Here is a 57,671-nt window from a genome sequence, read left to right as displayed (position 1 = left end):
TTTGTTTTCGACGGTTAATGGCTGGTTAACCAGTTTTGTCTCACCCAAGACCTTTGTAAATGAACGGGCGGTTAAATCCCATCCCCCGCCTGCGCCCGATGGAGCAACGACCGTTATGGCTTTTTTCGGATAACCTGTACTTTCTTTCTTTTCTCCTGATGTACCCGAACTGCTGCATGCACCTAAACTTAAAGCTAACGAACCCGCCAATATGACAGCTGAAATCTTTTTACGAGAAAACATAATAATCCCCCTTTTTGAAAGCGTTTTCTTAATTCTACAAAAATATCTTCCTTTTATTTGATTGCCCAACTAAAATGCATAACTTCCATAACTTCCATATTGTTCATAAAGTTTTATAGCAGGAAAAGGGGGAAAGACTGCTCCTTCAGAGCAGTCCAAGTTTGTAGACAAAAGGGGTTCTATCTAAATAAAACAATGTGATTGGAGTGGAAATTACGGTTCGGTTTTACAAACACTATAAACTGTAAACAAACTCGATTTTCATCGAGTTTGTTTACAGTTAGAGACTGCACTTTTGAGCAGCCCTGCTAGAATAGTATTTTTGATAGATATACGACCATCGTTACCGTTATGCTGCTGAATAAAGTCGACATCAAGACTGCCTGTGCCGCATACTTCGGATGGTTGTCATATTCCAAAGCGAATAATGCGCTGTTTCTTGATGTGGGAAATGAGCTTGCGATAAACAACCCTTGGGCGACAGTCCCTTCCAAACCCAGCATGAGGATGATCAGGAAGGCGATGGATGGCGAGAGTATTAAACGGCCAATCAAGCTAAGTATAAGCGGAAGCGGAAATTGCGTCATTTTCAAATAGGCACTCTGTGCACCCAATGTAATCAAGGCAATGGCTATGAAGGCACTAGCGATATTTTCAATCGGGGTCCATAAGAACAGCGGAATGTCGAAAGAAAAGGAATGTAATAGAAAACCGAGTAATAAAGCATAAATGACGGGGTTCTTCAAGAACTCGCGAATGGCGCCCTTCGCACTTTTTGTATGGACGGAAACGGAATTCATCAATCCATAGGTATAGGTCAACAGGTTTTGAAAGATGATCACGATGACTTGTATCGACAGCCCAAGAGGGTTTCCGTGAAAAACCATCTGGCTGACGGGTAATCCGAAATTGGCTGAGTTATTCAGGACTACACTATTTTTAAACGTGGCCGAAAGGCTTTGATCAAACCTGGCAAGTTTAGCAATCACTGTACTCACGATGATGAGACTTACTGCTTGAAGAGCAAGGAAGCTGAATATCTGGAAGATCATCCCCCCGCCCATTTTACTTTGATAGATATTAATAAAGCTAATGGCCGGCATGAGCAGGAAGTGATTCAATTTAGACAGCGTATTCATATCCAACTTGAATTTACGATGCAGAATGGCCCCCGCCCCTATGAGGAAAAAGACCGGCACAATGACATTCAATACGATCAGAAACAGGACACTCACTTGACTTCCTCTCCATTCCTTAGGCAATACCTGATGATTTACATTTACATCTCCATTTATCATAATGCCGGGATAACCATAATTAAAATACCAATAAATTATCGTTATCCATTCAAAAAAGGAATGACAAAAAAGCACAGAGGTTTCTGCGCTTCCGGTTAAATGTCCCTCATGAAATCGACGCCTTTGACAAATTCGACAAACTCCTTGACCAGCTTTAATTCCAGCGACTTTTCATGATATAACATCCACGTATTCCTGATAAGGGGATTGCCTTGCTTATCCTTAAGGTCCATTTGACGGAGATTTTGGTCCTTCTCCAATAAAACACTGGGAAGGATGCCATATCCCAGGCCATTCCTGACCATTTCTTTGCATGTATCACCTTTGTCCACTTCCATCCCCACCAAAGGAGGTCCGGAAAAATTGTCTCTCCACCAATTATCGATCATTGTTTTCAAAAGAGCATCTGTCCCATAATCGATCCTCGGCAAAAAAGGCAGGTTCCGGACTTCGATTTCTTCCTTGGAAGCAATGCAAATCGTTTCCTCAAAAAGATGATGCCTTGATCCTGACCATTGATAGTCCCCCCGAACGATTCCGACATGCACTTCCTCCTTGTAAATGAGGTTCAGCACTTCTTTACTCCATCCAGTTGTCACATGGAAATCCACTTTGGGATATCGCTCACGAAATAATTTCAGCAGGCCTGGCAATTTATGCAGCGTAATATAGTTGGAAACACCCAGCCGTAATGTTCCACTGATTTCCTGACCCATATTGAATGCCGTCTCTTTTATCTGCCGGAGCCTGATCAGCATCTCATCTGCACAGATGGCCAAATATTCCCCTTGAGGCGTGAATTGCACTCCCCTTGTTCCCCGCTCCACAATCTTTAGATTGAATTCCTTCTCTATTTGTTGAATCCGTTTCGTTAAAGAAGGCTGCGAGATATATAAACTTTGCGCCGTTTTAGTAATATTCTTGTGTTCATGCAACACCTTTAAAATATGCCAATCCCTTTCGTTCATAACCCTTCCCCCGATACGCAATTCCTTGAATGTTTTATCCAAACTGTACCACAAAAGGCCTGATCGATATATCCTTTTACAAGTACATAAAAAGCCCAAGCCATGTTGGCAAGGACTTTCCGATAAATACCTTTTAAGCGAATGATGATCATTCATTCAATTGAATTCTTTCAGGGCATGTGTAGATATTCAGTGAATCATTACGAATGAATCCGACCGTGGTGATTCCCAATCCTTCAGCCAACTCCAAGGCCAATTCGGTTGGAGCCGATTTCGAGAGTATCAGCTCACAGCCGATTTTCGCCACCTTCAAGAGAATTTCCGATGATATCCGGCCGCTGAACACGATAGCTTTTCCTTCTATCGAAATACCATTTTTCAGGCAATAGCCGTATATTTTGTCCAATGCGTTATGCCGTCCGATGTCCATCCTGCTTAATACGAGGCCATCGACATCACATAAAGCGGCATTGTGGACTCCACCTGTGTTCTGGAAGGTGACGGCAGAATTTTGTAAATCCTTCATCAAGCGGAGGCAGTCATCAGGAGTCAGTTTCACCGAAATATGATCCATTTTCTTGGCAGTCAATGCATCATTCACAAAGACGAAACCTTGTCTGCTCATTCCGCAGCATGATGTAATATACCGCTTATTTTGAAAATCCTGGAAGTAAGGATTCACTTTATCTGTCTTCACATGAACAAAGCCTTCTTTTTCCTGGACCCAGATTTCTTTTATCTCATCATATTTTTTGATGATGCCTTCCGAAGCCAAATAACCAATCACCATATCCTCGATGTATTCGGGTGTACAAACCATCGTGACGAATTCCTGGCCATTTACTTTGACAGTAACGGGATACTCCGTTACAATCGCATCTTCCGTACGCTCGATGTTACCTTTGGTTATCCGGATGATGTCCCTCTTGATTTCAATCGCTTTCATGTTCCCACTCCTTTTAATATCCAGGAGCCAATTGACCAATATGTAGGACCATGGTCAATGCCCGTTGAGTTTGTCCGCAATATTCTTATCAAAAACGAATACGGAAATCGCTATGTTCTCTTTGATTTTTATGTCTGAAAACAAATGAAGCAGTTTAGCTCCAACCAGTTCTTCCATTCCATCAGGAGGACTCTCCGAATACACATCCTGAACCATCTTGGTTCGTGCAGAATGGACCATGTCCCTTCCTTCCTCCGATCTTGATATGAACATTTCCGTAGGAGTCAAATTTCCATATAACGTAGAAACGGCCATATTTTCCACGAAAACCGTGTGTATGCGTTCTGGTCCTTTACCGAATAGTTCCTTGCGCAGCTTACGAATCATATCATTGAATTCATGGATAACTTTTGACACCGTTGCGTCACTCCAATTCAAGAAAATTAAGTTCTCAATTTTCTTATCATAAATCAACGCGAAGAAAAACGAAAGGAATTTGGGAATGATACCCTCTTTCCAGGATTGTTTCTTTTAATAATTAAAGGTATAATAACAATGATGAAAGTTGGGAGCATAATAGTGTACTGTTTTGTCCTATCTTTTTTAAAATTATCCATTATGGTATGGATTGGTATATTGGCAAGCTTTGCTATTAAACTATTCCACCATGACCTACATTTCCGTTCAGAGACGGAGGTGTAATCATGGTGGTTTTTTTGCGTCTTTTTGGCTATAAAAGGGGGAAATATAATGAGCGATTCAAACATCACCATCAAAATCAACGGGAAGGAATATACCACTAATGAGGGAGCGACAATACTGGAGGTCATCAACCAAAATGAGATGGCTCATCCACAGATCTGTTATGTTCCTGAAGTGGACCCGATCCAAACATGCGACACATGCATCGTCGAAGTTAATGGGAAACTCGTCCGGTCATGTTCGACAAAAGCAGTGAGCGGCATGGATATAGCCTTGGACTCAAGCAAGGCAAAAGAAGCCCAAACCGAGGCCATGGACCGTATCCTGGAAAACCATTCTTTATACTGTACTGTATGTGATAATAATAACGGAAATTGCAAACTGCATAACACGGCAGAATTAATGGAAATTGAACACCAAAAATATCCTTACACACCGAAAGTGAAATTGGGTGCCGTCGATATGTCCCATCCATTTTACCGCTATGATGCCAATCAATGCATCGCATGCGGGCAATGTGTTGAAGTCTGCCAAAACCTTCAGGTCAACGAGACGCTGTCCATCGATTGGGAAGCAGAACGCCCTCGGGTAATCTGGGATGAAGGAACGGAAATCAATAACTCATCTTGTGTAGGCTGCGGACAGTGTGTAACCATTTGTCCATGTAATGCATTAATGGAAAAATCGATGCTGGGCGAGGCTGGTTTCATGTCAGGTTTGAAAAACGATATGCTTGAACCAATGATAGACCTTGTCAAAGAAGTGGAGCCTGGATACAGCGGGATTTTTGCCATTTCGGAGATTGAAGCGGCAATGCGTGATACACGAACGAAGAAGACAAAAACGGTCTGTACGTTCTGTGGGGTAGGATGCACATTCGAAGTCTGGACAAAAGACCGTAAAATCCTTAAAGTCCAACCTACTCATGAAGCACCCGTCAATGCGATATCCACATGTGTCAAAGGGAAATTCGGTTGGGACTTCGTAAACTCGGAAAAACGTTTGACAAAGCCCCTGATTCGGAAAAATGGAAGATTCGTTGAATCAAGCTGGGATGAAGCACTTGATTTGGTTGCATCCAGACTCGGTTCGATCAAACAGCAATACGGCGGAAATTCAGTAGGCTTCATTTCCTCTTCCAAGATCACGAATGAAGAAAACTATGTAATTCAAAAACTGGCACGGCAAATGTTCGAAACGAATAACGTGGACAATTGCTCTCGTTACTGTCAATCTCCGGCAACAGACGGACTGTTCCGTACAGTCGGCATGGGCGGAGATGCCGGTACGATCAAAGATATCGCCGCAGCAGGTCTTGTCATCATCGTTGGTGCCAACCCGGCAGAAGGCCATCCCGTACTCGCGACACGCGTTAAACGGGCTCACAAGCTTCACGGACAAAAACTGATCGTAGCTGACATCCGCAAAAACGAAATGGCAGAGCGTTCCGATATCCATATCAGTCCAAAACAAGGAACGGATCAAGTATGGTTGATGGCGGTTACAAAATATATGATCGATCAAGGCTGGCATGATCAAGAATTCATCAATGAAAATGTTAACTTCTTCGACGATTATAAAGAAGTACTTGAAAAATATACCCTGGAATATGCAGAAGCACACACAGGTATTTCAAAAGAAACATTGATCCAAATAGCTGAAACCATTCGCGATGCAGACGGAACATGCATTCTTTGGGGAATGGGCGTTACACAAAACACCGGTGCTTCCGATACTTCGGCTGCAATATCCAACCTGCTATTAGCTACAGGCAACTACCGTCGCCCAGGAGCGGGAGCTTATCCTCTTCGCGGCCATAACAATGTTCAGGGCGCTTGCGATATGGGCACCCTTCCAACATGGCTTCCGGGATATCAGCATGTTACCGATGACGTGGCACGTGCCAAATTCGAAAAAGCTTATGGAGTGAAGATCGATGGCAAACCAGGCTTGAACAATATTGAAATGCTTAAAGCGATAGAAAAAGGCGACATGAAGGCCATGTATCTAGTAGGTGAAGATATGGCACTTGTTGATGCGGATGCAAACCATGTAGATAAAGTGTTATCCGGCTTGGATTTCTTTGTTGTCCAGGATATTTTCCTTTCAAGGACTGCCCAATATGCCGACGTGGTATTGCCCGGAGCTCCATCTCTTGAAAAAGACGGAACGTTCACCAATACGGAGCGCCGTGTACAGCGCTTATATAAAGCCCTTCCCACTATGGGAGATTCTAAGGCGGACTGGGAAATCACTCAGGAGATCGCAAACCGCTTAGGTGCGAATTGGAACTACACTCACCCTAGTGAAATCTATGATGAAATGGCAAGCCTGTCACCGATATTCAGCCAAGCGAATTACGAGGTGCTGGAAGGATGGAACAGCTTCCTATGGGGAAGCCATGATGGATCAAGCACGCCGCTTCTTTATGTGGATGGCTTCAACTTCCCTGATAAGAAAGCGCGCTTTGCACTGGCTGACTGGGTGGAGCCGCATAAATTCCCGAAAGAATATGACCTTCATATCAATAATGGACGCATGCTGGAGCATTTCCATGAAGGCAATATGACGAACAAATCCAATGGAATCCAATCGAAAGTACCTGATATTTTCGTTGAGGTTTCACCAGAACTTGCCAAAGAACGTAAAGTCAGTGATGGAGGACTCGTTCGCTTAGTGTCTCCATTCGGGGCCGTTAAGTTAAAAGCCCTGATCACAGACCGCGTTAAAAATAATGAGCTATTTTTACCAATGAACTCCGTTGATAAAGACTCTGCCATTAACTTTCTGACCGGTCCTATCTATGATCAACGCACAAGCACGCCTGCTTACAAACAGACGATGGTCCGCATGGAAGTATTAAGCGCAAGCGGGGATATCCCATTACCGGGTACCAATCCACGGAACAAAAAACGCCATCCTCAAAATGGTGTCGAGGTTGAACGTAAGTGGGCACGTCCAGGGTATGTTCACTTAACGGATAAATAAACAAGGAGGGTGAAGATCATGGCAGCTCCTATTACGGAAATCCATAATCCCATTACTGAGGAAGAAATAAAGCTTCAAAAACTGGAAGAACTGAAAACGCTGATCACCGATAATGAAGATGCCTTGAACAATATGTTTAAAATCGTCAATGAACTGAATGACTCAGGAGTATTCGAAGCCGCGACCTCCATGCTTCAAGGAAAAGAACAAATTGCCAAAATCGCTCTTCAACAAATCACAAGACAACCTGTCACAAACCTGATCAATACCCTTATGGGGGCAACAGGAGCCTTGATGAATGCCGATGCCGCACAATCCACGAAACTGCTTAACAGTGCACTTGCAGGAATCGATGAAGGAAACAAGTTCCTTCAGGCCGATAAAAAGATCGGCGTTTTGGATTTAATGAAAACATTGAATGATCCAGACATAAACCGGGCGATCGGCTTTGGCGTCCACTTCCTTAAGGGGATGGGCAAGGAATTAAAAGAATAGACTCGGACCAAAGACTCAAGAGAAGCTTCTTTTGAGTCTTTGTTCTATCATTGGGCTTAGTTGCTGAAAACTGCTGAAAGTGTAGCGTATTGGATAAGATTAGCATTGGAGTGGATGATTTAATTAATCAAGAAGAAAAAATTAAGGAATTAGAATACGAATTGTTTTTATTGAAGCATGCATTTTTTAAATTTCATGATAGTATGGCCCCGAATTTAAAGTCTAGGTATTATGAGTTATTATCACATGGCTTTACAGAGCAAGAGGTTAGTGAGTTAGATAGATTTTTCAGGTGGGTTTACGGCACAAAAAATTATCCCACAAAAGAAGAAATGAGAAAAAAAATGGCGGATATAAAAAATATGGAAATGGAAGAATTACATATTGCCTCAGTAAAAAAAATCTTATTAGCTTATCAAGCTGATGGAGTTTTTCCAGTAATAGATATTATTTTGGAGGATTTCCAAAATGTTGATGTAAATACAGAGAAATGATTTTTTATATTAAGGAATAGTGAAGAAACTATTCCTTTTTTTAAGGTAGTCTGGGTAATAATTAAGGCAAGATCACCCAGAAATCACTCATCAAAATACAGGCTGTACACCCTCCCCTTATTCGCACCACTGCTTGTCAGATTCAATGATTGCAAGATCCTCGTTGCACTGGATGAAGAGGAAATGTTTAAAAAGTTCCTCAACTGCCGATTCGTTATGGTCGAGCCTAATAGATAAAAATAATCTCGTAAAGCCGAGATATGTGCTTTTTTACTGGAGAGTTGACATTGATTGCAAAGCCATGTGCCATGCCTTCTAAATAATTTATTGCCCTTACAATTCTCACAAATCACTCCTTTAATTAGGTCCTTTTCGGTAAGATTGTATCGTTCCAGAATGGAAAAGTCCGCATCGATGTGGTGTTTATTCATTACGCGAATTGCTTTCTTCAAATCTTTCTCACTAAAACTGGATTCTGTTATGGAATGCTCCATTTGATTAATTTTAGCGGGAAGTGCATCGCGATGGATAACTTTATAGTGGGGTTCATGGTTTTCAAGAGCTGTACGGATGATTGTTTGGGGATTACTGATGACAATCAATGAAAGGATGGGCAGTGAGGGAAAACCGTTTTTCAAGAACCAATTGGTCAATTGTGATTCCTGACGGCTGACTTGTATGATGGGATCTGGAAAGGCCGTTTCTTTTCCTTCTATCGTTCGAATGAGCTGATTGAAATGCGGATCAAAATAGATCGACCCTGCAATGTTCTTCACTTCAATGATAAGCGCATATTTCTTGGAGATTAATAAGGTATCCAGTTGAAAAAATCGGGATTGATCCTGAAGCCTTAAATCGTGGAAGATGAAATAGCTTTTCGGTTCAAGAAAGCTTAATGGAAAATCAATGGAACATTCCCCTTTATAGCCCGCTTCCCTTTTTTTGAGATCGTTCATGATTAAGGGAACTTTAGGGTGATTCGGAGGAAGCCTGCACGCTAATGCACGTAATTTGCGGACGGCAAGAGGAACTTTTCGCTTTTTTACAATCAATTTCATCGCTCCAATCCTATTTTCTTCAAAAGGATTCTACAGCAAATGATGGAAATTGTACAGTTTATCTGCGAAATCGGGAATATATCATCGAAATTGGAGATATATCATCGAAAAATCCTGATATATCTGCGAATTATACGATTTATCGATTTTTCGACAAAAACGACGAAAAAAAACCAAATAAAAAACCACCAATATATGTATTGGTGGAGACGGTGGGAGTCGAACCCACGTCCAGACATAACGGCACTTAAGCTTCTACGAGTGTAGTCGATATATTCGCATTTCGCGAACTCATTAGCCTATCGACAGGCGGCAGAGCAGCTAGTCTGTTTGGTCTCTTCCTTCATCCTCAGACGGTGGATTCCGGCGTATCCCACTTAGAGTGAGTCCCTTACCCTACCACGTGGGCCATGGAGGGAGGAACAGCTATCGACTGTTATTAAGCAGCGAAAGCTAGGTTGTTGTTTTGTTTGCCAGTTATAGGCGTTGACGTTTTAACGAGGCCGATCCCCTCGACTCGCAACTTAAGCTCGAACTATCCCTGTCGAATCCGTAACGTCCCCATGATATAAATGGAGCGTACGAGAGAAGAATAGTCAGCAAGTTGGCTGATATTCAATTGTCATCGGTACAGGATTAATTATAACAGATTGGCTCAAAAAATCAATTGTAAGGTCTTGGCAGTTCTACATCTTCTGTCGATCACGGAATGCACGTTCAATATCACGCTTCGCTTCCTTCTTCTTCAGGTCTTCACGCTTGTCATATTGCTTCTTCCCTTTACCCAGACCGATTAAAACCTTGGCAAAGCCATTTTTCAAATACATTTTCAACGGTACGATCGTGTAGCCTGTTTCCTTTGTTACACCGATCAGTTTACTGATTTCCTTCTTATGCAAAAGAAGCTTCCGTGTCCGCAACGGGTCATGGTTAAACTGGTTTCCCTGCTCATAAGGGCTTACATGCATATTATAAAGATAGATTTCTCCATTTTCTATTTTAGCGAAGGCATCCTTTAAATTCACTCGGGCCGCACGGATGGCCTTGATTTCGGTTCCCTTCAAAACGATTCCGGCTTCAAACGTTTGTTCAATAAAAAAATCATGATAAGCCTTTTTATTTTGTGCTAGTTGTTTACCTGAACCTTTTGGCATCTAACTCTCCCCTTTTTACATCCAATCGCGGCAAGAGGATGAAATGATCATCCCCCGCCTCAATCTTTATCTCTTTTTTGGTTTTCTCTTGCGCTTGGCAGCTGGCGCATTTTCAAAGAATTTTTTCTTCTTTTTCGATTTTCTCCCATTAGAAGGCGAATCTCCATTACGGCCGCCGCCTTTTCCTTCATTACGTCCTCCATTGCCGCCTCGGCCGCGTTTGCGTTCACCTGAATTGGCTTTGAATATTTTCTTCTCGCCAGATGGACGCGGACGGCTTACCTTCATGCCGATAATTTCAAAATCGATGGCGCGTTCCTCTTTATTGACGTTGGAAACACGTACGTCGATCTCATCGCCAATCCGGAACACATTACCGGTACGTTCCCCGATCATTGCTAGCTGACGCTCATCGAAGCGATAATAATCATCCGTCATGAAGCTGACATGGACAAGTCCTTCAATGGTGTTCGGCAGCTCGACGAACATCCCGAAATTCGTGACAGAACCAATGATTCCGGTATATTCTTCGCCGATTTTATCCAGCATATATTCCGCTTTCTTCAGATCATCCGTTTCCCGTTCAGCATCGACTGAGCGACGTTCACGTTTCGATGTATGATCGGCAATCTCAGGTAAATTGGCATTCCATTTCTCCTTCGTAGCTTCATCCAGTTTACCTTCCACCAAGTAGGTCCTGATCAACCTGTGCACGATCAAATCCGGGTAACGGCGAATCGGCGATGTGAAATGTGTATAAAACTCAGCAGATAAACCAAAGTGACCTAAGCTCTCCGGATCATATTTCGCCTGTTGCATGGAACGGAGCATGACGGTGGATATGACCGTTTCTTCCGGTTTACCGGCTACCGCCTCAATGATTTCCTGTAACGCCTTAGGGTGAACGTCATTGGCCGATCCCCGGACAATATATCCGAAGTTCGTTATGAATTCAAAGAACCGCTGCAGTTTTTCCGGCTTGGGATCTTCATGAATACGGTAAATGAACGGTACGTCAAGACGGTGGAAATGCTCTGCAACGGTTTCATTAGCCGCAAGCATGAACTCTTCAATCAGCTTTTCGGCAACCGACCTTTCACGTAAAACCACATCAGTCGGATGGCCTTCTTCATCAACGATGACTTTAGCTTCATTGAAATCAAAGTCAATCGCACCGCGGTTCATCCGGTTCTTGCGCAGGATGGCAGCTAACTTCTCCATGTCCTGGAACATCGGCACCAACGCTTCATAGCGTTCGAGCTGTTCTTCATCTTTATCGACAAGGATTTTGTTCACATTTCCATATGTCATACGTTCCGTCGTCTTAATGACACTTTCAAAAATCTCATGGTTGACTACTTTGCCATCTGGTGTAATTTCCATTTCACAAGAGAGTGTAAAGCGATCGACTTGTGGGTTCAAGGAACAAATGCCATTCGATAAACGATGCGGGATCATCGGGATGACCCTGTCCACCAAATAAACGCTCGTCCCTCTTTCCAAGGCTTCCTTATCGATTGGTGATCCTTCCTTCACATAATGGCTGACATCAGCAATATGAACACCCAGCTTATAATTGCCATTTTCAAGTTTGGAAACAGTGACGGCATCATCCAGGTCCTTTGCATCGGCTCCATCAATCGTGACCAAAACATCATTGCGCAAATCCCTGCGGCTTCCAATTTCACTTTCTTCAATGGTATCTGAAACGGCATTGGCTTGTTCCATGACGTCATCCGGGAACTCCATTGGCAAACCATATTTATGGATCACGGAAAGAATATCTACACCAGGATCATTTTTATGTCCAAGAATCTCAATGACTTCACCTTCGGCACTTATGCGTCCTTCAGGATAAGAAGTAAGCTTGACGACAACCTTATGGCCCTCTACCGCTCCATGTGAAGCATGCTGCGGAATGAAAATATCGTTTGCGATCTTTTTATCATCAGGGATGACGAAACCAAAACTTTTACTTTCGGAGTATGTACCGACCACTTGTGTAATACCGCGTTCAAGAATTCTGATGACCGTGCCTTCTTGCCTTGAGCCCGATGTTTCCGAAGATACTCGTACCATGACGACATCTCCATGCATCGCTGTGCCCGTTTCATTCGGCGGAATGAAAATATCATCCATTCCAGGGTTATCTTCAGGTGTGACAAAGGCGAATCCCTTAGCGTGTCCTGTTAATTTACCACGGAACAAATTCATCTTTTGCGGCAGCCCGTAACGATTGCTCCTCGTTCTGACCACCAATCCCTTTTCTTCCATCTTTACTAGAGCCTTAACGAAATTCTTGAAATCTGCCGAGTCTTCGATTTTCAAAGCCTCTTCCAGTTCTTGTACCGTTAAGGGCTTATACGCTTCATCCGTCATGTATGTCAGAAGCTTATTAATATGTTCTTGAATGTTATCTTCCATGAAAACCCTCCTATTCAGGGTATATTTTTGTTATTCGGCCCAATCCAGACTTTCTAAAAATTCCAATACATCTTCATGCAGCTGGTCCTTTTCTTTATCAAGAGTTATGACATGACCGGATTCTTCATACCACTTGATTTTTTTGACCGGTGATTCAATGGCATCAATAATAATATCGGCACTTTTTGGATTGATAACATCATCATGCCTGCCCTGCACCACAAATGTCGGCGCGTATATAAGGTCGACGTGCTCTCGTACATCCGTCATCAATTCCTGAAGGGCTTTCAATGTATTCATCGGTTTATCGGCAAGGAGGTCCATTTCAAGCTCTATTTGCTCTTGAGTTTTTCCTTCATACTTCTTAAATTCTCTGGCGTACTCCAATACTCCTTTAAACATCATTTCTTCACTTTTGATATACATAGGCGCACACATTGATACGATACCCTTTATAGGTACAGTGTAACCTAATTTAAGAGAAAATACGCCTCCTAATGATAGTCCGGCAACAGCAATTTCTTCATGGCCTTTGCTTTTCAGGAAATCGTAGGCCATCATTACATCTTTCCACCAATCTTCCGGACCCGTTTTCACCAGCTCCTCTGGGGGTACGCCATGCCCTTTATAGTGCGGGGCATGGCAGGTGTATCCCTGTTTCTCCAAGTATCGCCCTAGCATCCGTACATCCGCTGAATTCCCCGTAAATCCATGTAAAAGTAAGACAGCTCTTTTTCCGCCTTCAAAAGTAAAGGGCTGCTGCAGCTTTATTTTCATGATCTTAAGCTCCTTTATCAGTAAATAGAATTTTAAAAGCATCCCTATCCTATAATTAAGTACTAAAATCACTATATCTATTCATGTAACTATTATGCAAAGAAAAAAGTCTAGCTATTTAGCTAGACTCATTTTTGATCCATTACACATCAAAGTATGCAACTAGTAAAGTTAAAGCAAAGAATAAAATCGCCAATACTATTGTCGCACGATGTAAAACCAGGTCCAAACCGCGTGCCTTTTGCTTTCCGAATAACTGCTCAGCACCGCCGGCAATCGCACCTGATAAACCTGCACTCTTACCTGATTGAAGCAATACCGTCACAATGAGGGCGATACTGACAATCACTAAAAGCGTTATGAGAAATGCATGCATGCAATTACACCTCCTGAAGAACCAATAAACAATTACTTTAACTTTACCACACCCAATAAGTATCCACAATCTTTGTTATACTATGATGGTAAGAATTCCTAAAAATCCATAGTCATTTATTTTCTTTTTGAATCAAAGTTTGAGATAATTTGCATAAATAGAGAAAGAGGTGTCAACATGTTTAAGTCCATACTCCGGATTCTTGATCTCCTGACCATCCTATTCTCGGCGGTTGCCGGCTATTCTTTATGGACAGGCGGAAGCAATTTTATCAGTGTACTATTAATCATCCTATCACCGCTTTTATTGCTGCTGGCAAAGTATCACGGAAATCGATACTTATTATTTGCTGCATATATCACGACAACCGTTTATTTTACTGCTATTATTTATAATGGACTTTCCAATAGCGGTACTGACTTTTTCCAATCAAGCTTCAATGTCCTCCTGATCGGGGCAGCAGCCGCCTTGCTGAGCGTCATAGCGGCGGTCATTGGGTTTGGGACCAATACCCTTACGATTCTTTGGTTATCGCTTCACGCCCTTGTCACATTCGAGACAATCAGGATGTCATCGGGTTTCCTTTCGAGCTTTTGGTCTGATCCCGTTGTGGAAACCGCAGTCCGTAACGATTATCCATTTTTATTGATGGTCGTCTGGATTGGCTTATTTCTTGATAAATATCAAAGTGAATTAACAAGGGATTACTTATCCCGATAATTTTTTTCAAAACTACTTTATTGGAAACTTATATTAAAAGCAAGGGGCCTTTCATATGTTAAAACCTATATTTGCAGCAACTGCTCTATCATCTTTCATTCTAATGGCTGGCTGTTCATCCGACCTGACAAGCGAGCATGAAAAAGAGCAAAAAGAAGAACAACCGAGCTCCCAGGATACGGAGACGGAGACAGAAACCGACAAGAATAATGATTCAAAAGAATCGGCCCAACGCCAGGTGGAAGTTGATGAAACGGCTAAACCCGGACAGGCTGGCCTTCAGACATTAGCCCATCCGGAAGGCATTCCTGTACTTGTCAATAAACAATACAGCCTGCCTGAAGATTACAAACCTGCTGACCTCATCTACCCAAAAGTGGATTTCATCTTTCAAGATAAAATTGAAAAAAGAATGATGCGAGAGGAAGCGGGAAAGGCACTTGAAGTAATGTTCCAGGCTGCCGAAAAAGAAAACATGCACTTTGCCGGCGTTTCCGCTTATCGCTCTCACCAAAGACAGATCGAGGTCTTTAATAACTATGTGGCTAAGGACGGGGAAGAAAAGGCGAAAACCTACAGTGCAATGCCTGGGACAAGCGAGCATGAAACGGGCCTGGCGATTGATGTCACGACCCACGATGGGGCATGCGCTGCCCAAGACTGCTTCGGTGATACGAATGAAGCTGCCTGGCTTGCTGAACATGCACATGAATACGGATTTATCATTCGCTACCCTGAAGGCAAGGAAAACATCACAGGTTATAAATACGAACCATGGCACATCCGTTATGTTGGTGTCGCTACCGCAACTGAAATCTTTGAAGCGAAGATTACATTAGAAGAATACTATAATGCCGTACCAGTGGAAGCTGTATCGAGTAAATAAAAAAAGGTGCCCGGATGCGGCACCTTTTTTATATTAATCAAACGTTTGATTAAATCCTTTTATCAGCCCTGAACCAAGCCGGAATCAGTGACTGGACGGCTAACTTTATAAGCAAAAAAACCTCCCATACAATGTGTATTCTCACATTGTATGGGAGGTGAAAAGAAATTACTGTGCAGAATCCATCTTCTCATCAGAAGCAGAATCCCAAAATAATTGGGTGAATGGATTTCAACGACTGAAAGAACGAAACCTAATTTTGGAGCATTGCATATTTAAGCAACGAAAAAAGGACTCCGCATAATTGGCGGGGTCCTTCAATATTCATCGTTTTTATTTTCAACTTCAAATAGGTTGAAACTTGATGATTCATCTGGGTTGAATGCAGGTTCTTCATTTTCATATTTATATTTATGTTCTTCTACGTATTTAATTTTCTGATATTCCTCTTTTGACATACCCTCCCAAATTTTTGTTGCATTGTGGTCTTCATGGCCAGGCTGAGGATTCGTATGCGGTGTTGGGTCCAAGATAAAACTACCCAAAAAAATGGTTGTGTAGAAAAATGGCATTGCCATAATCAAAACGATTAAGCCCAATGCTCCAACTTTATTTATGTATTTTTTCATTGGTGACATACCTCCCAATTTTTGAATTTTTATATTCAATTGATGTACAACCAGCATATTTTAGTCACTCCATAACCAATCACGAAACCACTTGACGGGAAGAACAGCCAATACACAAATTACAAGAAGTATGAATGCAATATACAGCATTCCTAAATCAATCAGTATGCCCATTACTACAGCTACACAAGAGATTATAATAGCGATAGAGAAACGTTCAGTCATTGTCTCACCTCCCGTTTGGTTAACTCCAGTAAACCTTTTATTAATTCATCGGTATGGATGAAAACAAACACTTGGTATTTTTTGTTGTTTCGATTAGGCATAGTATGATGAATGTCATGTCCAGCCCGTACAGAGCCATAGACAATGATTTTTTGTAAATGTTCTTGAGCCCCATAATATCCACCTCCATTTATGAAATTGGCAAAGGAGGTAAAGTGCTTACCTCCTTAAATTCATTCCTTTTCCATCTTTTCTTTCTTTTCCATTTTATGAAGGATGGTATTGGAAACAATCGCATAGACCACAAACGCCATCCAATAATAACCATAATCCTTATCGTTGCCAATGGACGAAAACATTAATATCGCAAATAACAAATATGGAATGGTCAATAACAATCGGAGTTTCCAAAGGTATCGTCCCCACATCGGTATTCCTCCTTTTAAAATCATTGGCAGTGCTTTTGAGATTTTTTCCACTCCTCAAATACTATGTCACTGGCAATAATTTCAGCATCGGTATATCCCAACCCACCTAAAGCAAATCAAGGTCGTTTATATAATGGTCCAATGTGCGTTTGGCAAGAAAGTCAGTTCCTTCATTATTGTTACGGAAAAACAATCCTGTTAGCGTTTCGATGGCTGTTGATAAGATTTCTGGTTTCATGGCTTTCGTCCTCATAATTAACTAAATATTCCGTCACGTCTATTACTATAGAAGTATGAAGTACCAAAATTATGCTGTCAATCTAAAAAAGACCATTCCTATTGGAACGGTCTAAAAGTTTGGCATATAAGATTTTTCGTCTGTGTTTTTAACATCCAGCTCATGACCATCTACCATGTAATCATAAACAAGGGTGGCTTGTGGGACATACTTTCCATCTATCTTTGCTTGATGTATTGCTCTGTCCACTTTACCGAACCCGTTGATTTGTCGCCTTTCTGCTAATTGCAAATTATATTTTCTAGCCACAATATCGAACACAAGTTTTGCATCATCTTGAGTTTTAGGCAGCTCTAGGCTTTCACGAACTTTACTTTCAGTTTTCGTTAAATAAGCACAGTAAGCATCATATTTAAAGCGAATCCATAATATGCGTGGATTTCCTTGTGTTTTTTTATAAACTCCTTGGAGTTTGGATGATTGCCTTTTTTGGCTATCCAATATCCAATTCCCAATTCCTCTTTTAACAAGTTGACCTTATCGTCAATATCTTTAGCAATATCAATATCCAATGGGCCATACCATTTTGTAATTGTAGGTCTCGATAGTTCGCTTGGAATAATTTTTAATTTGCAAGTCAAATGTAAATTCTTTCAACAAGTCATGTATTAACACGCAAAAACCCCCAATTCATAAGCGATTTCACTCACTTATAAATCAGGGGTTGATACTAAACATTTGTATTGCTAAGTTCGAGTTGATGTACTACATAACTCAAAGTGTCCAAAAGTGCCTTGTATGACAAAGTTCGGACGTATTTTATGCTTGATAATTACTTCTTCAGGTTATAGAAAGATTTCAAGCCGCCATATACAGCCAAGTCACCAAGTTGATCTTCGATGCGAAGAAGTTGGTTGTATTTAGCAATACGGTCTGTACGGGACATGGAACCAGTTTTGATTTGTCCTGCGTTTGTTGCAACGGCGATATCAGCGATCGTTGCATCTTCCGTTTCACCGGAACGGTGGGAAACGACTGCAGTGTAGCCTGCGCGTTTTGCCATTTCGATTGCATCAAACGTTTCAGTCAGTGTACCAATTTGGTTCACTTTGATCAGGATGGAGTTGCCGATGCCTTTTTCGATGCCTTCAGCCAATTTTTTCGTGTTCGTTACGAAAAGATCGTCACCAACAAGCTGAACTTTAGAACCGATGCGTTCCGTTAAAAGTTTGTGGCCATCCCAGTCATTTTCATCCAGGCCGTCCTCGATGGAGATAATAGGGAATTCATTCACTAGCTCTTCATAGAAAGCTACCATTTCTTCTGATGTAACACCATTGCGGCCTTCGCCAGCAAGATCATATTTGCCTGTTTCTTTGTTATAGAATTCAGATGAAGCTACGTCCATGCCAAGGTAGATATCTTCGCCTGCTTTGTAGCCAGCTTTTTCAATTGCCTCGATGATGACTTGAAGCGCTTCACGGTTTGAACCAAGGTTTGGCGCGAAGCCGCCTTCATCGCCGACTGCCGTATTCAGGCCTTTGGCAGAAAGGACAGATTTCAAGGCATGGAATACTTCTGCACCCATACGAACTGCTTCTTTGAAGCTAGGAGCACCTACAGGAAGAATCATGAATTCCTGGAAGTCAACATTGTTATCGGCATGTGATCCGCCGTTAATGATGTTCATCATTGGAGTAGGAAGTTGTTTCGCATTGAACCCTCCAAGGTAACGATACAATGGTAAACCTGAAAATTCCGCAGCGGCATGGGCAGCAGCCATTGATACGCCAAGGATTGCATTAGCTCCCAGGTTTCCTTTGTTTTCAGTGCCATCCAATTCAATCATAGTGAGGTCAAGTCCTGCTTGGTTCGTAACATCCAAACCGATGACAGCTTCAGCAATGATATCATTTACATTATCGACTGCTTTTTGTACCCCTTTACCCAGGTAGCGAGATTTATCTCCGTCACGAAGCTCAACCGCTTCGTGTTCTCCTGTTGAAGCACCTGATGGTACGATTGCACGTCCGAAGTATCCGGACTCTGTTTGGATTTCTACTTCTATTGTTGGATTACCACGGGAATCTAGCACTTCGCGTGCATATACATGTTCGATGTACGGCATTATAAATCTCTCCTTTTCCTATTCACAATTTTATTTAGATAATAGGGATTTCCCTGTCATTTCAACAGGTTTTTCGACTCCAAGCAAATCAAGCATCGTTGGAGCTAAATCACCTAGGATACCACCTGTTCTTAATGTTACCTGATTTTTAGTGATAATGACAGGCACGGGATTCGTAGTATGGGCTGTCATCGGGTTGCCTTCAAGCGTTACGACTTCATCGGCATTCCCATGGTCAGCGGTAATGATTGCCGTACCGCCTTTTGAGACGATTAAATCGACAATCCTGCCTAGGCATTCATCCACTGTTTCAATCGCTTTAATGGTAGGCTCAAGCATCCCTGAATGACCAACCATGTCCGGATTGGCAAAATTCAAGAGAATGGCATCAAAGCGATCAGCCTCAATTTGTTCCACCAATGCATCCGTAACTTCATAAGCACTCATTTCAGGTTTTAAATCATATGTAGCGACTTTCGGAGAATTAATTAAAATCCTCTCTTCACCAGGAAACTTCTCTTCACGTCCGCCGCTCATGAAAAATGTCACATGCGGATATTTTTCAGTTTCAGCGATACGAAGTTGGGTAAGCTGGTTTTGGGAAAGTACTTCCCCTAATGTATTATCAAGATTTGTCGGATTAAATGCAACATATCCGTCAACTGTTTCTGAAAAATGTGTCAAGCAGACAAAATGGAGATGCTTCGGATGTCCAGGACCGCGTTCAAATGAGCGAAAATCCTCATTGGTGAACGTATTGGAAATCTGGATCGCACGGTCTGGACGGAAGTTATAAAAGATTACGGCATCATCATCTTTAATCGTCGCCACCGGTTTACCGTCTTCCGCCGTTATGACTGAAGGTATCACGAACTCGTCAAAAATACCATGTTCGTAGGAATCCTCGACACATTCCATCGCGGAAGAGTAAGCAGGGCCATCACCATACACCATCGAACGGTAGGATTTCTCCACACGTTCCCAGCGCTTATCACGGTCCATCGAATAATATCTTCCGGATATGGTCGCAAACTGTCCAACACCGATTTCCTTCATTTTCGCTTCCGCTTCCTTAATATAACCTTGCGCCGTTTTCGGCCCGACATCACGACCATCTAAAAATGCATGTACATATACATTTTTAACTCCTTCTTTAGCGGCCAATTTCAGCAGGGCATACATATGATCGATATGACTGTGCACGCCGCCATCTGAAAGTAGACCGAAAAGATGAAGGTCCGTGCCTTTTTTCTTGGCATGGCTCATGGCATCGATCAAAGTTGGGTTTTTGGCAAACTCACCTTCACGGATAGCCAGGTTCACACGGGTTAGACTTTGATAAACGATCCGTCCTGCCCCGATATTCAAATGCCCCACTTCCGAGTTCCCCATTTGACCGGCAGGCAAGCCGACCGCTTCCCCGCTTGCAGTTAAATGGGAATGCGGATACTGTTCCCAAAAACGGTCAAAGTTCGGTTTTTTCGCATGAAAAACAGCATTTCCCTTTTCCTCGTTACGGCAGCCAAAACCGTCTAAGATGATAAGTGCCACAGGCGACTTACTCATAGTGACCAGCCTCCAGCAATTGTAAAAATGAATCGGATTTCAAGCTTGCACCGCCAACCAACGCACCGTCTATATCAAGTTGTGCCATGTACTCTTTAATATTCTCAGGTTTTACACTGCCACCGTATTGAATGCGGATGGCTGCAGCTGCTTCATTTGAAAATTTGTCGGCAACAACCGAGCGGATATGCGAACAAACTTCATTAGCATCTTGAGCAGATGACGATTTTCCTGTTCCAATTGCCCAAATCGGCTCATAAGCAATAACGGCTTGTTTCAATTGATCGTCAGATAATCCTGCAAGGCCTTTTTCAATCTGGCTGCCTACGAAATCATTCGTTTCGCCAGCTTCCCTTTGCTCTAATGTTTCACCGCAGCAAACGATCGGGGTCAATCCGTGGGCAAAAGCGGAATGAGCTTTTTTATTAACGGCTTCATCCGTTTCGTTGAACATTTCACGGCGTTCGGAATGACCAAGTATGACGTAGGATACACCAAGATCAGCCAATGCGATCGGGCTGATTTCTCCTGTGAAAGCACCACTTTCTTCAAAGTGCATGTTCTGCGCCCCGATCTTCACATCAGTTCCTTTTGCTGCTTGAACCAGCTGATCCAAAAATAAAGCTGGAGCACATACAACCGTATCGATTACATCTTGCTTTGGAATCAAATTGCTCACTTCTTCTAAAAAGGCAGTCGCTTCAGATAGTGTTTTATTCATTTTCCAGTTTCCTGCAATAATCGGTTTACGCATTTGGTTTCTCATCCCTTCTAAAGTTGAAATATGTAACGGTCAGTCTTATTTATCGTTCAAGGCCACAACGCCAGGCAACTCTTTGCCTTCCATGAACTCAAGAGATGCACCGCCGCCAGTTGAAATATGGGACATCTTTTCTGCCAAGCCAAACTTTTCTGCGGCTGCGGCTGAATCCCCTCCGCCTACAATGCTGTACGTATCATTTGCTTCCGCCAAGGCTTTAGCAACGGTTTTCGTTCCATTCGCAAATTTATCGAACTCGAATACACCCATTGGTCCATTCCAAATGACAAGCTTGGAACTTTTGATTACATCCGCAAATAATTCGCTTGTTTTTGGTCCGATATCAAGAGCCATTTTATCCTTTGGAATAGCATCGATATCGACATTATCCGTCTCTGCATCAGGTGAAAATTCAGCAGTTACGACTGCATCGATAGGCAAATGAAGTTTTACGCCTTTTTCTTTTGCACTTTCGATGAAAGATTTGGCCAATTCTATTTTGTCTTCTTCCAATAAAGAATTACCGATTTCATGACCTTGCGCTTTAATGAATGTATAACCCAATCCACCACCAATGATCAAGTGATCGACTTTTTCCAAAAGGTTTTCGATAACGCCTATCTTATCCTTTACTTTTGCTCCGCCAATTATAGCTGTAAAAGGACGTTCTGGGTTGGATAGGGCTTTTCCAAGTACTGAAAGCTCTTTTTCCATCAGCAATCCGGCAACGGCTGGGAGATGGTGCGCTATTCCTTCAGTTGAAGCATGTGCACGATGCGCAGCTCCGAATGCATCGTTAACATAGACATCAGCAAGTGCAGCAAATGACTTCGCCAATTCTTGATCGTTCTTCTCTTCTCCTGGATAGAAACGAACGTTTTCCAACAACAAGATCTCGCCATCTTGCATGTTATCAATGATTGATTGAACGGTCTCACCGTATGCTTCTTCTGCCTTTTGCACATCCTTGCCACTAAGTTCGCTTAGTCTTTCCGCAACAGGTGCTAGACGCAATTCTTCTACGACTTGTCCTTTAGGACGACCAAGGTGGCTGGCTAAGATGACTTTTGCGCCTTGTTCTGTCAAATAGGAAATCGTCGGCAGTGCAGCCTTGATTCTCGTATCATCCGAAATCTTTCCGTCCTGCATCGGCACGTTGAAATCAACACGGCAAAATACGCGTTTCCCCTTTAATTCAATATCTTTAATCGACTTTTTATTCATAATCCAAGAACCTCCTTAGATATTGTTATCATATTTTTGATTCTTTTAGCCAAAAAGGGAGAGGGTAAATTTCCCAACTCCCCTTTTCTCTTTTTCATTATAGTCGGTTTCCAGGAAATTATCCAAAAACAAGAAATGTAAACGCTTGACTGATTAATGACTTACTAATAATATCATCTTCTGCCAAGTTTTTTTAGAGGTGTGATAAAAAAAACCTCACCTTGGTGAGGTTTTTTATTATTCTAATTACAATCCTTTTTTAGCCAAATAGTCGATCAAATCAACAACACGGCTTGAATATCCTGTTTCATTATCATACCAAGATAATACTTTAACCATGTTTCCTTCCATTACCATTGTGGAAAGGGCATCGATTGTAGATGATGATGGGTTACCGTTATAGTCAGTTGATACTAGCGGAAGTTCGCTGTACTCAAGGATTCCTTTTAATTCACCTTCAGAAGCCTTTTTGAATGCTGCATTAACTTCTTCAACTGTTGTGTCTTTTTCAAGTTCTGCAACAAGGTCGACAACAGACACGTTTGGAGTAGGTACGCGCATTGCCATACCATTCAATTTCCCTTTAAGTTCAGGAAGGACAAGTGCAACAGCTTTTGCTGCCCCAGTTGTTGTAGGAATGATATTCTCGGCAGCTGCACGTGCACGGCGGTAATCTTTATGTGGCAAATCAAGGATTTGCTGATCATTTGTATAAGAGTGAACAGTAGTCATCATACCGCGTTTGATTCCGAATTGTTCGTGAAGCACTTTAGCAAATGGAGCTAAGCAGTTCGTTGTACAAGAAGCATTAGAGATTACATGGTGGTTAGCTGCATCATATTTATCTTCGTTTACACCCATGACGATTGTGATATCTTCATCAGATGCAGGAGCAGAGATGATTACTTTTTTCGCGCCAGCTTCTAAATGCTTAGCTGCATCTGCACGTTTCGTGAAACGTCCTGTAGATTCTACTACTACTTCTACTCCTAGTTCACCCCATGCTAATTGTGCAGGGTCACGTTCAGCCAATACTTTGACTTTATGACCATCAACAACAAGGTAATCCCCATCAACTGTTACTTTTTCATTAAGTGATCCATGAATTGTATCGTATTGAAGAAGGTGCGCTAACATATTAGCATCCGTTAAGTCGTTAATAGCAACAATCTCTACCCCAGGATTACTCAATGCTGCACGAAATACATTACGTCCAATACGTCCAAAACCATTAATACCAACTTTTACTGCCATGAAAAATTCCTCCTTTTAAGTTCGCAAATATATTAAGGGGTGTAATTCCCCTGAATTAACTCTTGTGCCGCCGCTTCATCCGTGATTAAAACGGTTGATGAAGGTGCGCCTTTCATGTAGGAACGGATAGCCTTTGCTTTAGTTTTACCACCTGCCACAGTTATCACTCGCTTTTCAGGGCTAAGATCATCTAACTGGATGCCGACTGTCAAAACTTTATGAACAACTTTACCGTTTTCATCGTAATAATAACCGAATGCCTCTCCTACAGCATTTCCATCTAACAGCTTCTTTAACATTTCTGGCGAAGAATTTCTTCTTTCTGCCATCGCCATGGCATCACCGATTCCATGAATGATCATATCGGCAGATTTGATTTGGGAAATCACTTCTTTAATTGCAGGTTCCTTCTGAAATGAAGCATAAACCTCACCGCTTAATTGATCGGGTACATACAATACTCTGTATGAGGCCTGTGCCTTCTGGGCCATTTTTTCGACAATCGTATTGGCCTGATTCTGCACTGCTTCACCAATTCCCCCGCGGGCCGGGACAAATGTCAATTTCTTCGACGCTTCATCAGGTGACAGCGAATCAGCCACTTCGGCCATTGTCGATCCGCCAGTAACCGCAATGATATTCTTTGAGTTCCATTCTCGTTTCATACGGATTGCACAAGCTTTACCCAATTCTTTTTTCACCCATGGAGTCTCATCACAATTTCCTGAGACAATAATGACCTCATCCACTTGCAATAAATCCTGCAATTGCCGTTCCATTATGTCTATACCCATTACTTCACGCATTATTCCTTCTAACTTATCCAGGATTTCAATCCCTTCATCAGTCAGCGTCATGCCAGAGCTGAATATGTTAACTAGGTTCTGACTTTTCAGAAAATCAACCTCGCCTCTGAGCGTCCGCTCCGTCAAATTAAGGCTCACGGACAGACTGCGCCTTCCAACCGGCTGCATCATTTTGATATAACGCAGGATATCATATCTTTTTTGCATAACCAAAAGGAAATCTGGTAATAATTTTCTTTGTACCTCGAGTAATGTACGCATATTTAAAACTCCTAAAAAGTTAAGTTGGACGTATAATGTCCCGCGTAGTCATTTTCTGTCCCACTTAAAACAAAAAAATATTCCTGCTACATATTTTATTCTAGCAGGAACGGAATGTTTCTTCAAATGATTTGAAAAATTATTTTTCCAAAAGCCTATTTAGAGCTGATTTATCAACGTTTCCGAATTGAACGATATCATCTTTCCATTCAACGACAGGGATCATCAGCCCGAATTTCTCAAGCAAATCATCATCGGTGTGGATATCGATTTCTTTATAGCCTATGCCTGATTCCTCTTTCACTTCTTCAAGCACTTGCTTGGCTTTATCGCATAACGGGCATTTATCCCTACTATATAAAACAAAAGCATTTGATTCCAAAACCACTCATCCTTTTCAATCATATCTTTTTCGTTTAGATGAAGAAGGGATTCCTAATTGTTCCCGGTACTTGGCAACGGTTCGGCGTGCCAGGATAATTCCATGCTCTTCTTTCAACCGTTCTGCCAGGTCCTGATCCGAGAGCGGCTTTTGTTTATTTTCCCCATTAATGGCTGCCTGAAGGCTCTTTTTTGCCTGCATGCCCGACATATCCTCATCAAGGCCGACTGACTGTAAAGAAGTAGTGAAAAATATCCTCATCTCTATCGTGCCAAATGGTGTCTGCACGTATTTCCCTTTGACCGCCCGGCTTACTGTGGACTCATGTATACCAAGTTCGTCGGCGATTTCCTTCATCGTCATCGGTTTCAAATAGTTCAGGCCATGATGAAAGCACGCCGGCTGTTTATCGACGATGCACTGAATGACCTTCAATATAGTTTCTTTCCTCTGTTGAATCCCTCTGGATATCCATTGGTATTCCTGCCACTTATCCTGGATAAACCGTTGAACCCCCTGATCCTTATGGCTCTTCATACGGTTTAAATACCCTTTATCCACATTAAGATTAGGTGTGTTACCATCATAATTCCCGACAAGCAGCATACCATCCCGAACTTCCACGACCACATCCGGCACTATATAAGAAGGTTTTTCCTGAAAAAAGAGTGATGCGGGTCGCGGGTTCAATGTCTGGACATAATCAAATACTTCTTGAATCTCCTTCATTGTAACACCGATTTTCTTACTTAGGTCTTTCCAGCGCTTTTCAGCAAAATCGAGGAAATGGTTTTCTATGATCGATTCTGCAAGCAGGTTCACCCCTTCTGCTTGCACCTGAAGCAAAAGGCACTCTTGAAGATTTCTCGCTCCAATTCCATGCGGCTCGAGTTCCTGTAAAATTGAGAGGCTTTCTTCCAAAACGATCCGAGATATACCAGGGATACATATGTCATCCAGCTCAGTCCTCAAGTAACCGTTTTCATCAAGGTTATGAATTAATAGCAGCAACGCCTTATGCTGCTCACCGGTAAGTTGCTGGTGATTCACCTGGGACATGATATGCTGTTCAAGCGATATAGTATCTTCACTGATCTGTTCAATCCAATAGTTGGCATCATACGTATTCTTAAGGGTCCGTTTTCCCTTTTTCCGGTCAAAAGTTGGCTGAAATAAAGCCGATGTTGGCTGATCTATGGACAGTAATGGATTCTCCACCATTTTATTTTCTAAAAAAGCCGATAGCTCCTGCGAGGAATATTGCAGCAATGTAATAGCTTGCATAAGCTCCTGCGTCATTGCCATCTTTAATGTTTGCTGTTGAAAAAGTCCTGCTTTCATATTCATACTCATCGATTCATCCCTCCCCCACTCCATTTTACATTATCAGGAGAAAATTCTACACAAAAACCCATGAAAACGCTTACGTTTTTTTCTGAATAGTTTATTTGTTTTAAATACTATATGTTAGAAATGCAAATTAAACAACTACTTTTATTGAAAAATCACCATTTTTCAATAGTGTGCGCGTATATTTTCAAGACAGGGCTTACATTACAGGATCCGATGGAATATTACGGAAATCGAGTGAATTCGCCAAAAATTTTAGGACCCCTCTTAAAAATGGCCATTAAAAAATCCCCTACTTTATTAAGCAGAAGATTGGTAATGCCCTCGGCAGGAATCGAACCTGCATTTCAAGCTTCGGAGGCTTGCGTTCTATCCGTTGCACTACGAGGGCGTAATAGAAAATATTTTTTCAACAGACTTCATTATATGATAGATTCCCCTCCTTTGCAAGGGTTATCAGGTTTAAAACTTCGCCATTTGGGTATTATGGGTAATGTGGAAATTCATCCCTGTGCGGCATAATATATAAAGTAATCTATCGGAAAGGAGCCTTAGCCAGAAAATTGTCGAACAAATTATCCATTATAGGGTTTGTTTTGTTTGACCTAAATTGACCAAAAAGTGTATCATACATACATAAAGAATTTAAATGATTCTCTTAATCGAAGGAGGAAATGAACATGAATTTAATTCCTACAGTTATCGAACAAACAAGTCGTGGGGAGCGTGCCTACGATATTTACTCCCGTTTATTAAAAGACCGGATCATTATGCTAGGAAGTGCAATTGACGATAATGTTTCCAACTCCATTGTTGCTCAATTACTATTTTTAGAAGCGGAAAATCCTGAAAAAGATATCACTCTATACATCAACAGCCCTGGCGGAAGCATCACTTCCGGTATGGCCATTTACGATACTATGCAATATATCAAACCTAATGTATCCACAGTATGCATCGGTATGGCCGCTTCCATGGGTGCTTTCCTATTGGCCGCTGGCGAAAAAGGCAAACGTTATGCGTTGCCAAACAGTGAGGTCATGATTCACCAGCCACTTGGAGGAGCTCAAGGTCAAGCTACGGAGATTGAAATTGCTGCCCGCCGTATCCTTCACTTGAAAGATAAACTGAACCAAATCTTGGCAGAACGTACTGGTCAACCTATTGAAGTCCTTCAAAGAGATACGGAACGTGATAACTTCATGACTTCCGAAAGAGCTCTTGAATATGGCTTGATCGACAAAGTCATCACGCGCAGCATCCTTGATGATAAAAAAGACTCTAAATAATCATGCAACAACCGGCTCCGGAGAACGCCTTTAGCGACTTCCGGAGCTTTTTTGCATAATGAAAAAAAAGGATGCTCTTTTAAGCATCCTTTTCTTTTAACCCTCTTGCTGAACAAACTCTTCCAATGCGTCTAACGCTTCTTTTTCATCGCGTCCTTCGACGATTAACTTCACGGTCACGCCAGAACTGATGGCAAGGCTCATTAACCCCATTATACTTTTTGCGTTCACTTTCTTTCCTTCTTTTTCAAGAAAAACATCTGAATGAAAGCGGTTAGCTTCTTGTACAAAAAGAGCTGCCGGCCGCGCCTGCAAACCCGTTTTCAATTTTACCTCAACTTGTTTTTCCACCATCTTGATCTCCCCTGTTAGCTTTATTTTTTCGCAGCAATAGCCTCTCCCCCACGGAGCCTGTCAGCTATTTCATCAATCTTACGTAATCGGTGATTAATCCCGGATTTACTGATTGTTCCCCCAGAAACCATTTCCCCAAGTTCCTTTAAGGTTATATCCTGAAACGCAATCCTAAGCTCCGCAATTTCCCGAAGCTTATCCGGTAAAATGCCTAATCCCACCGTATCCTCGATATAATGGATATTTTCAACCTGGCGTAATGAGGCCCCAATCGTTTTGTTCAAATTGGCTGTTTCACAATTCACAAGCCGATTCACTGAATTACGCATATCACGGACGATCCTTACATCTTCGAACCTTAATAAAGCTGAATGGGCGCCAACTATACTTAAAAACTCGGCAATCTTTTCGGCTTCTTTCAAATAAATGATATACCCTTTCTTGCGTTCAAGAGTTTTGGCCTTCAAGCCAAACTTATTCATTAGCTCACAAAGGGCATCATTGTGCTCTTTATAAAGTGAGAAAATTTCAAGGTGATAGGAAGACGTTTCCGGATTATTCACCGAACCTCCCGCAAGAAATGCACCTCTTAGGTAAGAACGCTTACAGCATTTCTTCCCAACAATAGTATCGGATATAGCATGGAGAATTTCAAAGCCATCGCCTAAAATTTCCAAATCGGTTAAAACCCGCTGCCCTCCAGATGACATCCTGACAATATATACATTATTCTTTTTAAGCTTCATCTTTTTACGGACCAACAGCTCGACCTGGACCTCATAACTTTTTTTCAGCAGCGTATAAATCCTTCTGGCAATCGCAGCATTCTCAGTTTGAATATCCACAACAAGCTTCCGATTAGAAAATGAAAGGGATCCGTTCATCCGGATAAGCGCACACAATTCCGCTTTACCGCAGCAATCCTTTCCCTCTAATGTAGTAAGCTCTTTTTTCGTTTCTGAAGCAAAAGACATCCATTTCACCCCCAATCGAACGCAGGTAATCTATTTTTATCAATCAAAAAACCGTCCCCGCTTATATCTACGGTGCAATGTGGCTTTTTGTTTCATTTACAAGCATATTATAGAGCAAATCCGCCACTTTTTTCGTGTCATGGCGTATTACATTCCCTTCATAGCTGAAAATGCGTTCTTGTATGATTTCAAGCCCCATCATTTTTAAGCTTTCCACATCATACATGACCGGTTTAGCATATTCAGCTTGATAGCGTTGCTGAATTTCGGTTGGTATTTCCTCATTATTAACAAGTATCCTGTCAATATATGCATTTCCCATATGGTCATATATCGCTTTTATATGATCGCTCGCGCTATAATCCAGCGTCTCTCCGGCTTGTGTCATCAAATTGCAAATGTACACCTTCTTCGCCTTCGAACGGGCAACCTCTTCTCCTAAACCAGGAACAAGTAAGTTAGGCAGAATGCTAGTATATAGGCTCCCTGGACCTATGACAATAAGATCTGCCTGTTTGATTTCCTGGAGGGTTTCACTGAGCGGCTTTATATGATGAGGAGACAGAAATACTTTTTTTATTTTCTTTCCTGAGAAGGGGATCTTGGATTCGCCTGTAACAATCGTTCCGTCCTCCATCTCCGCATGGAGAACCACACTTTGGTTGGCCGCCGGAAGCACTTTACCGCGGACATTAAGAAATTTACTCATTTCCTGGATCGCATGGACGAAATCCCCGGTCAGCGAGGTCATTGCCGCCAGTATCAAATTCCCCAGCGAATGCCCGGACAACTCATTTTTACTCTGAAAGCGATGTTGAAACATTTGTTCAACAAGGGGCTCTACATCCGATAACGCAGCCAGCACGTTACGAATGTCACCCGGAGCGGGAATATCCATATCCTCGCGAAGGCGGCCTGAACTTCCACCATCATCAGCTACCGTTACGATTGCCGTTATATCAACCGGATGCTTCTTTAACCCTCTCAACAAAACGGGAAGGCCGGTTCCCCCTCCAATGATCACAACCTTAGGTTGTTTCTTTTTATCTAACATCTGCTTTCCCCTTACTTTTTTCGATATCGCGATGTGATACTTGAACCCTGTAATCCTTCTTGAAGTGGTTTGAAATATACTCCGTCAATGCTACAGAACGGTGCTGACCGCCTGTACACCCTATCGCAACAACAAGCTGTGCTTTTCCTTCACGTTTATAATACGGAAGCATGAACGCAAGCAAATCGGTCACTTTTTCCAAGAATTTTTGCGTCTCACTCCATTTTAAAACGTAACTCGACACTTCCTGTTCCAAGCCAGTCCTTGGCCTCATATGGTCAATATAATATGGATTTGGCAGGAAGCGTACATCAAACACAAGGTCGGCATCTATGGGTAGACCATGCTTGAACCCGAACGACATGACATTGACTGTGAAACCGACACTTTTATCGGCAGAAAACTCCGAAGCGATTTTCTCCCTCAATTCGCGCGGTTTCAGTTGGGAAGTATTAAAGATCAGCTGGGCCCTTCCCTTCAATTCGTCCAATAGTTCCCGCTCCATTTTAATGCCTTCCAATGGCCGGCCTAATGGAGCAAGCGGATGGGTCCTTCTCGTTTCCTTATATCTTCGGACCAAGGAATCGTCATCAGCTTCAAGAAAAAGGATTCTTGGTGATACTGCAGCTGAATCCGTTAAATTATCCAGTGCAAGAAATAAGGAATCAAAAAACTCCCTACCCCTCAAATCCATGACAAGAGCCACTTTATTCATCTTATTCCCTGAGTCCTTCATTAACTCCAAAAACTTTGGCAATAGCGTGGGCGGCAAATTATCGACGCAAAAAAAGCCGAGGTCTTCAAAACTTTGAACCGCCACTGTCTTACCCGCTCCGGACATTCCGGTAATGATGACCAATTGCGTTTCACTGATCTGCCCTGTACTCATAGTTTCTCCGCCCCCATGTATAGCAATCTTTTTTATATGTGAAAATTAACCTGGATCCAATCGGTAAGAAAGTAGTTTAAACTCAGGTGTATAGGTAAAGGTTCCATAAATGATCCCAGTTCCATGAACCATATAGTCCAGGATGTGAAAATCACCTTCAGCCATCATCAGCTTTTTAACATCTTCGACCGGATGCCAGCTAAGTTCCCCTTCTTCACAAACATCAACATTTACACCATCGGAATCCGTTGCAAAGAAAGTGAACATCATCCATTCCGACAATACCTTATCTCCGTCCTTCATAATGAAGGTGAAAATACCTTTGATGGAAGGGTTTTTTAAATAAACGCCCGTTTCTTCACGATATTCCCTAATACAAGCATCGCGTACAGATTCCCCAGGCTCCATCTTTCCGCCTGGAGCTACCCACCATCCGCGTCTAGGCTTTTTCAATAAGAGGATTTGATTATCCTTGATCAATACACAGTTTGTGACACGTTGCACGTTCTTCACCTCAATTGGCTCTGCTCGACTATAGAAACCTTCACCCCCGTGTTGAAGAGATTCAGTTTATATCCTTAAACCGCCGCTAGATATCCATTTGGCGATTTACAAATGCTAATAGTTCAAACAAGTTGTATTTTTCATCTTCTTACCATTATGAAAGATATATATATGTTTAGTATATCTTAACATTATACTATTTTTGAAATGAGCTAACAATAAAGTAAACTTCCTGCATTGGGGGAATATTCATTCCCAAGGAATCACGAAGATAAGCCTTTATCCTGCTTAACTCCTATTCTTCTCCACTTTCGCTGCCTAAATGCAAAGGGCGGGCTTACTTCTCATTAAAAATCATTTGGTACATCCTAAAAATTGGAACTAAAGATTTAGTCTTAAAGCAGGAAACAAAAAAAAAGGACACAGAAACTTAATCTGTGTCCTTAAACGTTTATAATTAAAGGGGGTCAACTTCTATCCATACTATACCCAATCATTATTTCACGCGTGTTACAACATCGTTAAAACGGAATTACGATTGTATATTCTAGTGAAATCAAGCCTTAGGCTGCAATTTTTCTTGAAGTTCCTCAACAAAATGCTGAGCGGATTGAGCGGCAATGCTTCCATCGCCTGTAGCTGTAACGATTTGGCGCAATGTTTTTTCACGAACGTCACCAGCAGCAAAAATACCAGGGACGCGTGTTTCCATCCGGTCATTCGTTTCAATATAGCCTGTGGAATTCAAGATGCCCAAGTTCTCAAATGGTTTAGTTAGCGGAAGCATTCCGATATAAATGAATACACCGTCTGCGTCCATCACTGTCTCTTCTCCGTTTTCAGTGGAAACTAGTGTGACACCGCCGACTTTGCCGCCTTTTTCATTGATTTCCTTCAAAGTGTGATTCCAGATGAAGTTAATTTTCTCATTGGCAAATGCACGATCTTGAAGAATCTTTTGAGCACGAAGTTCGTCACGTCTGTGAACGATCGTCACTTTTGAAGCAAAGCGGGTTAAGTACACACCCTCTTCAACAGCAGAGTCTCCGCCGCCGATAACGAATAGTTCCTTTTGCTTGAAGAATGCACCATCACAAACTGCACAATACGATACACCGCGGCCGCCCAATTCTTTTTCGCCGGGAACACCGATTTTCTTATATTCGGCACCAGATGAAATGATGATTGAACGTGCCTTGAATTCCTTGGAACCGGCTTTGATCGTTTTATACTCTTCACCGTCGATGATTTCCTTAACATCCCCATAGGCATACTCCGCACCGAATTTCTTTGCATGGTCAAACATTTTCGTTGAAAGTTCAGGTCCGAGTATAGTGTCGAATCCAGGATAATTTTCAACTTCCTCTGTATTGGCCATTTGCCCGCCCGGTACTCCGCGTTCTAACATCAATGTTGAAAGGTTCGCACGTGATGTATAGACAGCCGCCGTCATCCCTGCAGGACCAGCTCCAATAATAACAACGTCATAAATTTTTTCAGACATGTTTTCACTCCTCCATATTCCATTGCAAATGGAACCTTCACTACGGTTAGTGTTCCCTACCTATTATCCTATATAACAAATAATTTTTCGTCCAAATATCTGCTCATCCAAGCAGGGTTTGAACCAACTTTACGTACTTTGATAAGGTGGACACGGATATGAAATGTTTGTCTGCGATTGCCTGTTTGCTCGCCTTCTCATTTTTAAGCTGATTCCACACGTACTCCACCGCTGATGCCCATCCTGCTGGATTATTTAGTTTTTGCTCTGATTTCACCGCTTCGATGAAGACGGAAAACCACATTAAATACAGCCCGGCTTCATTTAATTGTATCGGTTGGAAATGCTGATATAATAACTCAGCTGTGCGATCAGCAAAATCAATCGGTGTTAATTGACGATCTTTAGCAGGAGCTTGAACAAGTTCAGCATAATCACGTTCCAAATCAGTGAAATTCTGATTAAGGTTGAGGACCTGGTTTTTCAATAGCTTCTGTTTATGAACCGAATGTTTCAGAAGGAAAATGGCAAACAGCCTTTCTTCAATGAATTCACTTTCCAGCCTTTTTATAATAGAAGGAAAATGATGTTCAAAACCATCTGAAGTTGCATTCATATCTCCCCAAGGCTCCATGCCTTCCTTTTCCGGATTCATTTCCACGACCTTTTTCCATGCCTTTTTGGCAGCCTGATCATGGCCTAGGTGGTAAGCGGAAATGGTTAACCAATAGTAGAAGGTTCCATCTCCCTCGAACCCTTGTCTTTGCAGTACTTTCAACCATTTATATGCAGAAGCATAGTTTCCGATCAAAGCGAAGGTCGCTCCAAGCTTGAAACGATGTTCGGATAGCATCGGCCTAATTTTCTCCAGCATGTGTATGAGCTCTTCAACCTTCGCTTCATCCTGTTGATAATGATGAAAAACAACAAGATTACAAAGCGCATGCAGGTTTCCTGGACTTTTTTCCAGTACCTCATCAAGTGTTGCAAAAGCGTCATTTACTTGACCAAGATAGAAATAGGCAAGTGCCAAGTTATTATAAGCGGACCAGTAATCCTCGTACTCGGCAATCGTCTCTTTCAATACTTCGATTGCCTTTGGAAAATTGCCTGATTCAAGGTACTCACGGGCTTGTTCCTGTTTGGTAATGAGCCCATCATGCTTAAAGGGATTTTCTTCTGACTCATCCGACTCAAAAGTTATCAGTTCAAGCAGGTCCTCTGCGTCATCGCTGAACTCCCCGTCTTCTTCTTTATCAAGATAAGCACTCGCGTGACGATAAGCCTCCTTGAACATGCCTAAGTGGGCATAATTATTCGCCAGGAAGTAATGACATTCCGACATATAGGGATCCATCACATCCAAGATGTTTTCCAAGAGGTTGTTTGAATAATTATATTCTCCGATTTCCGAGCAAGTGATTGCCAATTGACAGGCTATCATCGGTTCAGCGGGTTCAAGTTCCAGCGCACGTTCCAGGTATTTTTTTGATTTAGGTAGTTCTCGTCTATGATAAGCTTTTAAACCCTTGGTGAAATAATACTCACCTGTTGGGTGAAAAGTTAGAATTTTTGCCTGTTGGCCAAATTTAGAGTCTTTACTCATGTAATCCTCCATCTTCAAGTTGATTAACCATAGTATTATAACATATTGGAGTAAATTTGCCGAACAATTCAAGAAAATGGAAAAAGGGAATCACCATGCTTTCTTCAAGAAAAAATTGAGGTATATTCCTAGTCAAATGGGGAGCCAGGATTGATCTAGTTGTCGTAAATACACACAAAAGGGGTTGGGAAATATCTCTATCATGTTCCCGAACAAAGCAACACCTTGAAATCTCAGATATGGTTTCTACCAAAAGTTTGTAGCAAAAGTTGATTGGGGCGGTTGTGCGAGACTCCGGCGGGAAAAGCGGATGCCTGGATCGATAATCAGCGTCCAAATTGTACAAGCCATAAAAAAACTGAAGAGAAACTTGACTTTCATCGAGTTTGTCTTCAGTCTGAGCCCTCCTTGACGGAGGGCACTCACCATTCATTCAGTTTCTTTCGGTTCATCCTTATCGGCATGCCTAGCCTTCAATACATCAAGCACTGCTTGGAAAGGCAACTCCTGCTCCTGAAGAAGAACGAATAAGTGATAGAGGAGATCGGCACTTTCCATCGAAAGTTCCTCTGCATCGCGGTTCTTAGCAGCAATGATCACTTCTGCCGCTTCTTCACCGACTTTTTTCAGGATCTTATCAACGCCCTTTTCGAATAGGTAGGTAGTATATGAACCTTCAGGCATTTCCGATTTTCTTTTTTCAATCAATTTTTCCAATTCCGTCAAGAATGTCACATTCGCCTTCACGTCTTGTCCGGCTTCACCGTTTTGGTAAATCGTTTCGCTAAAACAGCTTGTTGCCCCTGTATGGCACGCAGGTCCTGCAGGAACGACCCGAACGACCAATGCATCCTGATCGCAGTCATACTTCATTTCGATGATTTTCTGGGTATTACCGCTGGTTGCTCCTTTATGCCATAATTCATTGCGCGAACGGCTGAAGAAAACCGTTTCACCTTTTTCAATCGACAATTGCAGTGATTCTTGATTCATATAAGCAAGTGTCAGCACTTCGCCGGTTCCTGCATCTTGAATAATTGCCGGTATCAGGCCTTTTTCGTCGTATTTAATAGTTTCAAGATTCATCGTACAACCACTCCTTGTTGTTTGAGAAACGCTTTTACTTCTTTGACGGATGTTTCTTTATAATGAAAAATCGATGCGGCTAATGCTGCGTCGGCTTTACCTTCTTGGAAGGCTTCCTGGAAATGCCCAGCGTTGCCCGCCCCGCCTGAGGCGATGACCGGCACCGAAACAGCTTCAGATACCGCTTTTGTCAAAGCGATATTAAACCCTTGTTTCTCGCCGTCACAATCCATGCTTGTCAATAGTATTTCACCTGCACCTCGGGACACAGCTTCCTTCGCCCAATCGATCACTTCCCATTCAGTCGATTTCCGGCCGCCGTGGGTATATACGCGCCATGAGCCAAGCCCTTCTTCATATCGGGCGTCTATGGCGACCACGATACATTGGGAACCAAAGTAATCAGCACCTTCATTAATTAAATCAGGGCGCAGAATGGCTGCTGTATTTAAGGAAACCTTATCGGCTCCAGCTCGTAAGATCTTCTTCATATCCGCCAATGAATTAATGCCGCCGCCCACCGTGAACGGGATTGCCAGACTGCCCGCTACCGCTTGAACGACGTCGACAATCGTTTCCCTGCCTTCATGTGATGCGGAAATATCCAGGAAGACAAGCTCATCGGCACCTTCTTGGTCGTAAAAGGCTGCAAGTTCGACCGGGTCTCCTGCATCCCTAAGGGAAACAAATTGTATCCCTTTGACTACCCGCCCATCCTTTACATCGAGACATGGAATAATTCGTTTAGTGAGCATTTAACCACGCACCTTTTCTAGTGCTTCTTCTACAGTAAAGCGATTGGTATAAAGCGCCTTGCCAATGATTGCCCCTGCAATGCCTTGGGCTTCATACTCTTTGAGGGTGATAAGGTCTTCAAGTGAACTAATGCCGCCCGAAGCTATAACGTTTTTACCGGTTGCCTCCGCCATGGCCAAAATACCTTTCACATTCGGACCTGAAAGCATCCCATCCGTCGCGATATCAGTCACGATAAATGTCTCTGCACCAGCATCGGCCAGTAATTTACCAAGATCTATCGCAAGGGTCCCAGACGTTTGAAGCCAACCATGAGTGGCAACCCTGCCATCCTTCGCATCGATCCCGATTGCGATATGGCTTCCATATTTCCTAATCATATCTTTAGTGAAATCAGGGTCTGAAACGGCCGTGCTGCCAAGAATGACACGTTCCACACCATTATCCAGGTAATGGGCTATATCATGTTCCGTACGGATGCCGCCGCCGATTTGAATGCGGGCCCCTAACTCACTTGCAGCTTTGATTACGTATGAATCATTGATGCGCACTCCCTCTTTAGCTCCGTCAAGGTCGACCATATGTATCCAATCGGCTCCTTGGTCCGCAAAGCTTTTTGCCATATCAAAGGGGGAATCGCCATAAACGGTTTCCTGATTGTAATCTCCCTGGATTAAGCGGACGCATTTGCCTCCACGCATATCAATCGCCGGGTAAATAGTAAAGTTGCTCATGCTTCTTCCTTCCCTTCTACTAATGACAGATAATTTTTTAACAGTGACATGCCCATCTTCCCGCTTTTTTCCGGATGGAACTGCATGCCGAACACATTCCCTTTACCGACGATCGCAGGCACTTCCACATCATACCTTGCCGAAGCAGTGACGAATGATTCATCGGTATCGACGTAGTAGGAATGGACGAAATAAACATGCTCCTCTTCCAGCCCCTCATTCACTGGTGATGCGTGTTTGAATTCAAGACGATTCCAGCCCATGTGCGGCACTTTATAAACCTGGTCATTCGCATCCACTCCCTTAAAACGAACGACTTTTCCCGGGATGAGGGATAATCCTTTAGCCGGTCCATTTTCCTCACTTTCATCAAAGAGAAGCTGCATACCAAGGCAGATCCCTAATAGATAACCTCCATCGGCTACATATTCCCGCAGGAATTCATCCAGCTTTTGTTTTTCCAAGAGGCTCATTGCATCCCTGAAAGATCCAACGCCGGGAAGTATGATTCCTTTCGACTTTGAAAGTTCTTTTGGGTCATCGGAAATGAATGAATCGGCACCAAGGCGTTCAAGCCCTTTACTTACAGAAAATAAATTCCCCATGCCATAATCGACGATTCCGATCATTTTTACAACATTCCTTTCGTCGAAGGGATGCCTTTGACACGTGGATCGATGGTCGTAGCTTCATCCAATGCACGTCCCAGCGCTTTGAATATTGCTTCGATCATATGATGTGTGTTGTGACCGTAATGAACGACTACATGCAGGTTCATCCTGGCTTCAAGAGCGAATTTCCAAAGAAACTCGTGCACGAGTTCAGTATCGAAAGTACCCACCTTTTGCGAAGGAAACTCAGCCCGGAACTCTAGGTGCGGACGATTGCTTAAATCGATGACAACCTGGGCGAGTGCTTCATCCATGGGTACGAAAGCATTTCCGTAACGCTTTATCCCGCGCTTGTCCCCAAGGGCCTCCAATAACGTCTGACCTAAGCAAATGCCAATATCTTCAGTTGTATGGTGATCATCGACATCTGTATCTCCGTTTGCATCTACGGTCAAATCAAACTTCCCATGTTTCGTGAACAAATCAAGCATATGCGTCATAAACGGAACGCCCGTCTTAATGGAGGAATTACCTTCCCCATCCACACCAAACTTCAAACTTATTTCCGTTTCATTCGTCTTTCGCTCCACACTAGCAAAACGTTCCATTACAACTCCTCCTCAACGGGGTAAGACCCCTTTTCCCAAGATGTAAAAGCATGTCAAAAGTCTTTATATCAATGATTTCGCGTATTTCAATATTTCAGGACTATTTACCGGATTCATTCACACCACGTGATTCAATGGCACGGGCGTGAGCCTCAAGTCCTTCCATTCGGGCAAATGCCGCGATTTTTTCTGCATTTTTGCGGAAGGCCGTTTCACTATACATGATGATGCTTGATTTCTTTTGGAAATCATCCACATTAAGCGGACTGGAAAAACGGGCGGTTCCATTGGTAGGCAGCACATGATTGGGGCCTGCAAAGTAATCCCCGACGGGCTCCGAACTAAATCGGCCAATAAAGATTGCTCCGGCATGACGGATTTTAGACATGATTTCAAGTGCATCATGGGCCACAATTTCCAAATGTTCCGGTGCAAGTTCATTAATCGCTTCAACAGCTTCCTCCATATTCCCGCATACAACGATTCTTCCATAATCCCTTATGGATGCTGCAGCAATATCATGGCGTGGAAGTAACGCCACCTGCTTGGTCACTTCTGCGGCCACTTCTTCTGCAAGAGTCGTTGACGTCGTCACCAAAACACTGCAAGCACGGGCATCATGCTCCGCCTGTGACAGCAAGTCTGCCGCAACTTCTGCAGCGATGGCGGTTTCGTCCGCCAATATCGCTATTTCACTTGGACCTGCTATCATATCAATGGCGACATCTCCAAATACTTCCCGCTTCGCTAACGCCACATATATATTTCCCGGACCCACTATTTTATCCACTTTCTTAATCGTTTCCGTCCCATAAGCGAGAGCAGCTATTGCCTGTGCCCCGCCAACTTTATAGATTTCCTTCACCCCGGCAATTTTGGCAGCTGCCAAAACCGCTGGCGATAATTTTCCATCCTTCCCTGGCGGAGACACCATAACGATCCTTTCCACCCCCGCGGCCTTCGCAGGCAACGCATTCATCAGTACTGACGAAGGATAGGCTGCTGTGCCTCCAGGTACATAAACACCTACAGCATCAAGAGGTGTCAATTTTTGTCCTAGCATCGTTCCCGTATCATCAGTCGTAAACCATGAATTTCGAATTTGTTTCTCGTGAAACATTCGAATATTATTCGCGGCTTCTTGTATAATATCAAGCTGCTCAGCAGTTAAAGATGCTGTCGCTTCTTCCATTTCCTGTTCCGATACAAGTAATTCCCCTGCACTGACACCATCGAAACGTTCGGTATAGGTATGTAAAGCGGCGTTTCCGCTTTTCCTGACATCATAAATAATATCCTGAACCGCTTTTCTTTGATCGGCAGTACCTGCATCAACCGAGCGTTTCAGTGAAATCCCTTCAGCAAACCGTTCTATTTTCATACCTTCACCTCATTAGCTATTCTTTACTATTCAATAATTTCTGCTAGCCGTTCCACGATTTCGGTAATCCTTGCTTCTTTAATTCGATAGCTGACAGGGTTTGCCACCAGCCTCGAAGTCACATTGGCAATTTTCGCATATTCCACAAGACCGTTTTCCTTCAATGTCCTCCCCGTAGAAACGATATCGACGATTCGTTCAGCCAAACCAATTAACGGTGCTAACTCAATAGACCCATTCAACTTTATAATCTCGACTTGCTCCCCCTGCTCGCGAAAATAACTGGAGGCAACATTCGGATATTTACTGGCAATTTTAGGGGCGATGTCACTTATCTTCGTACCAGGCAGTCCAGCTACAGCTAAATAGCAGGCACTGATTTTCAAATCTAGTAACTCATAGACATCACGTTCTTCCTCTAACATGACATCCTTTCCTGCAATTCCAATGTCAGCGACGCCGTGTTCCACATAGGTTACGACATCCATCGGTTTAGCTAAAATGAACCGCAGATTTTCCTCTTCCACTTCAAGGATCAATTTCCGGGAATCATCAAACTCGGGAGGGAGACGAAAACCGGCCCTTCTTAATAGCTCTGCCGCTTCTTCAAAGATTCTTCCTTTCGGCATGGCAATCGTTAAAAAGCTATTATTCATCTTTTCCATACCCCCCATTCCCTACGAATAAATGAACTTCAGAAAATGTCCGTGTAAAGGCATCGACATTTTGGACGACCGTAATATCCTGAATCGTTACCAATTTTCCTTCGGTGCGTTTAATTCTTGCAAATTCAATGGCTTCCAATCTTCGTTCGGGACTATATAAAATACATTCTGGCGCGACAGGCTGGATCGGCTCCCCAAGAGCTTCTGCAAGACGATCCACCCGGATTGCAAAACCTGTGGCCGAAGCATTCCAGCCGAACTTCTCAAGCAGATTATCGTACCGGCCGCCATTGCCGATTGGCGAACCGACTTGTCCGGCATACACTTCAAATAAAGTTCCTGTGTAATAGCTCATATGACTGACCAATGTTAAGTCAAAGCTCACATATTGTTCAACACCAAATTCTTTCAGCTGCGCAGACAATTCCTTCAGTTCAGCCAAAGAATCCTGCCCTTTATTATTTTCAACCAACCCCAGCGCCTTCATCAGGGTCCCTTCACTGCCCCTTAATGAGGTGAATTCGATAAGCCGTTGCTTATCAATGGATGAAAGCGGCAGTGATTTAACATGCTCGCGATAACCAACATAATTCTTTTCATACAAAAACTTCCTTAATATAGAGGCTCTTTCCTCCGTACCTAGAATGCTCAAGAAAAATTCTTGCAGAAATCCAATATGCCCAATGGAAATTTTAAATTCCTGAAGCCCGGCAGCCTTTAGAGCATCCGCAAGCAGGGCAATCATTTCAGCATCGGCACTTATAGACTTATTTCCAATGCACTCAATACCAATCTGTTCGAATTCTGCCGGCCTGCCTCCTTCACGCTGCTGTGCCCGGTATACATTCGCGGAATAGGCCAGGCGAAGCGGAATTTGCTGTTTTAACAGTTTGGATGCTGCCACCCGTGCAATGGGGGCTGTCATCTCGGGACGGAGTACGAGCGTATGCCCCTGGGAATCGAGAAGTTTAAACAACTGTTGATCCAATATTGCCGAAGCCTCGCCAATTGTTTCATAATATTCCAAAGCAGGCGTTTCAATAAATTGATAGCCCCACTTCTTGATTTCATCACTCATTTTATTTCTGGCCAACACCTTCGTTTCATACAGTACCGGCAATGTATCTCTCATGCCTAACGGTTTTTCAAACATAAATGGCTTTGTCACGACTGCACATCCTTTTGAATTGATTACTATCTATATCCAATCGGTCCGCCTGTAGGCACAAACCGATGCATCCATTCCTTATTTTGTTTATCTCTTTATCATTCCAAGGTTTCACGCTTAAATCCAAATTTCGGATAACATATAAAAATAGTATCAAATAAAATGACATAATCATATTAATACTCACAATAATCTATTAAATCACTTTAGTTCGCTAATATGGTAGCAGGTTGAAGTTACTAATAGTTTACTCTCGCTCCCATCTTACGTCAAGGAAAATATGCCTAATTCCATTACTTCAAACTACAGCTGTCTTTAATATTCTTCATGATCGGTTTAAGTCCAAACTCAGGGAGTTGCACCTTTTTACCTAGATGTTTCTCCCTATCTTTAGCCATTCATTGTTATTAATGTATACCTTTTGGTATAGCTGCTTTATAATATTTAGGAGTTTGGTAATATTATAAAATTTTAGGGGGAAATGGGAATGAAGAAATATTTTTCATTTTTTGTGGCTCTTATCGTTCTTTTTTCACTGGGTTCAAGCAGGACGATGGGTTTTGCCGCAACTAAGATCAACCAGAATGAGCTTAATGAATACCTTTCTGAAGTTAGAATGACACAAGAAGAATTGGAAGAGTATTTATCCTATTACGACTTAACATTGAATGAACTGAAATCGGTAGAAGAGTTGCGTGATACATTAGGACCGGCCGTCACTCCTGAGACCTTACAGAATCTACTTAAACAATATGAAATGACAGAAGCTGAACTAACGGAATTATTAATAGAATACGGTGAACTGGAAGAGGGGGATTCCATCATCGATACCTTCCATTTCATTTACGACATTGAGGATATCATCGATTTAGAAATGGATTATGATGAGGACGCGATGGATTATGATGAGGAAGAGATCATCGATTTAATGGATGGCCTCTTTACTGATATCGGTCTAACAGACGAAGAGCTCGACAGATTCATGAATCATCTCTTGCCTATCATCGAAGACCCTTCTTTTGAAGCTCGTTTAATGGCGATCTCCGATAGAATGAATCAACTTGATAATTTCGAAACAATTGATGAATTGTCTGCAGAACAAGTGGCTGAATTGCTTTCTATTTATAATGATCTTCAAAGCTTGCTGCAAATTCAATTCAAATTCGCCTTAATTCAGGATGGTGTCACAACAAACCTATCCCTTGAGGCTTTATTCCAGCTTAAGGAATTAACGAATGCTAGTTTACTAGTTTCGATTTATGATTTAAACGGCAATTTTTTGCTCGATTTTATGTTGACAGGTAAAATGATCGGTTCCGATTTAGTGAAAGAAACCGGTAATGACATTAAACAGTCCACCGAGGTCATTTCTAAAGTGGCTGAGGTAAAAAAAGAGAAGAAGAAACCCGCAAAACCTGAACACAAAACGGAAAAAGGCGGAGTGCTTCCTAAAACGGCCGGTCATTACTTATTCGGTGCTTTAATCGGTTTAGTGTTGATGGGTATCGCTTTCGGATTAATTAGAAAAGCAAGACTCACTAATTAAGATGAGTAAAAATAGGCAATCCAGGCATAAGAAAAAATGGTTACTTGTCACTGCTGTTTGCTTTTTAACCTTAGGTTTTTATTTTACAACGACAAACGCCTATACACTGTTAAAAGGCTATGCCCTGTATAAATGGAATGAATCTGACACAACGGAAGCTACAGCTAAGCTCCCCGAACCGAAGACGAAGGCAAATATTTCCGATGGGCTTGAACTATATGAAGAACGGCCGGTGACAGGTGATTTGATGGGTCAGCTTTATATTCCAACAATTGAGGCAACACTCCCAATTTATCACGGAACGGACGAAGATGAACTTGAAAAGGGCGTCGGTCATTATGCAGGCTCCGTCCTCCCAGGTGAAAAGGATAATTCCGTTTTATCCGGGCACCGAGATACAATTTTCAGTGATCTAGGTGAAGTCGGCGAAGGCGACTTGCTGATTGCCAAGACAGAAGCCGGTTCATTTACATATAAAGTGAGGAAGGTTCGTATCGTCGATGCAGATGACCGTACCGTGATCGTTCCCAAGCCTAAAGCCACACTTACAGTAACAACCTGCTATCCTTTTTCATATATTGGTAGTGCTCCGGAACGGTACGTATTGGTTGCCGATTTATTGAAATCGGAAATAGTTAAATGAGATATGGGGCTGAAGTTGTTCAGCCCCCTCTTGATAAATCTTTAATAGATGATAGGAGGACAAGCTCAATATGGATAAACAGGCACAGGAAAGGTTTTTTCGAGTTTTAAAAGAAACGTATGAAGCGACGGTGAACCAGGAATATATATCAATCAACGAAGTCTTGGAGCATCTAAAGAATGAACTGACTCCGTTATACCCAAAATGCCATTAAAAAGGACCTGCCGCATATATGGGCAAGTCCTTTTTTTCACAAGGAAGTTTGCTGCTCCCTCTCAAGCATTTCTTCTTTGGTATATATGATTTTCATTGGATTTCCCCCGACGAAAGCTCCCTCTGGAACATCCTTATGGACAAGTGTACCTGCAGAGACAATCGCCCCATTTCCGATTGAAAGTCCTGGAAGAATGGTCGAATTGGCTCCAATCAATACTTCATCCCCAATGACTACATCTCCTAAACGATATTCCTGAATCAAATATTCATGTGCAAGAATCGTCGTATTATAGCCAATGACAGTATTTCTTCCAACTGATATTTTTTCCGGAAACATCACATCGGGCATGACCATCAAGGCAAACGAAGTATGCTTTCCGACTTTCATATGTAAAAAAGTCCTGTACAGCCAATTCTTCATGCCCAGAAAAGGCGTATAACGCGCTAGCTGTATCACCACAAAATTCTTGACGACTTTCCAGAATGGAACGGTCTTATATACATGCCATAGTGAATTAGCCCCTTCAACTGGATAGCGGGACGTGCGTCTCATTTTCTAGCCTCCGTGAGCTTTTCAACCTCAACGATATTCAATAAATCCGCCATCTGCTCAAGCATATAATCAGGGTGATAGCTTTCCAGGAATTCACGGCCTTTAATGGACCATGAGACCCCTGCCGTTTTTGTACCTGTGTTCTTCCCGCCCAGAATATCATGATAACTGTCCCCAATCATGATCGCTTCTTCAGGAACCGAACCGAGTTGATTTAAAGCTTTTACCAAAGGCTCTGGATCCGGCTTTGCTTTTTCCACCTCATCCAGTGTGACCACCACATCAAAGAATTGATCCAGTTTGCTTAAACGCAGGCCCTTTTCGACGACATCACGCTTCTTTGTCGTAACGACTGCCAATTTATAGCCGCTCTGCTTCAATGTTTGAACGGTTTCGAACACACCGTCAAATTGTGTGACAAGCAAATCATGGTTCCTCCAATTATGCTCCCGATAGTAAGCGATCATTTCATCCACTTGTTTTGGATCAATGGAAGAGAAAGTATCGACCAAAGTCGGTCCGATAAATGGAATGATATCTTCCCGATTGAACTTTCCAGGACAAAAGTGGTTTAACGTTTCTGTAAATGAGGCGATGATCAATTCATTTGTATTGATCAACGTCCCGTCAAGATCAAATAATAATGTAGTTATGTTACTGTTCATATACAGCTTCCTTTCTCTGTACCCTGTCAGCCCGATTCCATATATACGCAACGGCCATCGTTAAAACAATGGCAGTGAGTATCCGAATAAGTAATAACGGCAAGACCGGAATCCCCAGCGGAATAAAAATCAATGTATCTTCTACAACAGCATGGCAGGCAACTAAAAAGATGAATGCAATCGTCATATCCTTCTTCGAAACATTATCCTCTTTAGCCGCTTGAATCATCACCCCTGCCCCATATGCCAAACCGAGAGTCAGGCCTGTAACGAAAGGCATGGAAGCATTCGGCTTCATCCCCAGGACCTTCATGAAGGGTGCAAGGGCTTTCGAGAAGGCTTCCAGCCACTTTAAATCTTTCATGATTTGAACAGCCACCATGAGCGGAATAACGATGACCGCCAGCTGGCCAATTCCTGAAAGGGCCTGGATGACCCCATGCAAAAGGATCGCTCCCGCTCCGTTAATCTCTGCAGCCTCCCCGATAGCCGTTCCCTGGGCCATTTCAGATCCGCCCTGCCAAACAAGATTGATGACGACCGCGGACAAAAGCGCAAGCCCGATCCGTACTGTTAGGATGACCCACAGCTTGACACCGGTTTTCATCGCCACACCTGACTCAATCAATAAATTATGTGAAAAAGATAGCATCATAGCGATGATAAAAACTTCTTTCACAGTCAAATCAAGCGTTAATATGCCAGCAATCGCTGCATATAAATTCAGGAAATTCCCTAATACAAGAGGAATTGCAGCATCCCCTGGAAGACCGATGAGATTCATCAAAGGCGCTATCAAGTTGATGATGAATGGCAATACAGGCGTATATTGAAGCACAGTGACGATCAGAGTAACCGGAAATATCACTTTCCCCAAAGACCAGGTTGTATTCAAGCCTGAAAGAAGTCCCTTTTTAACCGAATCTACTATCACTATGCCCTCTCCCTTTACACAAATTACCTATGCATCTAAATATCTTTTGTCTGCATGCCCGCGGACCCTTCTAAAGACCACCAAGGCGATGGCTACAGCTACCAATACAATCGAGATCACTTGTGCGATACGCAGTGAATCCGTCAGCATCAAACTGTCCGTCCGCAATCCTTCAATGTAATAACGTCCGATGGAATACCATATTACATAGGTTAAAAACAGTTCCCCCCTGCGCAAGTTCACTTTCCGTAAACTTAAGAGAATAATGACACCGAGGATATTCCAAATCGATTCATACAAAAAGGTCGGGTGATAATACGTACCGTTTATGTACATTTGATTTATGATGAATTCAGGCAAATGCATATTTTCAAGGAATGACCTTGTTATTTCTCCCCCATGCGCTTCCTGATTCATGAAATTACCCCAACGGCCAATCGCCTGCCCCAACAATAAGCTCGGTGCAGCAATATCCGCCAGCTTCCAAAATGACACTTTCTTGACCTTGGCAAACACGATTGCAGTCAGTACCGACCCAATCAACGCACCATGTATGGCGATTCCGCCATTCCATATTTTAATGATATCTCCCGGGTTTTGTGAATAGTACTCCCATTGAAAGATCACATAATAAATACGGGCACTTATGATCGCGATTGGGACAGCAAACAAAATCATGTCAGTAAAAATTTCCTTATCAAGACCTCTTCGCTCAGATTCCCTTAAAGCGATTATAAGACCCAATAACACACCGAAACCGATGATGAGTCCATACCAATGTACCTGGATGGGACCTAGATCTATCGCTATTGGATTCAGCGGCTGAATTCCTTGTTCCATTTTGTCCCCTCTTTTCTTATAACCTTTTAAAATTCATCATGTTCCGGATCTGCAATTGCGTGGTTCAAGCGATCTGAAAACTGTTCCGCTGCATTTACTCCCATTCGCTTCAGGCGGTAATTCATGGCTGCCACTTCAATGATGACAGATAAATTTCGCCCTGGACGGACAGGTACGGTAATTTTCGTCACTTCCGTATCGATGATTTTCATTTTTTCTTCATCAAGGCCAACCCGGTCATACTGCTTGTTTTTTTCCCATAGTTCCAGATTGATGACGATTGAGATCTTTTTATTGCTGCGGACTGCGCCAGCTCCGAAAAGTGTCATTACATTAATGATTCCCAATCCTCTTATTTCTAGAAGATGCTCGATTAAATCCGGGGCATTCCCGACCAGCGTATCTTGGTCTTCCTGCCTGATTTCGACGCAGTCATCGGCTACGAGACGATGACCCCGTTTCACTAATTCCAGGGCTGTCTCACTTTTACCGACGCCGCTTTTCCCGGTGATCAACACACCTAACCCATAGATATCCACCAATACACCATGAACAGCAGTAGTTGGTGCCAACCTGCTTTCCAGGAAATTGGTCAGACGGCTGTATAACCTTGTTGTCTTCATATTAGATCTCATCACAGGAACTGATTCCCGCTCAGACGCTTCGATCAATTCTATCGGCACTTCCTGACCACGCGTAATGATGATGCCTGGAGTAAAGTCCCTGCATAACTCTTCCATCCTCTGTACTCGATCCGGTTCATTCAGCCGATTAAAAAAGGACATCTCCGTCATACCTAAAAGCTGTACTCGATCTGCGGGATAATAATCAAAAAAACCGGCTATTTCAAGTCCGGGACGAGATAAATCACTCGTGACGATCGGTCTGTTAATTCCTTCTTCCCCACTGATAAGTTCTAGACCGAACGCTTCTACTATATCCTTTGTACGGACTTTTGCCATATATCTTTCCTCCTTTTGGAGTGATGCTATTTTTTGAGATACTTTTTCTATTTTAGCATTTTTCTGTTAATAACCAAACAAAGCATTATCGATTTATTGTTTTTTTATTCACTCCACCCGGATGGGCCAAGTGAACTGGAAAGAGATGAGAGGAACATACATGAATCCTTACATCAAAATAAAAGAAAGCCAGCCAATTTATATTGGCAGGCTCACTTTGCAGACAAAAGGGATCGGAAACGTATCTTTCATCAAATGATGTTCCCGAACCAATTCCAAAGCATCTCCTTAGGTATGGTTCCGATACAAATTGGATGTTGATTTCCGCTCAAGAAACTCGTTTTCCGCGGGCGGTCGTGGAGCCTCCTCGGCTTGCGCCTGCGGGGTCTCCCCTAGTCGCGCTTTTCCCGCAGGAATCTCGTACCTTCCTCTCCAATCAAACTTGTTATTAAATTTAGAACAAGCCATAAAAAAACTGCAGGCAAACTCGTTTTCCATCGAGTTTGCCTACAGTTGAGCCGCCAGTGGTATCAACGGCATTTCCCTTTCTTCAGGAAACCGTTATCGCTGCAGTTTTGGTTTCTGCAAAAACATGAAGCACATGAACCTCTTCTTTAACCGTCTTAAACTTAAGGACCTTCTGAACCACATCACTTTTCTCTTCGATGATTGTCATCCCTTCCAAGGTTACATTAAAGCTTCCTAAATTTGACTTCAATTCTCCTTCAATCGCCTTACCTGGCGGCAGGGTCAACTGGACTTTTCCAGTGACTGACTTAGCATGGATCGAATCGCAATCCATCCCTGAATTCGTACAGATGATTTCCCCATTGAACGTTTGGACATCCAATTTCTTGAAGTATCCAGCAGCATTAATCGCTCCATTCAGGGTCTCGGCTTCCAAGTCATTAAAGTTGGTATCTGAAATGGTGATCATCCCATTACCTGTTTCAAGCTCACAGAAATCACCCGTACCCTGCATGATATGAATGGCACCATTTGCCGTTTTCGCTTTTAGCTTCTCTGATTTCAGTGATTCAGTCGTGATTGCGCCATTGAACATCCTTACATGGATGTCCTCATATTCCTTCCGTGGAATGTACATGATTGTATCAACCTTTATGGATTTTTCACGAACCTTGAACTTCAATTTTCCATTTTCAATCGTGAAATCGACTTCTTCCAAAAAGTTTTTCCTGGCTTCTTCTATTTCTTCCACTCGGTATACCTTAGCTTGGCATTCAACCCGGACATCATCATGGTCCCATGCGGCGATTTTTATTTTCCCATTTGCTATATCTACATCAACCTCATCCAGGAAATCATGTTCATGCTGAAAAATATGACTGACCTCCACAGACTTCCCGAAATTGAAATCAAGATCCGTTTCTTTGATTTTCTTAAAAGCACTTTCAACGAAATCAATAATCTTTTCTTTCGATGACTGGATATTCTTTTTAAACGTATCCTGAGTGCTTCCTTCACTTTTCTTATCCACGACTACCGTCGATAATTCGTTTTGCAATTTCTGCTCTTTAGCTTCACTTTCCTGACTGGCTTTTTCTAATTCTTCCAAAAGGCCCAAGGCTTCTTCCGCCGATAACTTTCCATCCTGAATCATTTCTAAAATCTTCTTTCTTTCCTCCTGCATGAACATTCCTCGCTTTCTTCTACCATTTTATTCATACATACGCCTAGATATCTAAAAAGTTTCATAAATACCGTTTTTCCCATCTTTCGACAAAGGAAAATGACAATTTCCGAAAAGGAAGATGTATGATTTCCCCGGAAATATCTTGTTTTCCCATTCTTTAATCAAATGATTGATTAAATGCACACTGTCATTTTTCTACAAAAAAACAAGCCTGATGGCTTGTTCCTGACTGTAGACAAATTCGAAGAAAACGAGTTTGCCTGCAGTTTTATTATTACTTTTACAATTCAGGTTGATTTCCGATCCAGGCACGCGCTTTTCCCGCAGGAGTCTCGCACCTTCCTCTACAATCAACTTCGTTAAAAAAATTAAGCTAGAAATCCATACATAAAGAATTGAACTGCTTTGGGTCAGTTGGTTCGGACATCCATTTGATGAAAGATATGTTTTCCGAACCCCCTTTAGTGGAAAAACTGAAACTAGCCAACCGTCTTCTTTTAAGCATGTTCATGCTCAGTTTCTTTTTCTTCAATCCAATTTTCCATGCGGATTTGATCACGGGTAAGTACAGGTTTTAAGTATTTTCCCGTGTACGATTCGGAAACTTCACATATTTTTTCAGGTGTTCCATAAGTGACGATCGTACCGCCCTTATCTCCGCCTTCCGGTCCCAGGTCAATAATGTGGTCCGCCGTCTTGATGACATCCAGATTATGCTCGATTACCAAAACGGTATCCCCATTGTCAACCAGCCGCTGCAGAACCTGGAGCAGCCTTGCTATATCGTGGACATGTAGACCGGTAGTTGGTTCATCCAAGATATAGAAGGAGCGCCCAGTGGATCGGCGATGCAATTCGGAAGCAAGTTTCACCCTTTGCGCTTCACCGCCTGATAAAGTGGTGGCAGGCTGTCCAAGCTTGATATAACCCAAACCAACATCATAAATCGTTTGCAGCTTCCGTTTGATTTTCGGGATATTTTCAAAGAAACTAACGCCTTCCTCGACTGTCATATCGAGAATGTCGGATATGTTTTTCCCTTTATATTTCACTTCAAGTGTTTCCCGGTTATACCTTTTACCATGACAGATTTCACATGGAACATAGACATCTGGTAGAAAATGCATTTCAATCTTGATAATGCCATCACCACGGCATGCTTCACAGCGGCCGCCCTTAACATTGAAACTGAACCTTCCTTTTTTATAACCGCGGATCTTCGCTTCATTAGTCGAGGCAAACACGTCACGAACATCATCGAATACACCCGTATAGGTAGCTGGATTCGATCGTGGGGTTCTGCCGATAGGTGATTGGTCAATATCAATGACTTTATCTAAATGCTCAATTCCCTTGATTTCACGGAAATCACCTGGTCTGGCTTTTGCCCGATTCAGTTTTTGAGCCAATGACTTATGGAGGATCTCATTCACCAATGTACTTTTCCCTGATCCGGAGACTCCCGTTACGGCTGTAAAGACCCCAAGGGGGAATTTCACATTAACGTTTTTCAAATTGTTTTCCTTGGCACCTTTTATTTCAATGACACGGCCATCATTTTTCCGGCGTTCCAATGGCAATGGAATGAATTTCTTCCCTGCTAAATATTGCCCCGTTAAGGATTTAGGATTATTCATGACCTCTTCCGGAGTTCCAGCGGCCACTATTTCCCCTCCATGCGCTCCTGCTCCAGGACCAACATCGATCAAATAATCCGCAGCAATCATCGTATCTTCATCGTGCTCGACAACAATGAGGGTGTTCCCGATTTCGCGCATATTCTTCAATGTTTCGATCAATCGATCGTTATCCCTCTGATGCAGCCCTATTGAAGGTTCATCCAAAATATATAGGACTCCCGTCAATCGGGAACCGATCTGCGTCGCCAATCTTATACGCTGCGCTTCACCGCCTGATAAAGTTCCCGCTGCCCTGCTCAACGTCAAATATTCCAAACCTACATTAGCCAGGAAACCGAGCCGCTCACGAATTTCACGTAAAATCAATCTCGCAATTGCAGCTTCTTTTTCAGTCAAATCAAGCTCATCGAAAAATACTAACGCATCCTCCACTGATAAAGCTGTCGTTTCACTAATATGGACCCCTTGAATGAGCACGGAAAGACTCTCTTTTTTCAATCGATGACCCTTACAGGTTGGACAGTGATGTTCTGACATGTATTTCTGCATTTGCTCACGAATAAAGTCAGAACTCGTCTCCTTGAAGCGCCTTTCGATGTTTCTTAAAACTCCTTCAAAAGGAATATATCCTTCTTGCACTCTTCCAAAATCATTTTTATAACGGAAATATATCTTATCTTTGCCTGAACCAAGCAAGACCTTATCCATCTTCTCTTCCGGTAAATCCTTAACGGGCACATCCATATCTATCCCATAATGGTTTGCCACCGCTTCAAGGAGCTGAGGGTAATATTGAGAACTAGTCGGCTCCCATGGCGCAATTGCATGTTGACGGAGGCTTAATTCGTTATTCGGGATGACCAGATCACGGTCCACCTCAAGCCTTGCCCCCAAGCCATCACAATCCGGGCAGGCCCCAAACGGGCTATTGAAGGAAAACATTCTAGGCTCTAACTCTTCAATCGAAAATCCGCAGTATGGACAAGCATGATGTTCACTGAACAGCAGTTCTTCCTCACCCATGACGTCAATGATGACTTTACCTTCGCCAAGCTGCAAAGCACTTTCCAATGAATCTGCAAGCCTGGCCATGATACCCTCTTTTATGACGATTCGGTCTATGATGACTTCAATCGAATGTTTTTTATTTTTTTCGAGAGTGATCTCATCGCTGAGGTCATGCATTTCCCCGTTCACACGAATGCGGACATATCCTTGTTTCTTAACTTCCTCCAAAACTTTCGCATGTGTCCCTTTTCTGCCTGAGACTAGCGGTGCCAATACCTGAAGCTTGGTTCGCTCAGGGTAATCAAGAATGCGGTCCACCATTTGCTCTATCGTTTGTGAGGTGATTTCTATATTATGGATGGGACAGGTCGGCCTGCCGACCCGTGCAAATAACAGCCTTAAATAATCATAGATCTCCGTAACAGTCCCTACGGTTGAACGAGGATTTCGACTGGTCGTTTTCTGGTCTATGGAAATGGCTGGTGACAAACCTTCTATCGCATCGACATCCGGTTTATCCACTTGGCCTAAGAATTGACGAGCATAAGCGGAAAGTGATTCCACATAACGTCTTTGCCCTTCTGCATAAATCGTATCAAAAGCCAAGGAAGACTTTCCAGATCCGGATAATCCGGTCAGCACAACAAGTTTGTCTCTCGGTATCGTGATATCAATATTCTTTAAATTGTTGGCCCTGGCGCCTTTTATCACAATTTTATCCATTGCCATGTTTCGTCACCCTTCCGCTTTTAACTCTAGTAATAAATCACGCAGCTCGGCAGCTCGCTCGAAGTCCAGTGCCTTTGCCGCTTCCTTCATTTCTTTTTCCATGCTTGCCATCACTTTTAAACGCTCTTTTTTAGGAAGCTTCGCGAGGCTTGGTGCAAGGTCTTCCTTATACTCTTCGCCTTCTTCGGCAACATGAGTCGCCCTTATGGAGTCGCGGATATCCTTTTGAATGGTTTGAGGCAATATTCCATGCTCTTTATTATAATTTTCCTGGATTTCACGGCGCCGCCTCGTTTCATTGATGGCAAGTTCCATCGAATTCGTGATTCGGTCTGCATACATGATGACGTGGCCGTTCGCATTACGGGCTGCACGGCCCATCGTTTGAATAAGCGAACGTTCCGAGCGAAGGAACCCTTCTTTATCGGCATCCAGAATGGTCACTAACGACACTTCCGGAATATCGAGGCCTTCCCTTAAAAGATTGATTCCAACTAGAACATCATATTTGCCCATTCGAAGTTCCCGGATGATTTCTATCCTTTCCAAGGTCTTCACTTCCGAATGAAGATATTGGACCTTGATGCCGATTTCCTTTAAATAATCAGTTAAATCCTCAGACATCTTTTTCGTCAAGGTCGTTATGAGCACACGCTCGTTCTTTTTGACGCGCTCCTGTATTTCACCGATCAAGTCATCTATTTGCCCTTCAATCGGCCGCACTTCCACCGTCGGATCCAGCAATCCGGTAGGACGGATGATCTGCTGAACCATTTCCGGGGTATGTTCGAGTTCATATGGTCCCGGAGTTGCCGAAACGAATATGGATTGATGGACCTTTTTTTCAAATTCCTCAAATCTTAGCGGGCGGTTATCTTTCGCAGACGGCAGACGGAAGCCGTGATCGACGAGCACTTGCTTACGCGCCTGATCTCCATTGAACATTCCGCGGATTTGCGAGAGGGTTACGTGTGATTCATCCACGACCAATAGGAAATCCTCTGGAAAGTAATCTATTAAAGTGTATGGTGTCGCACCTGCGGGACGAAGCGTCAAATGGCGGGAATAGTTCTCGATCCCTGAACAAAAGCCCATTTCACGCATCATTTCCAGATCATAACGGGTCCGCTGCTCCAAGCGCTGCGCTTCAAGGAGTTTTTCATCTTCCCTTAATTCCTTCAATCGTTCTTCCAGTTCCGTTTCGATATTTTGAATGGCTACCCGCATTTTCTCTTCGCGGGTTACGAAGTGGGAAGCCGGGAAAATGGCGATATGATCCCGTTCACCGGTAATTTCGCCAGTCAGGGCATCGACTTCACGAATACGGTCAATCTCATCCCCGAAGAACTCGACCCGTACGCAATGTTCATCACGTGAGGCCGGGAAAATTTCGACCACGTCGCCGCGAACGCGGAAGGTCCCCCGTTGGAAAGCAATATCATTACGTTCATATTGAATATCCACGAGTCTGTGCAGCAAGGCATTCCGGTCTATCTCCATGCCTGTTCGGAGGGAAACGACCATCTCCCGGTACTCTTCAGGAGAACCGAGTCCATATATGCACGAAACACTGGCAATGATGATGACATCTTTCCTTTCGAACAAAGACGAGGTTGCCGAGTGACGCAGTTTATCGATTTCATCATTGATGCTTGCATCTTTCTCGATGAATGTATCCGTGGATGGAACATAAGCCTCCGGCTGGTAGTAATCATAATAGCTAACGAAGTACTCAACGGCATTATTAGGGAAGAACTCTTTGAACTCACTATAAAGCTGCCCTGCCAACGTTTTATTGTGGGCAATGACAAGAGTCGGTTTATTGATTCTTTGAATCACATTGGAAACGGTGAACGTTTTCCCTGTCCCGGTTGCCCCCAATAACGTCTGCATTTCCTTGCCTTCCTTAATCCCTTCGACCAGCATTTCAATTGCTGCCGGCTGATCTCCTTGAGGAGAGTATTTTGAGACTAACTCAAACTTATCCTTCACCAAGCATAGCCTCCTATTGAAATATTTTTATATGAAAACGGGACATAACTATATCCCTTCTATTTATTCCGGTTTGATAAAGCATATATACACATTCTACCACAATAGCCTTAAAACAAACCAGCAATAAGCGAACATCCATTCTATTTTTGTTTTATGGACTTCATGATGTGTTGAGGGGAATGACAAGTTTGGGTACAAAAAAAGCACCTTTTGTGTCAGGCGCTCTTGGATGTACGTTTCATCATTCTTTTTGATAACCAAAATCCCACTGTTAGGGATAAGGCATCGACGATGATCAATAAGTTTGTATGCGTATAACCTTTATATGCGGAAGCTGTAATCAAGGCAACAGTTAAAACAAGGCCCACGACATTGTTATAGGTGACCCTTGAAAATAGCATGACGAGTAGACAAGGAAGGAAAAGGGCAGAAAGAAATTTAATCATTTTTTCATCTCCTTTATAAGAGAAAAATAGAGTAGTTTCAGTTTAAATGATTATCAAGTTTTTTGCCAATCAATTTCCCACTTGATTTTCAAGGCATCATCAGAAGAATCTTCCACACTTCCATCAATTATGCCCATTAAAAAAAGAGGCAAACCCCTTTATAGGGAAGTTTGCCTCTTTTTTAGTCCCATCAATATGGATCCGCTTCATGTCCTTTACTAACGGCATCCTCAGGGTTATCCGTCCCGCCCAGTGGTTTTGAAGATTCCGTATGTTCAGAAGCCGAGGCCAGTCCCTCTTTCAATCTGCGGCCATACTCTTCATCGGCCTCTTCGGCAAGTGCTATCATTTTTTCCTGAATGCGCTTGTCGGCAGGAGCCAATGCCGCCACTAAATTGGAAATTAAATCGTCCTTTTCCCAATCCTCGAATTCACGGAATGTTTCCCCGGCCTGTTTCGTATTATTTTGACGATCGATTGTCTCACGAACAAGTTTCCCTTCCACCATAGGTGTATGCTCCTTGCCCGTCTGCTTGGCTTCTTTCAAGCCGCCGACAGTTGATGGTTCGTAGTTGATGTGGGGGCTTTGGCTGCCTCTGCCAACTTCATATTGCATCTGTCCGCCAGTCTGATTCGTGGCTGTTCGTTTTTTCGGAGCATTGATCGGCAATTGCAGATAATTCGCGCCAACACGGTGACGCTGTGTATCGGAATAAGAGAATGTACGTCCCTGTAACATCTTGTCATCAGAAAAGTCCAGTCCATCCACTAGGACACCTGTGCCGAATGCAGCCTGTTCGACTTCAGTGAAATAGTCTTCAGGGTTTTTATTCAATACCATCGTACCGACATGCAGCCAAGGGAACTCATCTTTCGGCCAGATCTTCGTATCATCCAACGGATCGAAATCCAACTCAGGATGATCATCATCACTCATGATCTGTACGTTGAGATCCCATTCAGGATAGTCACCGCGTTCGATCGCTTCATAAAGATCCTGTGTGGCATGATTGAAATTCGTAGCTTGAATTTCATTGGCCTCTTGCTGTGTCAGGTTCTTGATCCCTTGTTTCGGTTCCCAATGATACTTGACAAGCACTGCTTTCCCTTCCTCATTCACCCATTTATAAGTATTGACCCCTGATCCTTGCATCATGCGATAGTTAGCTGGAATGCCCCATGGGGAAAACACAAAGGTAACCATATGGAATGTTTCAGGCGAACTCGAGCAAAAATCGAAAATCCTCCTGCCGTCCTGAATATTCGTGACCGGATCCGGTTTGAAGGCATGAATCAAATCCGGGAATTTCATGGCATCACGGATAAAGAAAATTTTCAGGTTATTGCCTACAAGATCCCAGTTTCCGTCTTCCGTATAAAATTTAACGGCAAATCCCCTTGGGTCACGTAACGTTTCCGGGGACGTCCCTCCATGAATAACAGATGAAAATCTCACGAATACCGGGGTTTTTTTACCTTCTTCCTGAAAAACCTTCGCTCTCGTATATTTTGAAATCGGCTCGTCCCCCGCTTTACCGGTCGGAACGAAATAACCATGCGCACCTGCACCGCGGGCATGCACAACCCGTTCAGGGATACGCTCCCTATCGAAGTGGCTGATCTTTTCCAGGAAATCATAGTTCTCAAGTGTACTAGGTCCTCTGTTCCCTACAGTTCTAATACTCTGGTTATTCGTTACCGGGTGCCCTTGCCTGTTCGTTAATGTTTCTTTCGATTCATCATTTGTTTTTTTTGATTTATCAGACAAAAAAATCCCTCCCTTGTTAATAAAAGCCATAATACTACTATACTTTCCCCTATCTCCTATATTTAACTCTTCAATCTTCAAAATTTAATTGAAATTAGTAAATAAGTAC

The 57,671-nt window shown here is 42.8% G+C and carries 57 protein-coding genes, 1 tRNA gene and 1 other RNA gene (1 of these 59 only partly in view); 9 read left to right on the top strand and 50 right to left on the bottom strand.

Features of this window, described 5'->3' with window-relative positions:
- From ACQKMF_RS13160 to ACQKMF_RS13140, 5 genes are all read right to left on the bottom strand, one after another.
- Nucleotides 1-243, bottom strand: the 5' portion of a protein-coding gene (locus tag ACQKMF_RS13160) for a Bug family tripartite tricarboxylate transporter substrate binding protein (protein ID WP_402943591.1). 780 nt of this gene lie to the left of the window's left edge; 243 of the gene's 1,023 nt are visible here — the first part of the coding sequence; its start codon is at nucleotides 241-243; its stop codon lies beyond the left edge, outside the window.
- Nucleotides 244-551: 308 nt separating this feature from the next.
- Nucleotides 552-1,478 carry an AEC family transporter gene (locus ACQKMF_RS13155; RefSeq protein WP_427573590.1) on the bottom strand — a complete coding sequence of 309 codons (927 nt, stop codon included), beginning with the start codon at nucleotides 1,476-1,478 and terminating at the stop codon, nucleotides 552-554.
- Nucleotides 1,479-1,636: 158 nt separating this feature from the next.
- Complete coding sequence (locus ACQKMF_RS13150) at nucleotides 1,637-2,509, bottom strand: LysR family transcriptional regulator (RefSeq protein WP_101223699.1); 873 nt, start codon at nucleotides 2,507-2,509, stop codon at nucleotides 1,637-1,639.
- A gap of 148 nt (nucleotides 2,510-2,657) precedes the next feature.
- Nucleotides 2,658-3,455: a formate dehydrogenase accessory sulfurtransferase FdhD gene (fdhD, locus tag ACQKMF_RS13145; protein WP_402943587.1), complete on the bottom strand. Its 798-nt coding sequence runs from the start codon at nucleotides 3,453-3,455 to the stop codon at nucleotides 2,658-2,660.
- Nucleotides 3,456-3,509: 54 nt separating this feature from the next.
- A complete protein-coding gene (locus tag ACQKMF_RS13140; protein WP_095390832.1) occupies nucleotides 3,510-3,872 on the bottom strand; it encodes a DUF2294 domain-containing protein in 363 nt (120 codons plus the stop codon).
- A gap of 333 nt (nucleotides 3,873-4,205) precedes the next feature.
- Here ACQKMF_RS13140 and fdhF point away from each other — a divergent pair, with 333 nt between their 5' ends.
- The 3 genes from fdhF to ACQKMF_RS13125 all read left to right on the top strand — a co-directional run bounded on the left by fdhF (nucleotide 4,206) and on the right by ACQKMF_RS13125 (nucleotide 8,134).
- Nucleotides 4,206-7,145 carry a formate dehydrogenase subunit alpha gene (fdhF, locus tag ACQKMF_RS13135; protein WP_427573587.1) on the top strand — a complete coding sequence of 980 codons (2,940 nt, stop codon included), beginning with the start codon at nucleotides 4,206-4,208 and terminating at the stop codon, nucleotides 7,143-7,145.
- 18 nt (nucleotides 7,146-7,163) lie between these two features.
- Nucleotides 7,164-7,640: a DUF1641 domain-containing protein gene (locus ACQKMF_RS13130; RefSeq protein ID WP_063595796.1), complete on the top strand. Its 477-nt coding sequence runs from the start codon at nucleotides 7,164-7,166 to the stop codon at nucleotides 7,638-7,640.
- Nucleotides 7,641-7,729: 89 nt separating this feature from the next.
- Nucleotides 7,730-8,134, top strand: coding sequence for a hypothetical protein (locus ACQKMF_RS13125; RefSeq protein WP_427573585.1), 405 nt, complete (start codon nucleotides 7,730-7,732; stop codon nucleotides 8,132-8,134).
- A gap of 83 nt (nucleotides 8,135-8,217) precedes the next feature.
- Here the strand turns inward: ACQKMF_RS13125 and ACQKMF_RS13120 are convergent, their stop codons facing one another.
- The 6 genes from ACQKMF_RS13120 to secG all read right to left on the bottom strand — a co-directional run bounded on the left by ACQKMF_RS13120 (nucleotide 8,218) and on the right by secG (nucleotide 13,923).
- Nucleotides 8,218-9,192, bottom strand: coding sequence for a nuclease-related domain-containing protein (locus tag ACQKMF_RS13120; protein WP_427573583.1), 975 nt, complete (start codon nucleotides 9,190-9,192; stop codon nucleotides 8,218-8,220).
- A gap of 201 nt (nucleotides 9,193-9,393) precedes the next feature.
- Nucleotides 9,394-9,755, bottom strand: a transfer-messenger RNA (tmRNA) gene (ssrA, locus tag ACQKMF_RS13115).
- 123 nt (nucleotides 9,756-9,878) lie between these two features.
- Complete coding sequence (gene smpB / locus ACQKMF_RS13110; protein WP_101223703.1) at nucleotides 9,879-10,346, bottom strand: SsrA-binding protein SmpB; 468 nt, start codon at nucleotides 10,344-10,346, stop codon at nucleotides 9,879-9,881.
- 66 nt (nucleotides 10,347-10,412) lie between these two features.
- The gene (gene rnr / locus ACQKMF_RS13105) at nucleotides 10,413-12,770 is read right to left on the bottom strand and encodes a ribonuclease R (protein WP_101223704.1); all 2,358 of its coding nucleotides are present in this window, start codon (nucleotides 12,768-12,770) and stop codon (nucleotides 10,413-10,415) included.
- 30 nt (nucleotides 12,771-12,800) lie between these two features.
- Entirely contained in the window at nucleotides 12,801-13,547 is a 747-nt protein-coding gene (locus ACQKMF_RS13100; protein ID WP_427573580.1) for an alpha/beta hydrolase, read from the bottom strand.
- 142 nt (nucleotides 13,548-13,689) lie between these two features.
- A complete protein-coding gene (gene secG, locus ACQKMF_RS13095; RefSeq protein WP_034309999.1) occupies nucleotides 13,690-13,923 on the bottom strand; it encodes a preprotein translocase subunit SecG in 234 nt (77 codons plus the stop codon).
- 177 nt (nucleotides 13,924-14,100) lie between these two features.
- On the opposite strand from secG, the gene ACQKMF_RS13090 reads away from it, so the two are divergent.
- The gene (locus ACQKMF_RS13090; protein ID WP_101223706.1) at nucleotides 14,101-14,643 is read left to right on the top strand and encodes a hypothetical protein; all 543 of its coding nucleotides are present in this window, start codon (nucleotides 14,101-14,103) and stop codon (nucleotides 14,641-14,643) included.
- A gap of 55 nt (nucleotides 14,644-14,698) precedes the next feature.
- The gene (locus tag ACQKMF_RS13085; protein ID WP_402943571.1) at nucleotides 14,699-15,529 is read left to right on the top strand and encodes a M15 family metallopeptidase; all 831 of its coding nucleotides are present in this window, start codon (nucleotides 14,699-14,701) and stop codon (nucleotides 15,527-15,529) included.
- A 317-nt stretch (nucleotides 15,530-15,846) separates the two neighbouring features.
- On the opposite strand, the gene ACQKMF_RS13080 is transcribed toward ACQKMF_RS13085, so the two are convergent.
- The 14 genes from ACQKMF_RS13080 to ACQKMF_RS13015 all read right to left on the bottom strand — a co-directional run bounded on the left by ACQKMF_RS13080 (nucleotide 15,847) and on the right by ACQKMF_RS13015 (nucleotide 27,171).
- Entirely contained in the window at nucleotides 15,847-16,215 is a 369-nt protein-coding gene (locus ACQKMF_RS13080; protein ID WP_402943568.1) for a hypothetical protein, read from the bottom strand.
- 3 nt (nucleotides 16,216-16,218) lie between these two features.
- A complete protein-coding gene (locus ACQKMF_RS13075) occupies nucleotides 16,219-16,383 on the bottom strand; it encodes a hypothetical protein (protein ID WP_157831060.1) in 165 nt (54 codons plus the stop codon).
- A gap of 233 nt (nucleotides 16,384-16,616) precedes the next feature.
- The gene (locus tag ACQKMF_RS13070) at nucleotides 16,617-16,811 is read right to left on the bottom strand and encodes a hypothetical protein (protein ID WP_402943565.1); all 195 of its coding nucleotides are present in this window, start codon (nucleotides 16,809-16,811) and stop codon (nucleotides 16,617-16,619) included.
- A gap of 106 nt (nucleotides 16,812-16,917) precedes the next feature.
- On the bottom strand, nucleotides 16,918-17,049 hold the full coding sequence (locus ACQKMF_RS13065) for a hypothetical protein (protein WP_402943562.1): 132 nt from the start codon (nucleotides 17,047-17,049) through the stop codon (nucleotides 16,918-16,920).
- Nucleotides 17,050-17,160: 111 nt separating this feature from the next.
- Nucleotides 17,161-17,550, bottom strand: a complete 390-nt coding sequence (locus ACQKMF_RS13060) for a hypothetical protein (RefSeq protein ID WP_402943560.1) — start codon at nucleotides 17,548-17,550, stop codon at nucleotides 17,161-17,163.
- A 331-nt stretch (nucleotides 17,551-17,881) separates the two neighbouring features.
- A complete protein-coding gene (gene eno / locus ACQKMF_RS13055) occupies nucleotides 17,882-19,177 on the bottom strand; it encodes a phosphopyruvate hydratase (protein ID WP_034309992.1) in 1,296 nt (431 codons plus the stop codon).
- Nucleotides 19,178-19,207: 30 nt separating this feature from the next.
- A complete protein-coding gene (gene gpmI, locus ACQKMF_RS13050) occupies nucleotides 19,208-20,743 on the bottom strand; it encodes a 2,3-bisphosphoglycerate-independent phosphoglycerate mutase (protein ID WP_260358744.1) in 1,536 nt (511 codons plus the stop codon).
- Complete coding sequence (gene tpiA / locus ACQKMF_RS13045) at nucleotides 20,736-21,497, bottom strand: triose-phosphate isomerase (RefSeq protein ID WP_427573576.1); 762 nt, start codon at nucleotides 21,495-21,497, stop codon at nucleotides 20,736-20,738. Before tpiA ends, gpmI begins: the two co-directional genes overlap by 8 nt.
- Before the next feature lie 45 nt (nucleotides 21,498-21,542).
- Nucleotides 21,543-22,727 (bottom strand): phosphoglycerate kinase, encoded by a 1,185-nt coding sequence (locus ACQKMF_RS13040; protein WP_402943553.1) that lies wholly within the window; start codon nucleotides 22,725-22,727, stop codon nucleotides 21,543-21,545.
- Between the two features lie 246 nt (nucleotides 22,728-22,973).
- Nucleotides 22,974-23,981, bottom strand: a complete 1,008-nt coding sequence (gene gap, locus ACQKMF_RS13035; protein WP_076368241.1) for a type I glyceraldehyde-3-phosphate dehydrogenase — start codon at nucleotides 23,979-23,981, stop codon at nucleotides 22,974-22,976.
- Between the two features lie 32 nt (nucleotides 23,982-24,013).
- A complete protein-coding gene (locus tag ACQKMF_RS13030) occupies nucleotides 24,014-25,048 on the bottom strand; it encodes a sugar-binding transcriptional regulator (protein ID WP_101223715.1) in 1,035 nt (344 codons plus the stop codon).
- A 139-nt stretch (nucleotides 25,049-25,187) separates the two neighbouring features.
- On the bottom strand, nucleotides 25,188-25,430 hold the full coding sequence (locus tag ACQKMF_RS13025) for a glutaredoxin family protein (RefSeq protein WP_101223716.1): 243 nt from the start codon (nucleotides 25,428-25,430) through the stop codon (nucleotides 25,188-25,190).
- Nucleotides 25,431-25,445: 15 nt separating this feature from the next.
- The gene (gene rpoN, locus ACQKMF_RS13020) at nucleotides 25,446-26,783 is read right to left on the bottom strand and encodes an RNA polymerase factor sigma-54 (protein ID WP_402943550.1); all 1,338 of its coding nucleotides are present in this window, start codon (nucleotides 26,781-26,783) and stop codon (nucleotides 25,446-25,448) included.
- Nucleotides 26,784-27,099: 316 nt separating this feature from the next.
- Nucleotides 27,100-27,171, bottom strand: a tRNA-Arg gene (locus ACQKMF_RS13015).
- Between the two features lie 289 nt (nucleotides 27,172-27,460).
- Here ACQKMF_RS13015 and clpP point away from each other — a divergent pair.
- On the top strand, nucleotides 27,461-28,069 hold the full coding sequence (gene clpP, locus ACQKMF_RS13010) for an ATP-dependent Clp endopeptidase proteolytic subunit ClpP (RefSeq protein ID WP_063233960.1): 609 nt from the start codon (nucleotides 27,461-27,463) through the stop codon (nucleotides 28,067-28,069).
- Between the two features lie 96 nt (nucleotides 28,070-28,165).
- Here the strand turns inward: clpP and ACQKMF_RS13005 are convergent, their stop codons facing one another.
- The 15 genes from ACQKMF_RS13005 to ACQKMF_RS12935 form a co-directional block, all read right to left on the bottom strand.
- Nucleotides 28,166-28,423, bottom strand: a complete 258-nt coding sequence (locus tag ACQKMF_RS13005; RefSeq protein ID WP_402943547.1) for an HPr family phosphocarrier protein — start codon at nucleotides 28,421-28,423, stop codon at nucleotides 28,166-28,168.
- 20 nt (nucleotides 28,424-28,443) lie between these two features.
- A complete protein-coding gene (gene whiA / locus ACQKMF_RS13000) occupies nucleotides 28,444-29,397 on the bottom strand; it encodes a DNA-binding protein WhiA (protein WP_101223718.1) in 954 nt (317 codons plus the stop codon).
- Nucleotides 29,398-29,464: 67 nt separating this feature from the next.
- On the bottom strand, nucleotides 29,465-30,451 hold the full coding sequence (locus ACQKMF_RS12995; RefSeq protein ID WP_101223719.1) for a gluconeogenesis factor YvcK family protein: 987 nt from the start codon (nucleotides 30,449-30,451) through the stop codon (nucleotides 29,465-29,467).
- Nucleotides 30,441-31,340, bottom strand: coding sequence for an RNase adapter RapZ (rapZ, locus tag ACQKMF_RS12990; protein WP_101223720.1), 900 nt, complete (start codon nucleotides 31,338-31,340; stop codon nucleotides 30,441-30,443). Before rapZ ends, ACQKMF_RS12995 begins: the two co-directional genes overlap by 11 nt.
- A 45-nt stretch (nucleotides 31,341-31,385) precedes the next feature.
- Complete coding sequence (locus ACQKMF_RS12985; RefSeq protein WP_101223721.1) at nucleotides 31,386-31,844, bottom strand: NUDIX hydrolase; 459 nt, start codon at nucleotides 31,842-31,844, stop codon at nucleotides 31,386-31,388.
- A gap of 556 nt (nucleotides 31,845-32,400) precedes the next feature.
- Nucleotides 32,401-33,348 (bottom strand): thioredoxin-disulfide reductase, encoded by a 948-nt coding sequence (gene trxB, locus ACQKMF_RS12980; RefSeq protein ID WP_034309960.1) that lies wholly within the window; start codon nucleotides 33,346-33,348, stop codon nucleotides 32,401-32,403.
- Nucleotides 33,349-33,451: 103 nt separating this feature from the next.
- Nucleotides 33,452-34,954, bottom strand: coding sequence for a tetratricopeptide repeat protein (locus ACQKMF_RS12975; protein WP_260358748.1), 1,503 nt, complete (start codon nucleotides 34,952-34,954; stop codon nucleotides 33,452-33,454).
- 429 nt (nucleotides 34,955-35,383) lie between these two features.
- A complete protein-coding gene (gene hisIE / locus ACQKMF_RS12970) occupies nucleotides 35,384-36,040 on the bottom strand; it encodes a bifunctional phosphoribosyl-AMP cyclohydrolase/phosphoribosyl-ATP diphosphatase HisIE (protein ID WP_427573571.1) in 657 nt (218 codons plus the stop codon).
- Nucleotides 36,037-36,795, bottom strand: coding sequence for an imidazole glycerol phosphate synthase subunit HisF (hisF, locus tag ACQKMF_RS12965; protein ID WP_402943538.1), 759 nt, complete (start codon nucleotides 36,793-36,795; stop codon nucleotides 36,037-36,039). The genes hisIE and hisF overlap by 4 nt, the downstream gene beginning before the upstream one ends.
- Nucleotides 36,796-37,530, bottom strand: a complete 735-nt coding sequence (gene hisA, locus ACQKMF_RS12960; protein WP_101223726.1) for a 1-(5-phosphoribosyl)-5-[(5-phosphoribosylamino)methylideneamino]imidazole-4-carboxamide isomerase — start codon at nucleotides 37,528-37,530, stop codon at nucleotides 36,796-36,798.
- The gene (hisH, locus tag ACQKMF_RS12955; RefSeq protein WP_137016666.1) at nucleotides 37,527-38,159 is read right to left on the bottom strand and encodes an imidazole glycerol phosphate synthase subunit HisH; all 633 of its coding nucleotides are present in this window, start codon (nucleotides 38,157-38,159) and stop codon (nucleotides 37,527-37,529) included. Before hisH ends, hisA begins: the two co-directional genes overlap by 4 nt.
- 2 nt (nucleotides 38,160-38,161) lie before the next feature.
- Nucleotides 38,162-38,749 carry an imidazoleglycerol-phosphate dehydratase HisB gene (gene hisB / locus ACQKMF_RS12950; protein WP_063233950.1) on the bottom strand — a complete coding sequence of 196 codons (588 nt, stop codon included), beginning with the start codon at nucleotides 38,747-38,749 and terminating at the stop codon, nucleotides 38,162-38,164.
- Between the two features lie 100 nt (nucleotides 38,750-38,849).
- Nucleotides 38,850-40,130, bottom strand: coding sequence for a histidinol dehydrogenase (gene hisD, locus ACQKMF_RS12945; protein WP_427573567.1), 1,281 nt, complete (start codon nucleotides 40,128-40,130; stop codon nucleotides 38,850-38,852).
- 26 nt (nucleotides 40,131-40,156) lie between these two features.
- Complete coding sequence (hisG, locus tag ACQKMF_RS12940; RefSeq protein WP_034311625.1) at nucleotides 40,157-40,786, bottom strand: ATP phosphoribosyltransferase; 630 nt, start codon at nucleotides 40,784-40,786, stop codon at nucleotides 40,157-40,159.
- Nucleotides 40,779-41,963, bottom strand: coding sequence for an ATP phosphoribosyltransferase regulatory subunit (locus ACQKMF_RS12935; RefSeq protein WP_101223729.1), 1,185 nt, complete (start codon nucleotides 41,961-41,963; stop codon nucleotides 40,779-40,781). The genes hisG and ACQKMF_RS12935 overlap by 8 nt, the downstream gene beginning before the upstream one ends.
- A 487-nt stretch (nucleotides 41,964-42,450) precedes the next feature.
- On the opposite strand from ACQKMF_RS12935, the gene ACQKMF_RS12930 reads away from it, so the two are divergent.
- The 3 genes from ACQKMF_RS12930 (at nucleotide 42,451) to ACQKMF_RS12920 (ending at nucleotide 44,366) form a co-directional block, all read left to right on the top strand.
- Nucleotides 42,451-43,509 carry a processed acidic surface protein gene (locus ACQKMF_RS12930; RefSeq protein WP_427573565.1) on the top strand — a complete coding sequence of 353 codons (1,059 nt, stop codon included), beginning with the start codon at nucleotides 42,451-42,453 and terminating at the stop codon, nucleotides 43,507-43,509.
- A 1-nt stretch (nucleotide 43,510) separates the two neighbouring features.
- Nucleotides 43,511-44,152 (top strand): class D sortase, encoded by a 642-nt coding sequence (locus tag ACQKMF_RS12925; protein WP_427573563.1) that lies wholly within the window; start codon nucleotides 43,511-43,513, stop codon nucleotides 44,150-44,152.
- A 70-nt stretch (nucleotides 44,153-44,222) separates the two neighbouring features.
- A complete protein-coding gene (locus ACQKMF_RS12920; protein WP_157831062.1) occupies nucleotides 44,223-44,366 on the top strand; it encodes a hypothetical protein in 144 nt (47 codons plus the stop codon).
- A gap of 36 nt (nucleotides 44,367-44,402) precedes the next feature.
- Here ACQKMF_RS12920 and ACQKMF_RS12915 read toward each other — a convergent pair whose 3' ends face one another.
- The 10 genes from ACQKMF_RS12915 to ACQKMF_RS12870 all read right to left on the bottom strand — a co-directional run bounded on the left by ACQKMF_RS12915 (nucleotide 44,403) and on the right by ACQKMF_RS12870 (nucleotide 57,562).
- The gene (locus tag ACQKMF_RS12915) at nucleotides 44,403-44,921 is read right to left on the bottom strand and encodes an acyltransferase (RefSeq protein WP_101223732.1); all 519 of its coding nucleotides are present in this window, start codon (nucleotides 44,919-44,921) and stop codon (nucleotides 44,403-44,405) included.
- Nucleotides 44,918-45,586 (bottom strand): pyrophosphatase PpaX, encoded by a 669-nt coding sequence (gene ppaX, locus ACQKMF_RS12910; RefSeq protein ID WP_402943524.1) that lies wholly within the window; start codon nucleotides 45,584-45,586, stop codon nucleotides 44,918-44,920. The genes ACQKMF_RS12915 and ppaX overlap by 4 nt, the downstream gene beginning before the upstream one ends.
- A complete protein-coding gene (locus tag ACQKMF_RS12905; protein ID WP_101223734.1) occupies nucleotides 45,576-46,520 on the bottom strand; it encodes a nucleoside recognition domain-containing protein in 945 nt (314 codons plus the stop codon). The genes ppaX and ACQKMF_RS12905 overlap by 11 nt, the downstream gene beginning before the upstream one ends.
- A gap of 27 nt (nucleotides 46,521-46,547) precedes the next feature.
- Nucleotides 46,548-47,360 carry a prolipoprotein diacylglyceryl transferase gene (gene lgt / locus ACQKMF_RS12900; RefSeq protein WP_101223735.1) on the bottom strand — a complete coding sequence of 271 codons (813 nt, stop codon included), beginning with the start codon at nucleotides 47,358-47,360 and terminating at the stop codon, nucleotides 46,548-46,550.
- Between the two features lie 26 nt (nucleotides 47,361-47,386).
- The gene (gene hprK, locus ACQKMF_RS12895; protein WP_101223736.1) at nucleotides 47,387-48,322 is read right to left on the bottom strand and encodes an HPr(Ser) kinase/phosphatase; all 936 of its coding nucleotides are present in this window, start codon (nucleotides 48,320-48,322) and stop codon (nucleotides 47,387-47,389) included.
- A 550-nt stretch (nucleotides 48,323-48,872) separates the two neighbouring features.
- Nucleotides 48,873-49,973 (bottom strand): DUF4097 family beta strand repeat-containing protein, encoded by a 1,101-nt coding sequence (locus ACQKMF_RS12890; RefSeq protein WP_427573558.1) that lies wholly within the window; start codon nucleotides 49,971-49,973, stop codon nucleotides 48,873-48,875.
- A gap of 500 nt (nucleotides 49,974-50,473) precedes the next feature.
- Nucleotides 50,474-53,353, bottom strand: a complete 2,880-nt coding sequence (gene uvrA / locus ACQKMF_RS12885; RefSeq protein ID WP_101223738.1) for an excinuclease ABC subunit UvrA — start codon at nucleotides 53,351-53,353, stop codon at nucleotides 50,474-50,476.
- Nucleotides 53,354-53,359: 6 nt separating this feature from the next.
- Nucleotides 53,360-55,345 carry an excinuclease ABC subunit UvrB gene (uvrB, locus tag ACQKMF_RS12880; protein WP_230176159.1) on the bottom strand — a complete coding sequence of 662 codons (1,986 nt, stop codon included), beginning with the start codon at nucleotides 55,343-55,345 and terminating at the stop codon, nucleotides 53,360-53,362.
- Between the two features lie 218 nt (nucleotides 55,346-55,563).
- Entirely contained in the window at nucleotides 55,564-55,794 is a 231-nt protein-coding gene (locus ACQKMF_RS12875) for a CsbA family protein (RefSeq protein WP_101223739.1), read from the bottom strand.
- A 190-nt stretch (nucleotides 55,795-55,984) separates the two neighbouring features.
- Nucleotides 55,985-57,562 (bottom strand): catalase, encoded by a 1,578-nt coding sequence (locus tag ACQKMF_RS12870; protein ID WP_402943514.1) that lies wholly within the window; start codon nucleotides 57,560-57,562, stop codon nucleotides 55,985-55,987.
- Between the last annotated feature and the right edge of the window lie 109 nt (nucleotides 57,563-57,671).

The sequence above is a fragment of the Peribacillus sp. NPDC101480 genome (assembly GCF_050277335.1).
Lineage (GTDB): Bacteria > Bacillota > Bacilli > Bacillales > DSM-1321 > Peribacillus.
Note: the sequence above shows the minus strand (reverse complement) of the source record. Positions and strands in the feature narration are given on the sequence as shown.

What these genes read in the sequence shown, in the direction of transcription:
- ACQKMF_RS13150 (WP_101223699.1), bottom strand. Translation starts at nt 2,509, where the DNA reads ATGAACGAAAGGGATTGGCATATTTTAAAGGTGTTGCATGAACACAAG.
- fdhD (WP_402943587.1), bottom strand. Translation starts at nt 3,455, where the DNA reads ATGAAAGCGATTGAAATCAAGAGGGACATCATCCGGATAACCAAAGGT.
- fdhF (WP_427573587.1), top strand. Translation starts at nt 4,206, where the DNA reads ATGAGCGATTCAAACATCACCATCAAAATCAACGGGAAGGAATATACC.
- ACQKMF_RS13130 (WP_063595796.1), top strand. Translation starts at nt 7,164, where the DNA reads ATGGCAGCTCCTATTACGGAAATCCATAATCCCATTACTGAGGAAGAA.
- ACQKMF_RS13120 (WP_427573583.1), bottom strand. Translation starts at nt 9,192, where the DNA reads ATGAAATTGATTGTAAAAAAGCGAAAAGTTCCTCTTGCCGTCCGCAAA.
- smpB (WP_101223703.1), bottom strand. Translation starts at nt 10,346, where the DNA reads ATGCCAAAAGGTTCAGGTAAACAACTAGCACAAAATAAAAAGGCTTAT.
- rnr (WP_101223704.1), bottom strand. Translation starts at nt 12,770, where the DNA reads ATGGAAGATAACATTCAAGAACATATTAATAAGCTTCTGACATACATG.
- ACQKMF_RS13100 (WP_427573580.1), bottom strand. Translation starts at nt 13,547, where the DNA reads ATGAAAATAAAGCTGCAGCAGCCCTTTACTTTTGAAGGCGGAAAAAGA.
- secG (WP_034309999.1), bottom strand. Translation starts at nt 13,923, where the DNA reads ATGCATGCATTTCTCATAACGCTTTTAGTGATTGTCAGTATCGCCCTC.
- ACQKMF_RS13090 (WP_101223706.1), top strand. Translation starts at nt 14,101, where the DNA reads ATGTTTAAGTCCATACTCCGGATTCTTGATCTCCTGACCATCCTATTC.
- ACQKMF_RS13085 (WP_402943571.1), top strand. Translation starts at nt 14,699, where the DNA reads ATGTTAAAACCTATATTTGCAGCAACTGCTCTATCATCTTTCATTCTA.
- ACQKMF_RS13080 (WP_402943568.1), bottom strand. Translation starts at nt 16,215, where the DNA reads ATGCTGGTTGTACATCAATTGAATATAAAAATTCAAAAATTGGGAGGT.
- ACQKMF_RS13075 (WP_157831060.1), bottom strand. Translation starts at nt 16,383, where the DNA reads ATGACTGAACGTTTCTCTATCGCTATTATAATCTCTTGTGTAGCTGTA.
- ACQKMF_RS13070 (WP_402943565.1), bottom strand. Translation starts at nt 16,811, where the DNA reads ATGTGGGGACGATACCTTTGGAAACTCCGATTGTTATTGACCATTCCA.
- ACQKMF_RS13065 (WP_402943562.1), bottom strand. Translation starts at nt 17,049, where the DNA reads ATGAAACCAGAAATCTTATCAACAGCCATCGAAACGCTAACAGGATTG.
- eno (WP_034309992.1), bottom strand. Translation starts at nt 19,177, where the DNA reads ATGCCGTACATCGAACATGTATATGCACGCGAAGTGCTAGATTCCCGT.
- gpmI (WP_260358744.1), bottom strand. Translation starts at nt 20,743, where the DNA reads ATGAGTAAGTCGCCTGTGGCACTTATCATCTTAGACGGTTTTGGCTGC.
- tpiA (WP_427573576.1), bottom strand. Translation starts at nt 21,497, where the DNA reads ATGCGTAAACCGATTATTGCAGGAAACTGGAAAATGAATAAAACACTA.
- ACQKMF_RS13040 (WP_402943553.1), bottom strand. Translation starts at nt 22,727, where the DNA reads ATGAATAAAAAGTCGATTAAAGATATTGAATTAAAGGGGAAACGCGTA.
- gap (WP_076368241.1), bottom strand. Translation starts at nt 23,981, where the DNA reads ATGGCAGTAAAAGTTGGTATTAATGGTTTTGGACGTATTGGACGTAAT.
- ACQKMF_RS13030 (WP_101223715.1), bottom strand. Translation starts at nt 25,048, where the DNA reads ATGCGTACATTACTCGAGGTACAAAGAAAATTATTACCAGATTTCCTT.
- rpoN (WP_402943550.1), bottom strand. Translation starts at nt 26,783, where the DNA reads ATGAGTATGAATATGAAAGCAGGACTTTTTCAACAGCAAACATTAAAG.
- clpP (WP_063233960.1), top strand. Translation starts at nt 27,461, where the DNA reads ATGAATTTAATTCCTACAGTTATCGAACAAACAAGTCGTGGGGAGCGT.
- ACQKMF_RS13005 (WP_402943547.1), bottom strand. Translation starts at nt 28,423, where the DNA reads ATGGTGGAAAAACAAGTTGAGGTAAAATTGAAAACGGGTTTGCAGGCG.
- whiA (WP_101223718.1), bottom strand. Translation starts at nt 29,397, where the DNA reads ATGTCTTTTGCTTCAGAAACGAAAAAAGAGCTTACTACATTAGAGGGA.
- ACQKMF_RS12995 (WP_101223719.1), bottom strand. Translation starts at nt 30,451, where the DNA reads ATGTTAGATAAAAAGAAACAACCTAAGGTTGTGATCATTGGAGGGGGA.
- rapZ (WP_101223720.1), bottom strand. Translation starts at nt 31,340, where the DNA reads ATGAGTACAGGGCAGATCAGTGAAACGCAATTGGTCATCATTACCGGA.
- trxB (WP_034309960.1), bottom strand. Translation starts at nt 33,348, where the DNA reads ATGTCTGAAAAAATTTATGACGTTGTTATTATTGGAGCTGGTCCTGCA.
- ACQKMF_RS12975 (WP_260358748.1), bottom strand. Translation starts at nt 34,954, where the DNA reads ATGAGTAAAGACTCTAAATTTGGCCAACAGGCAAAAATTCTAACTTTT.
- hisIE (WP_427573571.1), bottom strand. Translation starts at nt 36,040, where the DNA reads ATGAATCTTGAAACTATTAAATACGACGAAAAAGGCCTGATACCGGCA.
- hisF (WP_402943538.1), bottom strand. Translation starts at nt 36,795, where the DNA reads ATGCTCACTAAACGAATTATTCCATGTCTCGATGTAAAGGATGGGCGG.
- hisA (WP_101223726.1), bottom strand. Translation starts at nt 37,530, where the DNA reads ATGAGCAACTTTACTATTTACCCGGCGATTGATATGCGTGGAGGCAAA.
- hisH (WP_137016666.1), bottom strand. Translation starts at nt 38,159, where the DNA reads ATGATCGGAATCGTCGATTATGGCATGGGGAATTTATTTTCTGTAAGT.
- hisB (WP_063233950.1), bottom strand. Translation starts at nt 38,749, where the DNA reads ATGGAACGTTTTGCTAGTGTGGAGCGAAAGACGAATGAAACGGAAATA.
- hisD (WP_427573567.1), bottom strand. Translation starts at nt 40,130, where the DNA reads ATGAAAATAGAACGGTTTGCTGAAGGGATTTCACTGAAACGCTCGGTT.
- hisG (WP_034311625.1), bottom strand. Translation starts at nt 40,786, where the DNA reads ATGAATAATAGCTTTTTAACGATTGCCATGCCGAAAGGAAGAATCTTT.
- ACQKMF_RS12930 (WP_427573565.1), top strand. Translation starts at nt 42,451, where the DNA reads ATGAAGAAATATTTTTCATTTTTTGTGGCTCTTATCGTTCTTTTTTCA.
- ACQKMF_RS12925 (WP_427573563.1), top strand. Translation starts at nt 43,511, where the DNA reads ATGAGTAAAAATAGGCAATCCAGGCATAAGAAAAAATGGTTACTTGTC.
- ACQKMF_RS12920 (WP_157831062.1), top strand. Translation starts at nt 44,223, where the DNA reads ATGGATAAACAGGCACAGGAAAGGTTTTTTCGAGTTTTAAAAGAAACG.
- ACQKMF_RS12915 (WP_101223732.1), bottom strand. Translation starts at nt 44,921, where the DNA reads ATGAGACGCACGTCCCGCTATCCAGTTGAAGGGGCTAATTCACTATGG.
- ppaX (WP_402943524.1), bottom strand. Translation starts at nt 45,586, where the DNA reads ATGAACAGTAACATAACTACATTATTATTTGATCTTGACGGGACGTTG.
- lgt (WP_101223735.1), bottom strand. Translation starts at nt 47,360, where the DNA reads ATGGAACAAGGAATTCAGCCGCTGAATCCAATAGCGATAGATCTAGGT.
- hprK (WP_101223736.1), bottom strand. Translation starts at nt 48,322, where the DNA reads ATGGCAAAAGTCCGTACAAAGGATATAGTAGAAGCGTTCGGTCTAGAA.
- ACQKMF_RS12890 (WP_427573558.1), bottom strand. Translation starts at nt 49,973, where the DNA reads ATGCAGGAGGAAAGAAAGAAGATTTTAGAAATGATTCAGGATGGAAAG.
- uvrA (WP_101223738.1), bottom strand. Translation starts at nt 53,353, where the DNA reads ATGGCAATGGATAAAATTGTGATAAAAGGCGCCAGGGCCAACAATTTA.
- ACQKMF_RS12875 (WP_101223739.1), bottom strand. Translation starts at nt 55,794, where the DNA reads ATGATTAAATTTCTTTCTGCCCTTTTCCTTCCTTGTCTACTCGTCATG.